At 63.1% G+C, this 55940-nt stretch carries 60 protein-coding genes, 4 tRNA genes and 1 rRNA gene (1 of these 65 running past the window's edge); 4 read left to right on the top strand and 61 right to left on the bottom strand.

Annotated elements, in window-relative coordinates; genetic code table 11:
* The 5 genes in view from aroK to CFB49_RS01565 are tightly spaced (at most 40 nt apart) and all read right to left on the bottom strand, a layout consistent with a single transcriptional unit that may run on beyond the window.
* On the bottom strand, window positions 1-73 hold the start of the coding sequence (aroK, locus tag CFB49_RS01585; RefSeq protein ID WP_069619412.1) for a shikimate kinase AroK. Its footprint begins 482 nt before the window's first position; the window shows 73 of its 555 coding nt (coding positions 1-73); its start codon is at window positions 71-73; its stop codon lies off the left edge, out of view.
* Between the two features lie 40 nt (window positions 74-113).
* Entirely contained in the window at window positions 114-1745 is a 1632-nt protein-coding gene (gene pilQ / locus CFB49_RS01580) for a type IV pilus secretin PilQ (protein WP_089490596.1), read from the bottom strand.
* A complete protein-coding gene (locus tag CFB49_RS01575; RefSeq protein WP_089490595.1) occupies window positions 1742-2608 on the bottom strand; it encodes a pilus assembly protein in 867 nt (288 codons plus the stop codon). The genes pilQ and CFB49_RS01575 overlap by 4 nt, the downstream gene beginning before the upstream one ends.
* Window positions 2605-3261: a fimbrial protein gene (locus tag CFB49_RS01570; protein ID WP_089490594.1), complete on the bottom strand. Its 657-nt coding sequence runs from the start codon at window positions 3259-3261 to the stop codon at window positions 2605-2607. The genes CFB49_RS01575 and CFB49_RS01570 overlap by 4 nt, the downstream gene beginning before the upstream one ends.
* Window positions 3258-4181, bottom strand: a complete 924-nt coding sequence (locus tag CFB49_RS01565; RefSeq protein WP_089490593.1) for a competence protein ComA — start codon at window positions 4179-4181, stop codon at window positions 3258-3260. Before CFB49_RS01565 ends, CFB49_RS01570 begins: the two co-directional genes overlap by 4 nt.
* A 226-nt stretch (window positions 4182-4407) precedes the next feature.
* Here CFB49_RS01565 and CFB49_RS01560 point away from each other — a divergent pair, with 226 nt between their 5' ends.
* Complete coding sequence (locus tag CFB49_RS01560) at window positions 4408-6795, top strand: penicillin-binding protein 1A (protein ID WP_089490592.1); 2388 nt, start codon at window positions 4408-4410, stop codon at window positions 6793-6795.
* A gap of 81 nt (window positions 6796-6876) precedes the next feature.
* On the opposite strand, the gene cyaY is transcribed toward CFB49_RS01560, so the two are convergent.
* Window positions 6877-7203 carry an iron donor protein CyaY gene (gene cyaY, locus CFB49_RS01555; RefSeq protein ID WP_006477165.1) on the bottom strand — a complete coding sequence of 109 codons (327 nt, stop codon included), beginning with the start codon at window positions 7201-7203 and terminating at the stop codon, window positions 6877-6879.
* Between the two features lie 36 nt (window positions 7204-7239).
* Between cyaY and lptM the strand changes: the two genes are divergently transcribed.
* Entirely contained in the window at window positions 7240-7518 is a 279-nt protein-coding gene (gene lptM / locus CFB49_RS01550) for an LPS translocon maturation chaperone LptM (protein WP_089490591.1), read from the top strand.
* Window positions 7519-7599: 81 nt separating this feature from the next.
* On the opposite strand, the gene msrQ is transcribed toward lptM, so the two are convergent.
* The 5 genes from msrQ to CFB49_RS01520 all read right to left on the bottom strand — a co-directional run bounded on the left by msrQ (window position 7600) and on the right by CFB49_RS01520 (window position 13732).
* Window positions 7600-8286 carry a protein-methionine-sulfoxide reductase heme-binding subunit MsrQ gene (gene msrQ, locus CFB49_RS01545; protein WP_089490590.1) on the bottom strand — a complete coding sequence of 229 codons (687 nt, stop codon included), beginning with the start codon at window positions 8284-8286 and terminating at the stop codon, window positions 7600-7602.
* Window positions 8287-8306: 20 nt separating this feature from the next.
* Window positions 8307-9302, bottom strand: a complete 996-nt coding sequence (gene msrP, locus CFB49_RS01540; RefSeq protein WP_089434440.1) for a protein-methionine-sulfoxide reductase catalytic subunit MsrP — start codon at window positions 9300-9302, stop codon at window positions 8307-8309.
* 160 nt (window positions 9303-9462) lie between these two features.
* On the bottom strand, window positions 9463-10641 hold the full coding sequence (gene ccsB, locus CFB49_RS01535) for a c-type cytochrome biogenesis protein CcsB (RefSeq protein ID WP_089434439.1): 1179 nt from the start codon (window positions 10639-10641) through the stop codon (window positions 9463-9465).
* Window positions 10642-10645: 4 nt separating this feature from the next.
* Window positions 10646-12859, bottom strand: coding sequence for a cytochrome c biogenesis protein ResB (locus CFB49_RS01530; protein WP_089490589.1), 2214 nt, complete (start codon window positions 12857-12859; stop codon window positions 10646-10648).
* Between the two features lie 219 nt (window positions 12860-13078).
* On the bottom strand, window positions 13079-13732 hold the full coding sequence (locus CFB49_RS01520) for a c-type cytochrome (RefSeq protein ID WP_012492295.1): 654 nt from the start codon (window positions 13730-13732) through the stop codon (window positions 13079-13081).
* A gap of 214 nt (window positions 13733-13946) precedes the next feature.
* Here CFB49_RS01520 and yihA point away from each other — a divergent pair, with 214 nt between their 5' ends.
* Together yihA and hemB are read left to right on the top strand one after the other, a co-directional pair.
* Window positions 13947-14606, top strand: coding sequence for a ribosome biogenesis GTP-binding protein YihA/YsxC (gene yihA / locus CFB49_RS01515; RefSeq protein WP_069619402.1), 660 nt, complete (start codon window positions 13947-13949; stop codon window positions 14604-14606).
* A gap of 253 nt (window positions 14607-14859) precedes the next feature.
* Entirely contained in the window at window positions 14860-15858 is a 999-nt protein-coding gene (hemB, locus tag CFB49_RS01510) for a porphobilinogen synthase (RefSeq protein ID WP_089490588.1), read from the top strand.
* 129 nt (window positions 15859-15987) lie between these two features.
* Here the strand turns inward: hemB and dsbD are convergent, their stop codons facing one another.
* The 50 genes from dsbD to rrf all read right to left on the bottom strand — a co-directional run bounded on the left by dsbD (window position 15988) and on the right by rrf (window position 55931).
* On the bottom strand, window positions 15988-17835 hold the full coding sequence (gene dsbD / locus CFB49_RS01505; protein ID WP_089490587.1) for a protein-disulfide reductase DsbD: 1848 nt from the start codon (window positions 17833-17835) through the stop codon (window positions 15988-15990).
* Window positions 17828-18154 carry a divalent-cation tolerance protein CutA gene (cutA, locus tag CFB49_RS01500; protein WP_089490586.1) on the bottom strand — a complete coding sequence of 109 codons (327 nt, stop codon included), beginning with the start codon at window positions 18152-18154 and terminating at the stop codon, window positions 17828-17830. Before cutA ends, dsbD begins: the two co-directional genes overlap by 8 nt.
* A gap of 189 nt (window positions 18155-18343) precedes the next feature.
* Window positions 18344-18739: a 50S ribosomal protein L17 gene (rplQ, locus tag CFB49_RS01495; protein ID WP_006477175.1), complete on the bottom strand. Its 396-nt coding sequence runs from the start codon at window positions 18737-18739 to the stop codon at window positions 18344-18346.
* Between the two features lie 149 nt (window positions 18740-18888).
* Window positions 18889-19866: a DNA-directed RNA polymerase subunit alpha gene (locus CFB49_RS01490; protein WP_006477176.1), complete on the bottom strand. Its 978-nt coding sequence runs from the start codon at window positions 19864-19866 to the stop codon at window positions 18889-18891.
* Between the two features lie 124 nt (window positions 19867-19990).
* Window positions 19991-20614 (bottom strand): 30S ribosomal protein S4, encoded by a 624-nt coding sequence (rpsD, locus tag CFB49_RS01485; RefSeq protein ID WP_006477177.1) that lies wholly within the window; start codon window positions 20612-20614, stop codon window positions 19991-19993.
* Between the two features lie 154 nt (window positions 20615-20768).
* Entirely contained in the window at window positions 20769-21170 is a 402-nt protein-coding gene (rpsK, locus tag CFB49_RS01480; RefSeq protein WP_004197937.1) for a 30S ribosomal protein S11, read from the bottom strand.
* Between the two features lie 28 nt (window positions 21171-21198).
* Window positions 21199-21564 (bottom strand): 30S ribosomal protein S13, encoded by a 366-nt coding sequence (rpsM, locus tag CFB49_RS01475; protein WP_006477178.1) that lies wholly within the window; start codon window positions 21562-21564, stop codon window positions 21199-21201.
* 38 nt (window positions 21565-21602) lie between these two features.
* Window positions 21603-21719: a 50S ribosomal protein L36 gene (gene rpmJ, locus CFB49_RS01470; RefSeq protein ID WP_004199844.1), complete on the bottom strand. Its 117-nt coding sequence runs from the start codon at window positions 21717-21719 to the stop codon at window positions 21603-21605.
* A gap of 20 nt (window positions 21720-21739) precedes the next feature.
* Complete coding sequence (gene infA, locus CFB49_RS01465) at window positions 21740-21958, bottom strand: translation initiation factor IF-1 (protein ID WP_004521905.1); 219 nt, start codon at window positions 21956-21958, stop codon at window positions 21740-21742.
* 7 nt (window positions 21959-21965) lie between these two features.
* Window positions 21966-23315, bottom strand: a complete 1350-nt coding sequence (gene secY / locus CFB49_RS01460; RefSeq protein WP_050013167.1) for a preprotein translocase subunit SecY — start codon at window positions 23313-23315, stop codon at window positions 21966-21968.
* 42 nt (window positions 23316-23357) lie between these two features.
* A complete protein-coding gene (rplO, locus tag CFB49_RS01455) occupies window positions 23358-23792 on the bottom strand; it encodes a 50S ribosomal protein L15 (RefSeq protein ID WP_006482880.1) in 435 nt (144 codons plus the stop codon).
* A gap of 26 nt (window positions 23793-23818) precedes the next feature.
* The gene (rpmD, locus tag CFB49_RS01450) at window positions 23819-24001 is read right to left on the bottom strand and encodes a 50S ribosomal protein L30 (RefSeq protein WP_006400644.1); all 183 of its coding nucleotides are present in this window, start codon (window positions 23999-24001) and stop codon (window positions 23819-23821) included.
* A 15-nt stretch (window positions 24002-24016) separates the two neighbouring features.
* Window positions 24017-24535, bottom strand: a complete 519-nt coding sequence (rpsE, locus tag CFB49_RS01445) for a 30S ribosomal protein S5 (protein ID WP_006752931.1) — start codon at window positions 24533-24535, stop codon at window positions 24017-24019.
* Window positions 24536-24549: 14 nt separating this feature from the next.
* Window positions 24550-24915 carry a 50S ribosomal protein L18 gene (gene rplR, locus CFB49_RS01440; protein ID WP_006477183.1) on the bottom strand — a complete coding sequence of 122 codons (366 nt, stop codon included), beginning with the start codon at window positions 24913-24915 and terminating at the stop codon, window positions 24550-24552.
* Window positions 24916-24927: 12 nt separating this feature from the next.
* On the bottom strand, window positions 24928-25458 hold the full coding sequence (gene rplF / locus CFB49_RS01435) for a 50S ribosomal protein L6 (protein ID WP_006477184.1): 531 nt from the start codon (window positions 25456-25458) through the stop codon (window positions 24928-24930).
* 18 nt (window positions 25459-25476) lie between these two features.
* Window positions 25477-25872 (bottom strand): 30S ribosomal protein S8, encoded by a 396-nt coding sequence (rpsH, locus tag CFB49_RS01430; RefSeq protein WP_006477185.1) that lies wholly within the window; start codon window positions 25870-25872, stop codon window positions 25477-25479.
* 14 nt (window positions 25873-25886) lie between these two features.
* Window positions 25887-26192, bottom strand: coding sequence for a 30S ribosomal protein S14 (gene rpsN, locus CFB49_RS01425; RefSeq protein ID WP_006482884.1), 306 nt, complete (start codon window positions 26190-26192; stop codon window positions 25887-25889).
* A gap of 7 nt (window positions 26193-26199) precedes the next feature.
* Complete coding sequence (rplE, locus tag CFB49_RS01420; RefSeq protein ID WP_006477186.1) at window positions 26200-26739, bottom strand: 50S ribosomal protein L5; 540 nt, start codon at window positions 26737-26739, stop codon at window positions 26200-26202.
* Window positions 26740-26755: 16 nt separating this feature from the next.
* Complete coding sequence (gene rplX / locus CFB49_RS01415) at window positions 26756-27064, bottom strand: 50S ribosomal protein L24 (RefSeq protein WP_006477187.1); 309 nt, start codon at window positions 27062-27064, stop codon at window positions 26756-26758.
* Window positions 27065-27073: 9 nt separating this feature from the next.
* A complete protein-coding gene (gene rplN / locus CFB49_RS01410) occupies window positions 27074-27442 on the bottom strand; it encodes a 50S ribosomal protein L14 (RefSeq protein WP_006482918.1) in 369 nt (122 codons plus the stop codon).
* Window positions 27443-27751: 309 nt separating this feature from the next.
* The gene (gene rpsQ, locus CFB49_RS01405) at window positions 27752-28024 is read right to left on the bottom strand and encodes a 30S ribosomal protein S17 (protein WP_006477189.1); all 273 of its coding nucleotides are present in this window, start codon (window positions 28022-28024) and stop codon (window positions 27752-27754) included.
* Complete coding sequence (rpmC, locus tag CFB49_RS01400) at window positions 28021-28215, bottom strand: 50S ribosomal protein L29 (protein ID WP_006400652.1); 195 nt, start codon at window positions 28213-28215, stop codon at window positions 28021-28023. Before rpmC ends, rpsQ begins: the two co-directional genes overlap by 4 nt.
* A gap of 9 nt (window positions 28216-28224) precedes the next feature.
* On the bottom strand, window positions 28225-28641 hold the full coding sequence (gene rplP / locus CFB49_RS01395) for a 50S ribosomal protein L16 (protein WP_006482873.1): 417 nt from the start codon (window positions 28639-28641) through the stop codon (window positions 28225-28227).
* 2 nt (window positions 28642-28643) lie between these two features.
* Window positions 28644-29444, bottom strand: a complete 801-nt coding sequence (gene rpsC, locus CFB49_RS01390) for a 30S ribosomal protein S3 (protein ID WP_006482899.1) — start codon at window positions 29442-29444, stop codon at window positions 28644-28646.
* A gap of 11 nt (window positions 29445-29455) precedes the next feature.
* Window positions 29456-29785 carry a 50S ribosomal protein L22 gene (gene rplV, locus CFB49_RS01385; protein WP_004199272.1) on the bottom strand — a complete coding sequence of 110 codons (330 nt, stop codon included), beginning with the start codon at window positions 29783-29785 and terminating at the stop codon, window positions 29456-29458.
* Between the two features lie 12 nt (window positions 29786-29797).
* Window positions 29798-30073 (bottom strand): 30S ribosomal protein S19, encoded by a 276-nt coding sequence (gene rpsS, locus CFB49_RS01380; protein WP_004199273.1) that lies wholly within the window; start codon window positions 30071-30073, stop codon window positions 29798-29800.
* 10 nt (window positions 30074-30083) lie between these two features.
* A complete protein-coding gene (rplB, locus tag CFB49_RS01375) occupies window positions 30084-30911 on the bottom strand; it encodes a 50S ribosomal protein L2 (RefSeq protein WP_006482900.1) in 828 nt (275 codons plus the stop codon).
* Between the two features lie 2 nt (window positions 30912-30913).
* Window positions 30914-31228 (bottom strand): 50S ribosomal protein L23, encoded by a 315-nt coding sequence (gene rplW, locus CFB49_RS01370; protein ID WP_004199275.1) that lies wholly within the window; start codon window positions 31226-31228, stop codon window positions 30914-30916.
* Window positions 31225-31845 (bottom strand): 50S ribosomal protein L4, encoded by a 621-nt coding sequence (rplD, locus tag CFB49_RS01365; RefSeq protein WP_006477192.1) that lies wholly within the window; start codon window positions 31843-31845, stop codon window positions 31225-31227. The genes rplW and rplD overlap by 4 nt, the downstream gene beginning before the upstream one ends.
* The gene (rplC, locus tag CFB49_RS01360; protein ID WP_006482922.1) at window positions 31845-32495 is read right to left on the bottom strand and encodes a 50S ribosomal protein L3; all 651 of its coding nucleotides are present in this window, start codon (window positions 32493-32495) and stop codon (window positions 31845-31847) included. Before rplC ends, rplD begins: the two co-directional genes overlap by 1 nt.
* 178 nt (window positions 32496-32673) lie before the next feature.
* Window positions 32674-32985, bottom strand: coding sequence for a 30S ribosomal protein S10 (gene rpsJ, locus CFB49_RS01355; RefSeq protein WP_004199280.1), 312 nt, complete (start codon window positions 32983-32985; stop codon window positions 32674-32676).
* A gap of 288 nt (window positions 32986-33273) precedes the next feature.
* Window positions 33274-34464 (bottom strand): elongation factor Tu, encoded by a 1191-nt coding sequence (gene tuf, locus CFB49_RS01350; RefSeq protein ID WP_006482910.1) that lies wholly within the window; start codon window positions 34462-34464, stop codon window positions 33274-33276.
* Window positions 34465-34506: 42 nt separating this feature from the next.
* Window positions 34507-36609 (bottom strand): elongation factor G, encoded by a 2103-nt coding sequence (gene fusA, locus CFB49_RS01345; protein WP_044849034.1) that lies wholly within the window; start codon window positions 36607-36609, stop codon window positions 34507-34509.
* A gap of 123 nt (window positions 36610-36732) precedes the next feature.
* A complete protein-coding gene (gene rpsG, locus CFB49_RS01340; RefSeq protein WP_006477195.1) occupies window positions 36733-37203 on the bottom strand; it encodes a 30S ribosomal protein S7 in 471 nt (156 codons plus the stop codon).
* Window positions 37204-37375: 172 nt separating this feature from the next.
* Window positions 37376-37756, bottom strand: coding sequence for a 30S ribosomal protein S12 (rpsL, locus tag CFB49_RS01335; protein ID WP_006400662.1), 381 nt, complete (start codon window positions 37754-37756; stop codon window positions 37376-37378).
* A gap of 226 nt (window positions 37757-37982) precedes the next feature.
* Window positions 37983-39830, bottom strand: a complete 1848-nt coding sequence (gene recQ / locus CFB49_RS01325; RefSeq protein WP_089490585.1) for a DNA helicase RecQ — start codon at window positions 39828-39830, stop codon at window positions 37983-37985.
* Window positions 39831-40107: 277 nt separating this feature from the next.
* Entirely contained in the window at window positions 40108-44349 is a 4242-nt protein-coding gene (gene rpoC, locus CFB49_RS01320) for a DNA-directed RNA polymerase subunit beta' (RefSeq protein ID WP_069620879.1), read from the bottom strand.
* Between the two features lie 21 nt (window positions 44350-44370).
* A complete protein-coding gene (gene rpoB, locus CFB49_RS01315) occupies window positions 44371-48477 on the bottom strand; it encodes a DNA-directed RNA polymerase subunit beta (RefSeq protein WP_069620878.1) in 4107 nt (1368 codons plus the stop codon).
* 381 nt (window positions 48478-48858) lie between these two features.
* Complete coding sequence (gene rplL / locus CFB49_RS01310; protein ID WP_006477198.1) at window positions 48859-49233, bottom strand: 50S ribosomal protein L7/L12; 375 nt, start codon at window positions 49231-49233, stop codon at window positions 48859-48861.
* 63 nt (window positions 49234-49296) lie between these two features.
* Window positions 49297-49794, bottom strand: a complete 498-nt coding sequence (gene rplJ, locus CFB49_RS01305; protein WP_069620877.1) for a 50S ribosomal protein L10 — start codon at window positions 49792-49794, stop codon at window positions 49297-49299.
* Between the two features lie 308 nt (window positions 49795-50102).
* Window positions 50103-50801: a 50S ribosomal protein L1 gene (gene rplA / locus CFB49_RS01300; RefSeq protein ID WP_034209724.1), complete on the bottom strand. Its 699-nt coding sequence runs from the start codon at window positions 50799-50801 to the stop codon at window positions 50103-50105.
* Window positions 50802-51233: a 50S ribosomal protein L11 gene (rplK, locus tag CFB49_RS01295; RefSeq protein ID WP_006477201.1), complete on the bottom strand. Its 432-nt coding sequence runs from the start codon at window positions 51231-51233 to the stop codon at window positions 50802-50804. It lies immediately after the preceding gene.
* 141 nt (window positions 51234-51374) lie between these two features.
* A complete protein-coding gene (nusG, locus tag CFB49_RS01290) occupies window positions 51375-51932 on the bottom strand; it encodes a transcription termination/antitermination protein NusG (protein ID WP_006400672.1) in 558 nt (185 codons plus the stop codon).
* Window position 51933: 1 nt separating this feature from the next.
* On the bottom strand, window positions 51934-52314 hold the full coding sequence (gene secE / locus CFB49_RS01285; RefSeq protein WP_006482892.1) for a preprotein translocase subunit SecE: 381 nt from the start codon (window positions 52312-52314) through the stop codon (window positions 51934-51936).
* Window positions 52315-52356: 42 nt separating this feature from the next.
* Window positions 52357-52432, bottom strand: a tRNA-Trp gene (locus tag CFB49_RS01280).
* A gap of 59 nt (window positions 52433-52491) precedes the next feature.
* A complete protein-coding gene (gene tuf, locus CFB49_RS01275) occupies window positions 52492-53682 on the bottom strand; it encodes an elongation factor Tu (protein WP_006482910.1) in 1191 nt (396 codons plus the stop codon).
* Between the two features lie 67 nt (window positions 53683-53749).
* Window positions 53750-53824 (bottom strand) — tRNA-Thr (locus CFB49_RS01270).
* A 22-nt stretch (window positions 53825-53846) separates the two neighbouring features.
* Window positions 53847-53920, bottom strand: a tRNA-Gly gene (locus tag CFB49_RS01265).
* A 43-nt stretch (window positions 53921-53963) separates the two neighbouring features.
* Window positions 53964-54049: transfer RNA gene (locus CFB49_RS01260), tRNA-Tyr, on the bottom strand.
* Between the two features lie 1769 nt (window positions 54050-55818).
* Window positions 55819-55931: ribosomal RNA gene (gene rrf / locus CFB49_RS01255) — 5S ribosomal RNA — on the bottom strand.
* Window positions 55932-55940: the final 9 nt, after the last annotated feature.

Here is a 55940-nt window from a genome sequence, read left to right as displayed (position 1 = left end):
GGCCCACGGTGGTCTTACCCGCTCCCATAAGGCCGACGAAAAATACGTTTGCATGTGGGTCCCGCGCTTGCAACGGCTTCCTCTGCTTCAATCTTGCTGGTGTGTGGCGCAGCTTACTGGCAAAGCGGCTGCCTTGTCGAGCCTGCGCCGGCGGCTTCCGGCCCCGTTTTCTCGGCATCCGCGTCGCCCGCGCCGGGTGCGCCGCAACGCGCATCGACGACGGTCGGCGTGATGAAGACGACGAGCTCGTTGCGCTGGTCGCGCTGCACGCGGTGCCGGAAAAGCGCGCCCAGAAACGGTATTTTGCCCAAGAGCGGCACCCGCGTCACATCGTTCCGGTTCAGTTGTTCATAGATGCCGCCGATCGCGACCGTCCCGCCATTCTCGACCTCGACACGCGTCTGCACGTGCTTCGTATGGATCGCGGGGCCCGCCGCGGTCGGCTCGCCGACGCTGTCCTTCGTCACGTCGAGATCGAGCACCACGCGCCCGTCCGGCGTGATCTGCGGCTCGACCTCCAGCTTCAGCGTCGCGCGGCGGAATTGCACGCCGCTCATGCCGTTGCCCACCTTCGCCTGGTACGGCAGCTCGGAGCCCTGCTCGACGATGGCCTTCACGCGGTCGGCCGTTACCACCCGCGGACGCGAAACGATCTGGCCCCGGCCCTGTGCCTCCAGCGCGCTCAACTCGATGTCGAGTACGCGGCTGAGCGGCGCGGCGAACAGCGTGAAGCCGGCGGTCGCCGCGTCGAAGCCGCCGAGCGGGCGCGCGGCGAGATCCAGCGCGTTACGCGCATCCGCCGTGAAGGACGCACCCTCGCCCGATGACGGCCGCCCCTGCGCACGCAGCGCGACGCGCGCGCCGAGGTTGCGCGAGAAACCCTGCTCGCCTTCGACGATGCGGGCCTCGATCCGGACCTGCCGCGACGGCCGGTCGATCGCGTCGATCAGTTCCGCGATCTGCACGATGCGCGGCGCGAGATCGGTCACGAACAGCAGGTTCGTGCGCGGATCGGCCGCCGCGGCACCGCGCTTCGACAGCAGGCGCTGGCCCGTCGCACCGGCCAGCAGCCGCTGCACGTCCTGCGCGCGCGGATAGTGCAGCGAGAACGTACGGCTCGCGAGCGGCTCCAGATCGGCGGCCCGCGCATGCATGTCGAAGCGCTCGCGTTCGCGTGCTGCCAGCTCGGCGGCCGGTGTGACCGAGATCACGTTGCCGCGCCGGGACATCGCGAGCCCGTGCGTATCGAGCAGCGTGTCGAACGCGTCACGCCAGCCGACATTGTTCAGACGTAACGTGACCGTGCCGCGCACCTGTTCGCCGACGACGATATTGAGCCCCGTGAACCGCGCGATCGCGTCGAATGCAGCCGCGAGCCCGACGCCCTGCAGATTCAGCGAGATCCGCCGCGCGTCGTCCGCATCGCCGGGTTGCCGTGCCGCGGCGTCGCTCATCCGGGCCGGCGGCGCCAGCGGGATCGGCGGCCCCTCCAGCGCGGGGAGCGGTGCGGCGGTTTCCGTCTGCAGCGCCGTGCGCGCCGCCTGATCGAACGGCGGCGGGCCGGCGTCCTCCGCTACCGCGCTGCCCACGCTGTCGGCCACACGCGGTGGCTGCGGCGGGCCCGGCACGGACACATCCATGGCTCCGGCCGGCCAGACCGCCGGCAGCGGCGGCAACGACGCGCTTGCGCCGGCCGCCGTCACGCCGGCCCAGATGGCGAGTACCCAACAGCCGTGCGTCGTCATGGCCGGCCTCCGTCGTCAAGAACAAGCCGCTGCGATCCGTCCGCCGTCGCAAGCGTCACGGCCGCGCGCTCGACCCGCACCACGCGCGCGGCCCCCAGCACCTCGCCAGGTGCGACGACCGTGAACACGCCGTCGCCGTCGTCGAACAACGCGAGACCGGTACGCGCGTTGCGAATCGTGCCGGCAAGGCGGGCTGCGCCCCCCGGCGCTTCGGCCGGGCCCGCCTCGTCGAACGGATCGGCGGCGGGCGCAGCGGCGCGAACCGGCACGTTGGCCGCTGCGGCCGTTGTCGCCGGCAGCGCCGGAAACACGTCGACCGACATGTCCACCCGCGCCGCCGACATGCCGCGCTCGATACGCAGCGCCGACGGTACCGCCAGCACCGGGAAGCGCGCCAGCCCGCCAACCATATGCAGCAATGCGTGAAAGCCGCCGTCCGCGACGATGTGCACGGTGCGTCGGCCGTCCGGTGCCGCGCCATCGGCGCGCTGCGGTTCGATCGATACGCCGCGCAACCCGCTCGACGCGGCGAGATCGGCCAGCGCCAGCATCAGCGCGGCCCATTCCGGCTTAGGTGGCGAGCGATCGTCACGCATTGACGCAAGATGGCCGTCGCGTCGTTGTCCGGCGGAAGCCAGCACGCGCTGCGCGTCGGCAGCGCGCGCCTGCGCGGCGGCGAGCAACGCGCGACTATGTGCCAGCCCGCTCCAGTCGGCCGCATTCGCCAGATGAATGCCGCTCGCCAGCACGACCGCGAACGCCAGCACGCAACCCGCGGCATGCGCGGCGGCCGCCGACACGCGCGGCATGCGGCCCGTCCCGGCACCCGCGCACAGCGCCGGCCGATGCGCGAGCGCCGTCATGCGCCACCTCCCGACACCGTCCGCGACGACGTCGCATCGTGCCAGCGCAACTGCACGGAGAACCGGAACGGCATCCCGGCCGTCGAAGCCGGCGCCTCCGACGCGGGCTTCAACGTATCTATATCGATCCGCCAGTCGCGCTGCTCGCGCGCCATCGCGGCGAGCCACCGCGCAGCCGCCCGGTAACTCGAGGCGCGCGCCTCGAGCACGGCGCCGGTCGTCGTCATGCGCAACGCGTCGAGCCGGATATGATCGGCGCGCACCCGCTTCAGGGTCGCCAGCAACCCTGCCACGCGCCGGTAAGGTGCGGCCAGCGCAGTCGCCTGCGCTTCGCGCCGCGCGACGGCGGCGGCTGCGTCGGCCGCGCGCGTCGCAACGGCCACCTGCGGCTGCACCTGCCGCAGCCGTGCCTCCACGCCGGCCCGCTCGGCGTCCACCCGCCACCGCGACAACACGGCAGCGCCTGTCCACAGGCCGGCGCCGAGCACGCCGAGCAGGATCGCGACACCGCACTGCATGGCCCGCCGACGCCGCAACGCGTGCGCCAGCCGCTCGCGGTACGGCAGCAGGTTGAAGTCGCCGAGTACCGCCTGTACGGCCTGCTGGGCCGCAGCCGCGGCGTCCCCGTTTGCCGCCAAGTGACCGGCCGTCATTCCCGCACCCCACGCAAGGCCAGCCCGAACGCGACGGCAAACGCCGGGCCGCCCGGCATGGCGGCGCACGCGCACGGCTGGCCGTCCCAGCCCGTGCAGTCGAACGGGACCACCGCCGTGCCGAGCACATCGCCGATCTCGGCGATCGACGTATCGAAGCGGGCGATACATCGCGCGTCCCCGGCGACGAGTACGCAACCCACGGCCCCCAGCACGCGCCGACGCAGCGCATCGGGAAGTGCCTCCGGCAACGTGCCGGACAGGGTGAGCACCGGAATCGCCGACGGGCCCTCGATCCGCCAGCCGCGCACGCCCGCGTCGCAGAACCAGAGCACGGCATAGGCGCCCTGCGCATCGAGTTCGAACTGTGCGGCATAGCGCAGCGCGCGCAGCACGGCGGCCGACTCGCCGTCGATCACCGTCAGGTCGATACCGGCCTGCGCGGCCACGTCGATTCGCCGCTCGAGCAGCGCCAGCGGCGCCACCGCCACCGCGATCTCGCCGGACCGCGCGCCGCCGTAGTGCCGCCAGTCGAACGCGAGGCTGTCCGGCGCGAGCCCCGAGATGCGCTCGGCGGCCTGCCGCGCGGCATCCGGGATGTCGCCGCGCCCGGCCAGATCGAGCGTCGCGGTGCGCATCTCGTCATCGTGCAGCGCCATCACGCCGCGCGCGTCGCACTGCACGCCGGACGCCGCCAGCCGCGCCACGGCCGCCGCCAGCGACCGCGCGACCGCCGCCCAACGCGCGTCCTCCGGCCCGCCCGCCAGTCCGACCGGTTCCCGCTCGAGCCCCTCGACGCGCACCTCCGCTTCCCTGCCGCGCCGGCTCAGCACGGCCACCCTCACTTCGTGCGCACCGACGTCGATTCCCGTCGACCGGTGCCTGCCCTGCGCAAACCGCGCCACCCATCGTCCTGCCATCCCAGCCTCCCGAGATCGTCGCGGCCCACGCCGCGCTTCCGAGACCTGATTCTGCAAAGCGACGCGCGCGGCCGACAGTCGGCCAAACGGCCAGCATTGGCTCACGGCGGCCGTGCACGGACTATGCTGACGGCACGCCGACCCGCGGCTTCGCGACGGGCGGCCCCCGCGTCCGGAGCGGTCTTACCGGGCGGCTATAATCGCGGGACTGTTTTCCGGTATGCCTATGCAATCCACGACTCCTACGTCCCCGCCTCCCGCCCCGGAGCCGAAGAAGCGGCCCTGGTGGCAAAAAGTCCTGCTCGGCTTCGCCGCGATGTGCGTGGCCCTCGTCGTGGCCGGCGGCCTCGTGCTCGGCTACGCGCTCGTCGTGGCCTGGCCGAACATGCCGTCGCTCGATGCGTTGACCGACTATCGGCCGAAGGTGCCGCTGCGCATCTACACGTCCGATCACGTGCTGATCGGCGAGTTCGGTGAGGAACGTCGCGACGTCGTCCATTTCAAGGACGTGCCCGACTCGCTGAAGAAGGCGATCCTCGCGATCGAGGACGCGCGCTTCTACGATCACGGCGGCGTGGACCTCACCGGCATCATCCGCGCCGGCTTCGTCGCGCTGACGAACGGCCACGCGTCGCAGGGCGCGAGCACGATCACGATGCAGGTCGCGCGCAACTTCTTCCTGTCGAGCGAGAAGACCTACACGCGCAAGATCTACGAGATGCTGCTCGCGTACCGGATCGAGCGCGCGCTGACGAAGGATCAGATTCTCGAGGTCTACATGAATCAGATCTATCTCGGCCAGCGCGCGTACGGCTTCGCGAGCGCCGCGCGCGTCTATTTCGGCAAGGACCTGAAGGACATCACGCTCGCGGAAGCCGCGATGCTCGCGGGGCTGCCGAAGGCGCCGTCCGCGTACAACCCGGTCGTCAACCCGAAGCGCGCGAAGGTGCGCCAGGAATACATCCTGCAGCGGATGCTCGAGCTGAACTTCATCACGCGCGAACAGTACGACGAAGCTTCCGCGCAGCCGCTCGTCGTCAAGGGTCCGGGGCGCGATTTCAGCGTGCACGCGGAATACGTCGCCGAAATGGTCAGACAGATGATGTACGCGCAGTATCGCGAGGAAACCTACACGCGCGGCTTCAACGTCGTCACGACGATCGATTCCGCGGACCAGCAGGTTGCGTACACCGCGCTGCGCAAGGGCATCATGGATTACGAGCGCCGCCACGGCTACCGCGGGCCGGAAGGCTTCATCGAGCTGCCGGCCGGCGCCGACGACCGTGAACAGGCGATCGACGACGCGCTGCTCGAGCATCCCGACAACGGCGAGCTGATCGCCGCGGTCGTGACGGCCGCGAGCCCGCGCCAGATCACGGTGGCGTTCATCGACGGCAGCACCGCGACGATCGAGGGCGACAACCTGCGCTTCGCGTCGGGCGCGCTGTCCGCCAACGCGCAGCCGAACCGCCGCATCCGCCCGGGCGCGATCGTCCGCGTCGTGAAGAACGACGCCGGCAAATGGTCGATCACGCAGTTGCCGCAGGTCGAAGGCGCGTTCCTGTCGATCGTCCCGCAGGACGGCGCGATCCGCTCGCTCGTCGGCGGCTTCGACTACAACAAGAACAAGTTCAACCACGTCACGCAGGCGTGGCGGCAGCCGGGCTCGTCGTTCAAGCCGTTCATCTACTCGGCGTCGCTCGACAAGGGCCTCGGGCCGGCCACCGTGATCAACGACGGCCCGCTGTATTTCAGCGCCGCGGAAACGGGCGGCCAGCCGTGGGAGCCGAAGAACTACGGCGGCGGCTTCGAGGGCCCGATGTCGATGCGCACCGCGCTGCAGCGCTCGCGCAACCTCGTGTCGATCCGGATCCTGAACCACATCGGCACGAAATACGCGCAGCAATACATCACGCGCTTCGGTTTCGACGCCGAGCGCCATCCGGCCTACCTGCCGATGGCACTCGGCGCCGGCCAGGTCACGCCGCTGCAGATGGCCGGCGCGTACTCGGTCTTCGCGAACGGCGGCTACCGCGTCAATCCGTACCTGATCGCCGAAGTCACCGATCCGAACGGCGCGATCGTCGCGCGCGCGCAGCCGCTCGTCGCCGAGCAGAACGCGCCGCGCGCGATCGACGTGCGCAACGCCTACGTGATGAACAGCCTGCTGCAGAGCGTCGCGCAGCGCGGCACGGGCGCGCGGACCAATGTGCTGAAGCGCACGGACCTCGCGGGCAAGACCGGCACGACGAACGACTCGCACGACGCCTGGTTCGCCGGCTACCAGCACACGCTCGCCGCGATCGCGTGGATCGGCTACGACAATCCGCGCAGCCTCGGCGATCGCGAAACGGGCGGCGGCCTGTCGCTGCCGGTCTGGATCGACTACATGGGTGCGGCGCTGAAGGGCGTGCCGGAGTTCAAGCCGACGGTGCCGGACGGCGTCGAATCGCTCGGCGGCGAGCTGTACTTCACCGAGTTCACGCCGGGGCACGGCTTCGTGTCGACGGTCGGCGTGCCGCAGGCGCCGGCCGCGCAGAACGTCGACGAGGCCGTGCCGCACGTCGACGAGCAGGAAAAGCAGGACATCATGAACCTGTTCCAGGGCCACTGACCCGCGGCCCGACCATGAAAAAAGCGCCCCGCGGGGCGCTTTTTCTTTGGGCACGACGTTCGGGGGCCGGTGCCCCGGCCGTCACGCGCCGAACGTGATCGGCAGGCCGGCCTGCTGGGTCGCGTATTCGGTGAGCGCCGAGAAGAACTCGGTGCCCGTGCGCGTATCGCGCCATTCGCCGTCGATGAAACGGTAGTGGAATCCGCCGGCCTTCGCGGCGATCCACACCTCCTTCATCGGCGGCTGCAGATTGACGATGATCTTCGAGCCGTTCTCGAACGTCAGCGTGAGCACGCTGCCGTTGCGCTCCAGGTCGATGTCGTGATCGCCGTCGTTCGCGACGTCCACGGTACGCTCGACGGCCGCCAGCACGGCCTCGGCACGGGCCAGGTATTCAGTATCGGACATGCTAAACTCTATCGGTTAAATTGTTCAGGGACGATCATGCGAGTCGTTTTCCGGATGAGCGCGATTGTAGCGGCTTTGGCGATTCTTGCCGGCTGCGGTCAAAGCGGCGCGCTCTATCTGCCCACCGTGCCCCCGATGCCCAAGCCGATCCAGCAACAGAACACGCCGCCGTCGGACGTGAAACCGACCGACGAAAACGCGTCGTCCGAGGAGACGCCCGACACGTCCGGCTCGCCGCTCACGCTGTCGCCCGAGCTGTCGAGCAGCGCATCGACCATGCCCGCCCCGGCATCGGGCCCGGCCGCCACGAAGTAACGACGCGATGCCGCCCGCGCGGCGCTCGCAACGAGGCGATGACTTCCCGGTCATCGCCTTTTGTTTTTCCGGGCCGCCGCGTCACGCGCGCACGCGCCGCCATCCCCACGCCACCAGCCGCCAGCCGAGCAGCACGGCGACGATGGCCGCGTAGAGCTTCGGCTGCGCGAGATTGTGCTTGCCGGCCCGCATCCACCAGAAGTGCAGCACGCCGAACAGCGCGATCGCGTAAATCGCGCTGTGCAGCGTCGCCCAGTGGCGCCCCAGCCGGCGCACCATCGCACGCGGCGACGTCGCGGCGAGCGGAATCAGCAGCACGAACGCCGCGAAGCCGACCGTGATGAACGGGCGCTTGCCGACGTCCTTCAGGATCGCCACGACGTCGAACCACTTGTCGAACCACAGGTAGGTCGTGAAGTGCAGCGTCGCGTAAAAGAACGCGAACAGCCCGATCATCCGGCGAAAGCGCAGCAGCGGCGCGAAGCCCGTGATGCGCCTGAGCGGCGTGACGGCAAGCGTGACGCACAGCAGGACGAGCGTCCACAAGCCCGTCGAGCGCGTGATGAACTCGATCGGGTTCGCGCCCAGCCGGTCGGTCAGCCCGAACAGCACGAGGCGCGCGAGCGGATAGAGGCCGGCCGCGAACGCCAGCACCTTGGCCGGTGCGAGCCAGCGCGGCGCGGCGGGACGGCTAGCACCGGTGCGCGCGGTGCGTGCGGCCGACCGGCCACCCGCGGCGCGCTCGGAAGTGAGCGTCGAAGGACGCATGTCGTTTCTCACCGTCACGCTCAGAAATTCTTCTTCAGGTCCATGCCCTGATACATCGATGCGACCAGATCGCCGTAGCCGTTGAACATCAGCGTCTTGCGCTTCGGCGTGAAGAAGCCGTCCTCGCCGATGCGCCGCTCGGTCGCCTGGCTCCAGCGCGGATGATCGACGTTCGGGTTCACGTTCGAATAAAAGCCGTACTCGTTCGCGGCGTACGTGTTCCAGCTCGTCTTCGGCTGCTTGTCGACGAAGCGGATCTTCACGAGCGACTTCGCGCTCTTGAAGCCGTACTTCCACGGCACGACGATCCGCACCGGCGCGCCGTTCTGGTTCGGCAGCACCTGCCCGTAGACGCCCATCGTCAACAGCGTCAGCGGATTCATCGCCTCGTCCATGCGCAGCCCTTCCGAATACGGCCAGTCGAGCACGGGCGTCGACAGGCCGGGCATCTGCGACGGATCGGCCAGCGTGACGAACTGCACGTATTTCGCGTTGCCGGTCGGCTGGACACGCTTGATCAGCTCGGACAGCGGCACGCCGATCCACGGGATCACCATCGACCAGCCCTCGACGCAGCGCAGCCGGTACACGCGCTCCTCGAGCGGCGCGAGCTTCAGCAACTCGTCGAGATCGAACACCTTCGGGTGCTGTACCTCGCCTTCGACGCTCACCCGCCACGGGCGCGGCCGCAGCGTGCCGGCGTTCTGCGCCGGGTCGCTCTTGTCAGTGCCGAATTCGTAGAAGTTGTTGTAGGACGTGATGTCCTTGAACGGCGTCACCTTGTCGATGGCGACGAACTTCGGGTTCGTTTTTGCCGCGAGCTTCGCCGCCCGCGCGTCGGGCGACGCATACGCGGCGAGCGCCGCGCCGCTGGTGCCGAACAGGCCGCCCGCGGCCGCGAGGCCGGCCGCCTGCAAGACGCGCCGCCGGTTCTCGAACACAGCGCGCGGGGTGATCTCGCTCGGCGCGATATCCGCGCCGGTCAGTACGTCACGCAAAGGGCGTTTGATCCACATCGTGCAGTTCCTCCCGCATGCGCGGCGCGCATGCTTCATCAACGTTCGACCGGGCCCGTCACGCGCCGTTCGACGCCCGGTTCGCCCGCCGCGTTACAAAAGAAAACCGCCGGGCACGCAGTGCACCGGCGGTTCGATAGTCGGACGAGCGGCGGAAACCTTACAGTTTGCCGTAGCTGTGCAGCCCGGACAGGAACATGTTGACGCCGAGGAACGCGAACGTCGTGACCAGCAGGCCGGTGAGCGCCCACCACGCGGCCACCGCGCCGCGCAGGCCCTTCATCAACCGCATGTGCAGCCACGCCGCGTAGTTCAGCCATACGATCAGCGCCCAGGTTTCCTTCGGGTCCCAGCTCCAGTAGCCGCCCCACGCTTCGGCCGCCCACAGCGCGCCGAGGATCGTCGCGATCGTGAAGAACGCGAAACCGACCGCGATCGACTTGTACATCACGTCGTCGAGCACTTCGAGCGTCGGCAGGCGATCCGCGAGGATCCCGCGCTCCTTCATCAGATATGCGACCGACACCATCGCCGACAGCGCGAAACTGCCGTAGCCGATGAAGTTCGCCGGCACGTGGATCTTCATCCACCAGCTCTGCAGTGCCGGCACGAGCGGCTGGATCTGCTGCGCATCGCGCGCGACCGAGTACCACATCAGGAAGCCCACCGCCGCGCTGATGACCAGCAGCACGAATGCGCCGAGCGAACGCGTGCCGTAGTGGCCTTCGTAATACAGATAAAGCAGCGCGGTGATCAGGCTGAACAGGACGAACACTTCATAGAGGTTCGACACAGGGATATGCCCGACGTCCGCACCGATCAGGTAGGACTCGTACCAGCGCACCATCAGCCCCGTGAAGCCCATCAGCACGGCGACCCACGTGAGCTTCTGGCCGATCGCGGCGCCCGTTTCGGCGCGCGCGAGCAGGCCGATCCAGTAGAAGATCGTCGCGAGCACGAACAGCGCGCTCATCCACAGAATCGCCGACTGGCTCGACAGGAAGTATTTGAGGAAGAACGCCGAATCGGCGCGCGCGAGATCGCCCTGGTAGATCTGGATCGACAGCAGCGACAGCACGGCGATCGACGCCATCATCAGCCGCGCGGGCTTCCAGCGCCAGCCGAGCGTGACGAGCGCCGGCACGGTGCCGATCAGCACCGCCTTGTCGTAGTAATCCATGTGCGCGTTGTAGTGCACGAGCGCATAGCCCGCGCCCGCCACCAACGCCAGGGCGAACAGCCAGTCGAACAGCGACAGGCGCGCGAGGAACGGACGGTCGTCGAACAGCGGCGACGATGCCGGCGCCGTACGGGAAGAGGAAACTTGCGTGAGATCCATGATGTTACCGGGTGGAATTCTCGGAATCGGAACCGCCGCCGGCAGGCGGGCGGGCCGTCGAAGCCGCACCGGCCGGTGCGGCGTCGCGAGGCGCGGCGTGCAAGGCGGCGCCGGCCGCATCGCGCGTCTGCACGAATTCTTTCTCGAAATCGAAGGTCTTGCGGGCCGTGGACATTGCCATCACCACCTCGACGCCAGAACCGGCGTCCTTCAGCCAGAACCAGAGCCGCCGCTCGCGCACATAGAACATCGAGAAGATGCCGGCGACCAGCAGCAGGCTGCCAAGATACACCAGATTCTTGCCGGGCGCGCGCGTCAGCTGAAATACCGAAGCTTGCACCTGCTTGAAGGAGTCAAGCTGCAAATAGACCGGCGATCCATACAAGAAGCTGTCGGATAGCGCATTGATCGCGTTCTGCACGAAGCGGATCGTGTCGGTGCCCTGCTGCGCGGCCGGCTCGCCGGCACGCTCGCGCGCGATCTGCCACACCTCCCACATCGAGCCCTCGAGCATCCGCAACAGCAGGCTCGCGGCCTTCTCCTGCTCGCCCTTCGGCACCGAGCGGTCGATGAACGTCGCCACCGCCTGGAAGCCGCCAATCGGCTGGCCGTCCGCGCCGCGTCCGACGCTGTCGTCGCTCGCTGCGAAAAGGGTCAGCACCTTCGACGCACTGTCCTGCAGGCGGCCGCGCAGCGACGCGTCGCCCGGCAGCGAGCGCTGCGCGAAGCGCGCGGCGGCCTCGGTGCGCACGGCCGGATCCTCGAGCGCGGCGCGCAGGCGCATCCATTCGCCGATCGAATCCTGGCTGTCTGCCGGGATCCGCATGTAGCGGAACGGATCGTTCGGGCTCGCGCGCACGCCGGCGAGGAACACGCGCTCGCCGTTCATGTCGACGGGCAGCATGTAGTTGTTGAATTCGCGCGCCTGACCGTCCTTGCCGCGGATCTTGTATTGCACCGACGGCCCGATGTTGTGGAGCTGCGTCGGCTTCGACGTCTTCGCGCCCGAGCCGAGCCGCTCGTCGAACACTTCCTTCAGCGAGCTGGTGGTCGCGACGCCGCGCACGTCCGGCTTGCCTTTCGCGTCGGCCATGTTCTCGACGTTGATCGCGCGGAAATCGGAGAATTCGATCGTGTCGCCGTCCGCGCCCGGGACCTGCAGCGGCGCCGAGCTGCCGATCGTACCCTTCACCGGGACGGTCGCCGCGTGGCTGCCCGTCATCGGATAGGCCGTCATCTGCATCTGCGAGCCGCCGTCCTGGAAGCTCGACTGGTAGATCGACACGCCCTTGTAGGTGAACGGCTTGTTGACCTCCACGCGCGCCGGGATCTTCCGGCCGGTCTCGCGATCGATCACGACGATGTCGCTCGCGAACAGCTTCGGCATGCCCGTCGTGTAGTAATCGACGATGAACTTGTCGAGCTGGATCGAGAACGGCAGATCCTGGATCAGCGAGCCGCTCGGCTGGTTCAGGATCGCGGTCGACACGAACTGGCCTTCCGGCACCCACGCATAGCCGCGGAACGTCGGGTTCGACGCGGACAGGCGATGGTCGGGCGAGATCTCGCTGATCGTCGCGCTCGTGTTGACCGGGCTCTTGCCGAACATCAGCATCTGGAATTTGATCGGCAGGTTGCTGTCGAGCAGGCCGCCGATACAGATCACGACGATCGCGAGGTGTGCGGAGATGTAGCCCCACTTGGTCATCGCGCCGCGCTTCGCGGAGATCAGCGTCGCGCCGTCGGTTTCACGCACGACGTGCTTGTACCCGGCCTTCGTGACGAACGTGGCGAGCGTCGCCGCGACGCTCGCGCGCGTGCCGGACGCCGTGTATTCGGCCTTGTGGTGGAATGCGCGCAGGCTGCCTTCGCGAACCTTGTCCTTCCAGCTCTTCGCATCGGCGAGCATCTTCGGCGCATTGCGGATCACGCACAGCGAGATCGACACGACGAGGAAGATCAGGATCAGCATGAACCACCATGCGCTGTACACGTTGTACAGGCCGAGCGAGCGGAAGATGTCCGCCCAGAACGGCCCGAACTGGTTCACGTAGTTCGGATACGGATCGTCCTGGGTCAGGACCGTGCCGATGATGCTCGCGATCGACAGCACCACCAGCAGCGCGATCGCGAAGCGCATCGAGCTGAGCAGCTCGACCGCACGTTTCGACGCACCCTGACCCGACTTCGACTGCAACCCCGACGTGGTAACGCTCATTCAAACTCCGACTAAGGGGAAACAGCCCCCACGCTCACTATGTTCGCCCGGGGAGCGCAGCTCCCCATCGCCTGCAAGCCGCGCCATCGCGGCTCGGCCCGGCGAGTGCCGACAAAAAAGAAGGGCGAGGCAACCGCGACGGCGCGGCGCCCCACCCTTTTCTTGTTCTGACTCCGGCCGCCCTTCGGGCGCCCGGTCATTCCATTCGCGGCTGACCGCTCAACGCAGGCCCGCGATGTAATCCGCGACGGCCTTGATTTCGGTATCCGACAGCCGCGACGCGATCTGATGCATCGCCTCGTTGTTGTTGCGCGCGCCGGCACCCTGCTGGAACGCGGTCAACTGCGCGACCGTGTAATCGGCCCATTGCCCTGACAGACGCGGGTACTGGACCGGGATTCCCTGCCCCGTCGGCCCGTGGCAGCTCGCGCAGGCGGGAACGCCCTTTTCCGCGATGCCGCCGCGATAGATCTTCTGGCCGACCGGTACCGTCGCCGCATTGCGTGCGGTACCGAGCTTCGTCGTCTGCGACCCGTAGTACGCGGCGACGTTGCGCATGTCGTCCGCGCTCAACGCGCTCGCGAATCCGACCATCACCGCGTTGTTACGCACCGGCCCCTTCGCGCCCGGCTGCGTCTTGAAGTCGTTCAACTGCTTGACCAGATATTCGGGATGCTGGCCGGCGAGCTTCGGGAAACTGCCCGACGCGCTGTTGCCGTCGGCGCCGTGACACGACGCGCAGACCTGCCCGGCAATCGCCTTGCCGCGGTCGAGATCCGGCTTGGCCGCATCTGCCGCGTTTGCCTCCGCTACGAAACCTACGAACCCTGCTGCAACCTGAAGCACCATCAGAGACTTGCACAGTCGATTCATTCGCACACCCTGTTTCGTCTTGTGGGAATTTGAGGTTCTGCAAAAAACGACGGCGTTCAGTCTACCGCAGAAGCCACATAAAAGCGCGAGGCAGGCGCCCGGTGGCCTTCGGCAAAACCGCCGTATTGTACAATATCGTGCTGAAAGCTCCCGCGCCTATCGGGGCTACCCCGCCTCCACCAAGCGGCTCGCGCCGCCCGTCCTTCCGGTTCCCATGGCCTTTCTGCTCCATCAAGCCCGCTTCTACACGACCGTCAACCATCTGCGCGACCTGCCGCCGACGGTCCAGCCGGAAATCGCGTTCGCGGGCCGCTCGAATGCCGGCAAGTCGACGGCGATCAACGTGCTGTGCAACCAGAAGCGGCTGGCCTTCGCGTCGAAGACGCCCGGCCGCACGCAGCATATCAACTACTTCTCCGTCGGCCCGGCCGCCGAGCCCGTCGCGAACCTCGTCGACCTGCCCGGCTACGGCTATGCGGAAGTGCCCGGCGCCGCGAAGGCGCACTGGGAAATGCTGCTGTCGTCCTATCTCGCGACGCGCTCGCAGCTCTGCGGCCTGATCCTGATGATGGATTCGCGCCGTCCGCTGACCGAGCTCGATCGGCGCATGATCGAGTGGTTCGCGCCGACCGGCAAGCCGATCCACACGCTGCTGACCAAGTGCGACAAATTGACGCGCCAGGAAAGCATCAACGCGCTGCGCAACACGCAGAAGGGGCTCGACGCGTATCGCGACCAGGGCGTGAAGGGCAAGCTCACGGTCCAGCTGTTCTCGGCGCTGAAGCGCACGGGGCTCGACGAGGCCCATGAACTGATCGAGAGCTGGCTGCGGCCGTCCGTCGCCGACGAAAAAAGCGAGCCTGTAGCACAATGAGCGGGCAACGCGCGGCTGGGATCGGCCGTGCGCACCTGACGGCGTCTGCGGATTCGGCCGGCTCATAAAAAAACCCGCCGTTGAACGGCGGGTCAAACAGCCTAATCGAAAAACGACAGGCACCCGCTCAGGGAGGAGAAGCGGGGAGCTGCACGCAACGCGTGCCGCTCGATCGCTATCATATACCAACGATCTCGAAAATGACCTAAGGGTTCCGTAAGGTCCTTCTTGCCCTGATTTCTGCCAAATCGCCATGAGCTTCCATCCGCTTCATCGTCCGCGCCGGATGCGCCGCGACGACTTCTCCCGCCGCCTGATGCGCGAAAACCGCCTGACCACCGACGACCTGATTTACCCGGTGTTCGTCGTCGAAGGCGCCAACCAACGCCAGCCCATCCCGTCGATGCCGGGCGTCGAGCGCGTGTCCGTCGATCTGCTGATGCACGTCGCCGAGCAATGCGTCGAACTGGGCGTGCCCGTGCTGTCGCTGTTCCCGGCCATCGAGCCGTCGCTGAAGACGCCCGACGGCCGCGAGGCGGCCAATCCGGAAGGCCTGATCCCGCGCGCGGTGCGAGAGCTGAAGAAGCACTTCCCCGAACTGGGCGTGCTGACCGACGTCGCGCTCGATCCGTACACGAGCCACGGTCAGGACGGCGTGCTCGACGAGAGCGGCTACGTGATCAACGACGAAACGATCGAGATCCTGGTCGACCAGGCGCGTGCGCAGGCGGAAGCCGGCGTCGACATCGTCGCGCCGTCGGACATGATGGACGGCCGCATCGGCGCGATCCGCGAGATGCTGGAAAGCGACGGCCATATCCATACGCGGATCATGGCCTATTCGGCGAAGTTCGCATCGGCGTTCTACGGCCCGTTCCGCGATGCGGTCGGTTCGGCGTCCAACCTGGGCAAGGGCAACAAGATGACCTACCAGATGGATCCGGCGAACAGCGACGAAGCGCTGCGCGAAGTGCGCCTCGACATCGACGAAGGGGCAGACATGGTGATGGTCAAGCCCGGCATGCCGTATCTCGACATCGTGCGCCGCGTGAAGGACGAGTTCCGCTTCCCGACCTACGTGTACCAGGTGAGCGGCGAATACGCGATGCTGAAGGCGGCCGCGATGAACGGCTGGCTCGACCACGACAAGGTCGTGCTCGAATCGCTGCTCGCGTTCAAGCGCGCGGGTGCCGACGGCGTGCTCACGTACTTCGCGCTCGATGCCGCGCGCCTGCTGAAAGCGCAGCGCTGATCGCGCGCCGGCAGGCGCCAGCAAAAACGGCGGGACACCTCGGTGTTCCGCCGTTTTTTGTTTACCGTCGATCTCGACCGTCAGCCGGCCCGGATCTTCCATTCGCCGGTTCGCCGCAGCCGGCCGCCGTCATACCGTCGGAACGGCCGCCCGATCGAGGCTGCGCAGGAACGTGTCGGCCGCCTGATAGCCGACTACGCGGCCGATCTCGTGGCCGTTGCGATCGAAGAAGATGATGCCCGGCGGCCCGAACAGGTTGAAGCGCTTGAGCAGCGCCTGATCGTCCGGGTTGTTCGCGGTGACGTCCGCGCGCACGAGGTGAAGCTGCGCGAGCCGCGCCTGCACGCGCGCGTCGGTGAACGTCAGATGCTCCATCTCCTTGCAGCTCACGCACCAGTCGGCGTAGAAGTCCAGCATCACCGGCTGGCCCGACGTCTTCAGCAGTGCGTCGAGTTCGCCGCTGGAACGCACCGACGCGAACGCGGGGCCGTCCTGCGCCGCAGCCGTGCCGGCCGTCGCCGCGCCGCCGGACGCCACCGTACGCGCCGCCAGCACGGCCAGCGGCTTGACGGGATCGGTCGAGCCCGCAGCCAGGCCGACGAGCAGCGTCGCGGCCCAAATCGCGAGCGCAGCGCCCACGCCGCGGCCCAGGCGGCGCCAGATCGACGCGGCGCCGGCATTCGGCGTGAACAACCCGAGCGCCGCGGCGGCGATCAGCAGCCACAACGCCGCGAGCACCATTTTCAGCCCGCCCGCCAGCACCGGCCACACGATCCACAGCGCGGCCGCGAGCAGCACGATGCCGAAGAACACCTTCACGCCGTCCATCCACGCGCCGGCACGCGGCAGCACCGTCCCGGCCCCGACGCCGACGACCAGCAGCGGCACGCCGAGCCCCAGCCCCATCGCGAACAGCGCCGCGCCGCCGAGCAACGCATTGCCGGTGTGCGCGATGAAAGCGAGCACCGCGAACAGCGGCGCCGTCATGCACGCGCCGACGACCAGCGCCGACAACGCGCCCATCGCCGCGACCGCGACGAAGTGGCCGCCCTGGCGCGCGCTCGATGCCTCGGCCGCGCCGTTCTGCCAGCGCTCCGGCAATGCGATGTCCTTGCCCGAAATCAGCGACACCGCGAACGCGGTCAGCAGCACGCCGAACGCGCCGAGCACCCACGGGTTCTGCAGCCATGCGCCGAGGCTCTGGCCAACCAGCGCGGCGGCGATGCCGAGTACCGTGTAGACCAGCGCCATGCCGACCACGTAGGTCAGCGACAACGCGAAGCCGCGTGCATGCGTCGCGCGCGTGCCCTGGCCGATGATGATCGCGGACACGATCGGAATCATCGGGTACGAACACGGCAGCAGGCTCAGCACGACACCGGCGACGAAATAGAGCGCGACGATCGTGAAGAAGCCGTGGCCTTCGAGCAGGGACTGCGCGAAATCGGCGCTCGTGACCTTGTCGAGCCAGTTGCCCGCGGCAGCCCTGTCGCCGGGCGGCGAGGCGGCGCCAAGCGCGGCGCCATCAACCTTCATCACGTGCTCGGCCGGCGGATAACAGATCCCTTCGTCCGCACATCCTTGCGACGTCACCGCGAGCTCGAACGGCCCGGCCGCCTGCTTCACCGGCACGTGAACGACGACTTCGTCGCGGTAGGTCTCGACGTCCTTCTGGAACGTCTGGTCGAACTTCACGTGGCCCGCCGGGAATTGCGGCTCGCCGAGCGTGGCCTGGCCGCTTTTCACCGCGAACGCGAACCGCTCGCGGTACATGTAGTAGCCGTTGGCGATCTTGAAGCGGACGTCCACCTGTCCCGGCGATTCGCTCGCGCTGAACTTGAACGCAACCGACGGATCGAGGAAATCGTCGGCCGCGCGCGCGGCGGACAGCCCGCCCAGCACGAGCACGAACGACAACAGGACCGCAAGAAACCGCAGCGCGCGCACGCGTACCGAAGGCGCCATACCGTTAAACATGAAATAGACGTTGAGTTTCGTTGATCATCCATTGGCCATACGCGGGCGATGCCGTCGTCTGCCACGAGACGATTTCGGGCGTCTCGTACGGATGATGCGCGAGAATAAATCGCTCCAGTTCGATTGCCCGAACCGGGCTCGTCTTGAACAGCAACTGGATCTCGTCGGCCGTTTCGACCTTGCCCTGCCAGTGATAGCGCGACTTGATCGTGCCGATCTCCGACACGCACGCGGCCAGCCGCGCGTCGAGCGCGCCGTCGGCGAGCGTCGCAGCCGTCGCCGCATCGGGGACCGTCGTCAGCATCAGCACCACTATCATCCCGCCTCCTCGCTGGTCTGCCGGCGCCGGTTACCCGTTCAGGGACCGCACCGGTTGCCCGTATCGTAGCGCAGCCCGCGCGACGCTGTCGGCACCGGCCTGCGACAATCGATCGCAGCCGGCATCTCAAAAACAAAAAGGGCCAAGCAATCGCTCGGCCCCTTTCAGATCCTGCTGCGTACCGGAAGCTTACTCGGCTTCTTGCACGTTTTCCGTTTCGTCGACTTCCGGACGGTCGAGCAGTTCGACCAGTGCCATCGGTGCGTTGTCGCCGACGCGGAAGCCGAACTTCAGCACGCGCAGGTAGCCGCCCGGACGGTTCGCGAAACGCGGACCGAGCACGTCGAACAGCTTCGCGACCGAGTCACGATCGCGCAGGCGGTTGAACGCCAGGCGACGGTTTGCCAGCGACGGCTTCTTGCCGAGCGTGATCAGCGGCTCGACGACTTTACGGAGTTCCTTCGCCTTCGGCAGCGTCGTCTTGATGACTTCGTGCTCGATCAGCGAGTTGGACATGTTACGGAGCATAGCCAGACGGTGGCTGCTCGTGCGGTTCAGTTTCCGCAGACCATGACGATGGCGCATTTCAGTTTCCTTGATTCAAAGTTTTGGTCCAGCTCTTCTATCGCGCCTCGGCGGGCGCACGGGCCGGTAACGAAAAAAAGCAAGATGCGGATTTTAAAGGAAAATCCGCATCTTTGCCAACTACAGCTATAGCTAGGCTACGACCGGGCTTACTTGTCGAGACCAGCCGGCGGCCAGTTCTCGAGCTTCATGCCCAGCGTGAGACCGCGCGAAGCGAGCACTTCCTTGATCTCGTTCAGCGACTTGCGACCGAGGTTCGGCGTCTTCAGCAGCTCGTTTTCCGTGCGCTGGATCAGATCGCCGATGTAGTAGATGTTCTCGGCCTTCAGGCAGTTCGCCGAACGAACCGTCAGCTCGAGATCGTCCACCGGACGCAGCAGGATCGGATCGATCTGCGGTGCACGCGACGGTGCCTCGGCTGCCGTTTCCGTACCTTCCAGCGCCGCGAACACGGACAGCTGGTCGACCAGGATGCGGGCCGACTGGCGGATCGCTTCTTCCGGCGTGATCACGCCGCTCGTCTCGATGTTCATCACGAGCTTGTCGAGGTCGGTACGCTGCTCGACCCGTGCGCTTTCAACCGCATAGCTCACGCGGCGAACCGGCGAGAACGATGCGTCGAGGACGATGCGGCCGATGATCTTGGCCGTGTCTTCGCCGTAGCGACGGACGTTGCCGGGCACATAGCCGCGACCCTTTTCGATCTTGATCTGAACGTCGAGCTTGCCGCCCTTCGACAGGTGCGCAATCACGTGATTCGGGTTGATGACTTCGCAATCGTGAGCCAGCTCGATATCGCCGGCCGTCACGACGCCTTCACCTTCCTTGCGCAGCGTAACCGTCACTTCGTCACGGTTATGCAGCTTGAACACCACGCCCTTCAGGTTCAGCAGCAGGTTGACGACGTCTTCCTGCACGCCATCCAGCGTCGAGTACTCGTGCACCACGCCCGCGATCGTGACTTCGGTCGGCGCGTAGCCCACCATCGACGACAGCAGCACGCGGCGAAGCGCATTGCCCAAGGTGTGGCCATAACCGCGTTCGAACGGTTCCATGACCACCCTCGCGTGGTTCTCGCCCAGCGATTCCACGGCGATGATCTTGGGTTTCAGCAAACTGGTTTGCATGGGCTTTCCTTTTCAATACCCTCGGCTCGTTACACCGATAAGGCTGACCGGTAACAACCAGAAAATAAACAGCCGAGGCCCCTCCTTGCGCAACGCAATCGGGGTACCTCGGCCGTCAATCGGATTAACGCGAATACAATTCGACGATCAGGCTTTCGTTGATGTCGCCTGCGATTTCAGCGCGTTCCGGCATTTGCTTGAACGTGCCTTCGAACTTCTTCGCATCGACTGCAACCCAGCTCGGCATACCGCCTTGCTCGGCCAGCGACAGCGCTTCGACGATACGCGCCTGCTTCTTCGCCTTTTCGCGGATCGCGACGACGTCACCCGCCTTCACTTGCTGCGACGGGACGTTTGCGACGACGCCGTTCACGGTGATCGACTTGTGGCTCACCAGCTGACGCGCTTCAGCGCGGGTCGAGCCGAAGCCCATGCGATACACGACGTTGTCGAGGCGCGACTCGAGCAGTTGCAGCAGGTTTTCACCCGTGTTGCCCTTGCGGCGATCGGCTTCAGCGAAGTAGCGACGGAACTGACGTTCCAGCACGCCGTAGATACGCTTGACCTTCTGCTTTTCGCGCAGCTGCGTACCGTAGTCGGACGTACGTGCGCCCGAGGTACGGCCGTGCTGACCCGGCTTGCTGTCGAGCTTGCACTTGTCGGCGAGCGAGCGGCGCGCGCTCTTCAGGAACAGGTCGGTGCCTTCACGGCGGGACAGCTTGGCTTTGGGGCCGATATAACGTGCCACTTTGCATTCCTTTATCAATCAGTCACGCGGATCGAAATCCGCGCTAGTCCGCTCCCTTTGGGGCGAACGGTGGGCTTAGTCAATCAAAAAAGCAACGCCCGTCGACGCTGAGCGGCGACAGGCAATGCGCTAGCACGAACGTGCCAGCACATCCTTAGATACGACGACGCTTCGGCGGGCGGCAGCCGTTGTGCGGAATCGGGGTGACGTCCGAAATCGCGGTGATCTTGATGCCGAGGCCGTGCAGTGCGCGCACTGCCGACTCGCGACCCGGGCCCGGGCCCTTGATCCGCACTTCCAGATTCTTCACGCCGTATTCCATCGCGACGCGGCCAGCCGACTCGGCTGCGACCTGAGCAGCGAACGGCGTCGATTTGCGCGAGCCCTTGAAGCCCTGACCGCCCGACGTCGCCCATGCCAGAGCGTTGCCTTGGCGATCGGTGATCGTGATGATCGTGTTGTTGAACGACGCGTGAACGTGAACCACGCCTTCAGCGACGTTCTTCTTAACCTTCTTGCGAACGCGTTGCGCCGCGGTGTTCGAAGCCTTAGCCATTACGTTTTCCTGTAACTGTCAGTTCCGCTTACTTCTTCAGCGCTTGCGCTGCACGACGCGGACCCTTGCGGGTACGTGCGTTCGTACGCGTACGCTGACCGCGCATCGGCAGGCCCTTGCGATGACGGACGCCACGGTAGCAACCGAGGTCCATCAGGCGCTTGATGTTCATCGTCACTTCACGGCGCAGATCGCCTTCGACGACAAACTTGCCCACTTCTTCACGCAGCTTTTCCAGGTCTGCGTCGGTCAGATCCTTGACCTTCTTCGAAAAATCGACGCCAGCTGCCACGCAGATGCTGCGCGAACGGGTGCGGCCGACACCAAAGATAGCCGTCAGGCCGATCTCGGTGTGCTGGTGATTCGGGATGTTAACCCCTGCGATACGAGCCATTGTTTTTCCTCAAACAAAAAGCGCAAACAAACGCGCGGTCAGCCTTGGCGCTGCTTGTGGCGCGGATCCGAGCTGCAGATCACGCGAACGACGCCTTTGCGCTTGATGATCTTGCAATTGCGGCAAATGCGCTTAACCGATGCCATCACTTTCATGATAATACCCTTTTTTCAAATCACTTCGCCCGGAACACGATCCGCGCACGAGACAGATCGTAAGGCGTCAACTCAACCGTCACCTTGTCGCCGGGCAGAATGCGGATGTAGTGCATCCGCATCTTTCCGGAAATATGCCCCAACACGACATGGCCGTTTTCCAGCTTCACACGGAAGGTCGCATTCGGGAGGTTTTCAATCACCTCACCCTGCATCTGGATTACATCGTCTTTGGCCATAGTCCTTTCAACGCATCGGGATGTTGCCGCCCTTGAAGTTTGCCTTCTTGAGCAGTGACTCATACTGTTGCGACATAACGTACGACTGCACCTGCGCCATAAAGTCCATCGTGACGACGACAATGATCAGCAGCGACGTTCCACCAAAATAAAACGGCACGTTCCAGCGCAGCACCAGGAATTCCGGCAGCAGACACACGAAGACGATGTAGATCGCACCGGCCAGCGTCAGACGCGTGAGGATGCGGTCGATATATCGTGCGGTCTGATCGCCCGGACGGATGCCCGGAACAAACGCGCCGCTCTTCTTCAGGTTGTCCGCGGTCTCCCTGCTGTTGAACACCAGTGCGGTGTAGAAGAAGCAGAAAAACACGATTGCCAGCGTGTACAGCAGCACATAGACCGGCTGGCCCGGCTTCAGCGCTTCCGCAACGTTATGCAACGTATTGGAAATCCAGCTTCCCGTCGGCTGACCGGTACTGAACCAGCCGAGAATCGTTGCCGGGAACAGAATGATCGACGATGCAAAGATCGGCGGAATCACGCCCGACATGTTCAGCTTCAGCGGCAGATGCGACGACTGCCCGCCGTAGATCTTGTTGCCGACCTGGCGCTTCGCGTAGTTCACGAGGATCTTGCGCTGACCGCGTTCGATGAACACGACCAGGTAAGTCACCGCGGCGATCAGAACGACGATGATGATCGCCGAAATGATGCTCATCGAACCCGTACGCACCAGCTCGAACAACCCACCCACGGCATTCGGGAACCCTGCTGCGATCCCGCCGAAGATGATGATCGAGATACCGTTGCCCAGACCACGCTCGGTAATCTGCTCGCCGAGCCACATCAGGAACATCGTGCCGGTCACCAGCGTCACGACCGTCGTCAGACGGAACAGCGTGCCGGGATCGGTGACGAGGCCCGGCTGGTTTTCCAGCGCGGCCGCGATACCGAATGCCTGGAAGGTCGCGAGCACCACGGTGAAATACCGCGTGTACTGCGTGATCTTCCGTTGCCCTGCCTGCCCTTCCTTCTTCAGCGCCTCGAGCTGCGGCGAAACGATCGCCAGCAACTGCATGATGATCGACGCCGAGATGTACGGCATGATCCCCAGCGCAAAGATCGTGAAGCGGGAAAGTGCGCCACCCGAGAACATGTTGAACATGCCCAGGATGCCGCCCGCCTGGCTCTGGAACAGCTTGGCCAGTTGATCCGGATCGATGCCCGGCACGGGAATGTGCGCGCCGATGCGATAGACGATCAGCGCCAGGAGCAGGAACATCGCTCGCCGGCGCAGATCGCCGAATTTCGCCGTGCTTCGACCGGGTTTTGCAAGACTCGGGCTGTTAGCCAAGTACCTTCTCCGATGAATGCAAGTGACGACGCGCTACGCGTGTCACTCGGCGAACGAACCGCCAGCCGCTTCGATCGCAGCGCGCGCACCCTTGGTGGCACCGAGACCCTTCACGACGATCTTGCGCTTCAGTTCGCCCGTCGCGATGATCTTTGCGCTCTTCGTCAGCTCGCCGACCAGGCCGGCTTGCTTCAGTGCGAGCAGATCGATCTCGTCGACCGGCAGCTTCTCGAGGTCGCCCAGACGCACTTCACCGACGAATTCCTTCGTCAGCGACGTGAAGCCGCGCTTCGGCAGACGACGTTGCAGCGGCATCTGACCGCCTTCGAAACCGACTTTGTGGAAGCCGCCCGAACGCGATTTCTGACCCTTGTGACCACGGCCAGCCGTCTTGCCGAGGCCCGAACCGATGCCACGACCGACGCGACGCTTGGCGTGCTTGGCGCCAGCTGCCGGCTTCAGGTTATTCAATTCCATATCAACTCCTTGATCCGTAGGGCCGCTTACGCGATGACCTTAACGAGGTACGAGACCTTGTTGATCATGCCGCGGACCGCCGGCGTGTCCTGCAGCTCGCTAACCGAGTTGAGTCGGCGCAGGCCCAGGCCACGCACGGTCGCGCGGTGCGATTCGCGGGTCCCGATCAGGCTCTTCACGAGCTGAACCTTGACAGTTTTTTCAGACATGGTGACCACCCGGGCTTAGCCCAAAATATCTTCGACGGACTTGCCGCGCTTCGCCGCGATGTCTGCCGGGGTCGACTGCTTGCGCAGGCCGTCCAGCGTGGCGCGAACGAGGTTGTACGGGTTCGTCGAACCGTGGCTCTTCGCCACGACGTTCTGAACGCCCATCACGTCGAACACTGCGCGCATCGGGCCGCCGGCGATCACGCCCGTACCTGCCTTCGCCGGAGCGAGGAGGACAGCGGATGCGCCGTGCTTGCCGTGCACTTCGTGCTGCAGCGTGCCGTTCTTGAGCGGCACCTTGAACATGTTGCGGCGAGCTTGTTCCATTGCCTTCTGGACAGCGACCGGCACTTCCTTCGCCTTGCCCTTGCCCATACCGATGCGGCCATCACCGTCGCCAACCACGGTCAGTGCGGCGAAGCCGAGAATACGGCCACCCTTCACGACCTTGGTCACGCGATTGACCGAAATCATCTTTTCGCGAAGGCCGTCGTCGCGCTCGTCAGCCTGAACTTTCGCTTGCATCTTTGCCATGACGAATTCCTTCCTTAGAACTTGAGCCCAGCTTCGCGAGCTGCCTCAGCCAGCGCCTTGACGCGGCCGTGGTAGCGGAAGCCCGAGCGGTCGAAGGCGACGGATTCGATGCCGGCAGCCTTTGCCTTTTCGGCAATACGCTTGCCGATCAGCGTCGCGGCATTGACGTTGCCGCCCTTGCCCGACTTGTCGGCCAGTTCTGCGCGCACTTCTGCCTCGAGCGTCGATGCGCTGGCGAGCACCTTGGTGCCGCAGGGCGAGAACACTTGAGCGTAGATGTGCGTGTTCGTGCGATGCACGGCGAGACGCGCGACCTGCAGCTCAGCGATCTTGATACGCGTCTGGCGAGCGCGGCGCAGGCGAGATTGAGTCTTATCCATGATTGCGCACCCTTACTTCTTCTTCGTTTCTTTGAGGATCACAACCTCGTCGGCATAACGCACGCCCTTGCCCTTGTAGGGCTCCGGCGGACGGTAACCGCGGACTTCCGCAGCCACTTGACCGACTTGTTGCTTGTTGATCCCCTTGATCACGATTTCGGTTTGCGTCGGGGTTTCAGCCTTGACGCCTTCCGGCATCTGGTGCACCACCGGGTGCGAGAAACCCAGCGACAGGTTCAGCTTGTCGCCTTGCGCTTGCGCACGGTAACCGACGCCAACCAGCGTCAGCTTGCGCTCGAAACCCTTGGTCACGCCGTGCACGGCATTCGCGATGATCGCGCGCATCGTGCCCGACAGTGCATTTGCTTCGCGGCTTTCGTCGACCGGCGACAGATTCAGCGTGCCGTCGTTGTTCGCCACGTTCACGAGCGGATTGATCGCTTGCGTGATGGTGCCCAGCGGGCCCTTGACGGTGATCGCACCGTCGGCCAGCTTGACTTCCGCGCCTTGCAGCGCGATCGGGCTCTTACCTACTCGAGACATGTTTCTCTCTCCTCGGCTTTAAGCGACGTAGCAGATGACTTCGCCGCCGACGCCGGTAGCGCGCGCCTTGCGGTCGGTCATCACGCCCTTCGGCGTCGACACGATTGCCACACCGAGGCCATTCATGACCTGCGGAATGTCGTTGCGGCCGCGGTACACGCGCAGACCAGGCTTCGACACGCGCTCGAGGCGTTCGATGACCGGGCGACCTGCGTAGTACTTCAGCGCGATATTCAGTTCGGACTTCGCACCTTCCGCCTTCACGGCGAAATCGTCGATATAGCCTTCGTCCTTCAGGACTTGCGCGATTGCAACCTTGACCTTCGACGAGGGCATCGCGACCGATACCTTCTCGACCATCTGCGCGTTGCGGATGCGAGTCAGCATATCGGCGATAGGATCACTCATGCTCATTTACGTTTCTCCTATTACCAGCTCGCCTTGGTCAGGCCAGGAATCTCGCCACGGAATGCGATTTCACGAATCTTGTTACGCGCGAGGCCGAATTTACGGAACGTGCCACGCGGACGGCCCGTGATCGCGCAGCGATTACGCTGGCGGGTCGGGTTTGCGTTGCGGGGCAGTTGCTGCAGCTCCAGGCGTGCTTCGTAGCGCTCTTCTTCCGACTTGCTTTGGTCTTCGACGATCGCCTTCAGCGCTTCACGCTTTGCTGCGAACTTCGCGACCAGGCGGGCGCGCTTCTTTTCACGTTCGATCAGTGCCAGTTTAGCCACGGTAACCTCAGTTTCTGAACGGGAACTTGAAGCTGGCGAGCAGAGCCTTTGCTTCGTCGTCGGTCTTCGCAGTCGTCGTGATGCTGATGTTCAGCCCACGCAGTGCGTCGATCTTGTCGTAATCGATTTCGGGGAAAATGATCTGCTCTTTCACACCGATGTTGTAGTTGCCACGGCCATCGAAAGCACGACCCGACACACCGCGGAAGTCACGCACGCGGGGCAGGGCAACCGTCACGAAACGGTCGAGGAATTCGTACATCGCCTGGCCACGCAGCGTCACCATCGCGCCGATCGGGTAACCCTGGCGGATCTTGAAGCCTGCGATTGCCTTGCGAGCCTTCGTGACGACCGGCTTCTGGCCGGCGATCTTCGTGAGGTCGCCAACGGCGTTCTCGATGATCTTCTTGTCAGCGATCGCTTCGCCAAGACCCATGTTCAGCGTGATCTTGGTGATGCGCGGCACTTCCATGACCGACTTGTAACCGAACTTCTCGATCAGGCCGGGCACAACCTTTTCTTTGTAAAACTCTTGAAAACGAGCCATTTTTTACTCCGCTGCGTCAGGCGCTCAGTACGGCACCGGTCGTCTTCAGGAAGCGAACCTTCTTGCCTTCCTCGACCTTGATGCCAACACGCGACGCCTTGCCATTCGCGTCGACCAGTGCGACGTTCGAAATATGCAGGGGCATCGTCTTCGCTTCCACGCCGCCCGTCGTACCCTTCATCGGGTTCGGCTTCACATGCTTCTTGACGAGGTTGATACCTTCAACCGTCACATGTTCAGCACCGACAGCCAGCACGACGCCGCGCTTGCCCTTGTCCTTGCCAGTGACGACGATGACTTCGTCACCTTTGCGAATCTTGTTCATCGCGACTCCTTACAGCACTTCCGGCGCCAGCGAAACGATCTTCATGAATCGTTCGCTACGCAGCTCACGCGTCACCGGCCCGAAGATACGGGTGCCGATCGGCTCGAGCTTGTTATTCAAAAGCACAGCGGCGTTGCCGTCGAACTTGATCAGCGAGCCGTCTTGACGACGCACGCCCTTGGCGGTGCGAACCACCACGGCGTTGTAAATTTCGCCTTTCTTCACGCGCCCGCGCGGCGTTGCCTCTTTGACGCTCACCTTGATGATGTCGCCAATGCCGGCATAACGACGCTTCGAGCCGCCGAGCACCTTGATGCACAGGACTTCACGTGCACCCGTGTTGTCGGCTACTTCGAGCCGAGATTCGGTCTGGATCATGGTTTGTCTTTCCCAACTTAATCCGGATGCACCACCATGATGCATTCGGTCAGTCTTGGTCCCGTCAGCCAATCGGCTGCTTGGGTTGGAACAGCAGCGACGGCAAACGAAACCCGCCATCGCAATTCGGTGAATCTTTCGGACAGGCAGGCGCCAGTCCGCTTCCCCCACCAACTTCGCCCGCGACGGGGCTCCCATAAAGAGGGAAGACCAGGATTATAACAAATAATCCTGGTCCCGCAAGCAAAAACTTTGCGATTTCAAGCACTTCGTGGAGAAGTGCCTGTTACTGCCTACTGCGCTGTCCGCTTAGATGACGCGAGCAGCTTCGACGAGGCGCGACACCGTCCAGGCCTTCGTCTTCGAAACAGGACGCGTTTCCTGGATTTCGACGAGATCGCCTTCGTTGTAGGTGTTCGCTTCATCGTGCGCGTGGTACTTCTTCGAGCGCACGACATACTTGCCGTAGATCGGGTGCTTGACGCGGTGCTCGATCAGCACGGTGACGGTCTTGTCCATCTTGTTGCTGACGACCCGACCGACCAGCGTCCGCTTCAGCGAGGTTTTCACGCTATCGTTCATTTCTGGTTCGCCTTCTGAGTCATGACGGTCCGCACACGTGCGATGTCGCGACGAACCTTCTTCAGCTGGCTCGTGTTCGTGAGCTGCTGGGTCGCGAGTTGCATGCGCAGGCCGAATTGCGCCTTCAGCAGGTCCGCCAGCTCCTTGTTGAGCGCGGCCTGGTCTTTCTGGAGAAGTTCGGAAGCCTTCATGTTTTCTCCTTAGGCGCCGAGCTGGCGCACGATGAATGCCGTCTTCAGCGGCAGCTTGGCTGCGGCCAGACGGAACGCTTCGCGTGCCAGTTCTTCGGTTACGCCGTCCATTTCATAGAGCATCTTGCCCGGCTGAATCTCGGCGACGTAGTACTCCGGGTTACCCTTACCGTTACCCATACGCACTTCGGCCGGCTTCTGCGAAATCGGCTTGTCCGGGAAGATCCGGATCCAGATGCGGCCGCCACGCTTGATGTGACGCGTCATTGCACGACGCGCCGCTTCAATCTGACGTGCGGTCAAACGACCGCGACCGATCGCCTTCAGGCCGAATTCACCGAACGACACTGCGTTGCCGCGCGTCGCCTTGCCGGTGTTACGACCCTTTTGCTCTTTACGATACTTTCTGCGTTTCGGTTGCAGCATCGTTATTCTCCAGTCTTGCCGTCTTCGGGCTTGCCGGCGCCGCGGCGCGGTGCGCCACGACGAGCACCCGGAGCGCCGCCTTCGCCGTCACGGCGCGGACGACGGTCGCCCGGACGCGCATTGCGACGCGGACGCTTGTCTTCGGCTACTTCTTCCACCACCGGTGCGTCGTTGCGGCCGAGCGTATCGCCCTTGTAGACCCACACCTTGACGCCGATGATCCCGTAAGTCGTCTTCGCTTCCGAAGTCGCGTAGTCGATATCAGCACGCAGCGTGTGAAGCGGCACGCGACCTTCGCGATACCACTCCGTACGAGCGATTTCGATACCGTTCAGACGGCCCGCGCTCATGATCTTGATGCCTTGGGCACCCAGACGCATCGCGTTCTGCATCGCACGCTTCATCGCGCGACGGAACATGATCCGGCGCTCGAGCTGTTGCGTGATCGAGTCAGCGATCAGCTGAGCATCGGTTTCCGGCTTGCGGATTTCTTCGATGTTGACGTGAACCGGCACGCCCATGCGGCGTTGCAGTTCCGTCTTCAGCTGTTCGATATCCTCGCCCTTCTTGCCGATGACCACGCCCGGACGCGAGCTGTAAATCGTGATGCGCGCGTTCTTCGCCGGACGCTCGATGACGACTCGACCGACCGAAGCGTTCTTCAGCTTCTTCTTCAGGTATTCACGAACACCGATGTCTTCCTGCAGCATCGCCGCGAAATTGTTGTTGTTCGCGTACCAACGCGAAGCCCAATTGCGGCTGACAGCCAGGCGGAAGCCAGTCGGATGAATTTTCTGTCCCATCGTATGGCTCCTTAATTCCCGACCGTCACAGTGATGTGACAGGATTGCTTCTCGATGCGGTTACCGCGGCCCTTGGCGCGCGCGGTGAAACGCTTGAGCGATGCAGCCTTGTCGACGTAGATGCTCTTGATCTTGAGCTCGTCGATATCAGCGCCTTCGTTGTGCTCCGCATTCGCGATTGCCGACAGCACAACCTTCTTCACGATGCCAGCCGCCTTCTTCGGCGAGAACGTCAGAACGTTCAGCGCCTTGTCGACCGGCAAACCGCGGATCTGGTCAGCCACAAGGCGCGTTTTCTGCGCCGAGATGCGGGCACCGCGATGAATTGCTTTCACTTCCATCTTGATTGCCCCTTATTTCTTGGCCTTCTTGTCGGCTGCGTGACCCTTGAACGTACGGGTCAGTGCGAACTCGCCAAGCTTGTGGCCGACCATGTTTTCCGAGATGTACACCGGAACGTGTTGACGGCCGTTGTGAACAGCGATCGTCAGGCCGATGAAATCCGGCAGAATCGTCGAGCGACGCGACCAGGTCTTGATCGGCTTTTTGTCGCGCGAAGCTGCAGCCGCCTCAACTTTCTTCAGCAAATGGGCGTCGCAGAACGGACCTTTTTTAACAGAACGTGCCATTGCCTACTCCTTAACGCTTGTGACGGCGCTGGACGATCATCGTCGTCGTGCGCTTGTTGCTGCGGGTGCGGTAACCCTTAGCCGGCGTACCCCACGGGCTCACCGGGTCGCGACCTGCAGCCGTCTTGCCCTCACCACCACCGTGCGGGTGATCGACCGGGTTCATCGCAACGCCACGCACCGTCGGGCGGATACCGCGCCAGCGGTTCGCGCCGGCCTTGCCGATCTGGCGCAGGCTGTGCTCTTCGTTACCGACTTCACCGATCGTTGCACGGCACTCGATGTGCACGCGGCGGATTTCGCCCGAACGCAGACGAACCTGCGCGTAGACGCCTTCACGTGCCAGCAGCATGGCCGACGTGCCAGCCGAACGCGCCATTTGCGCGCCCTTGCCCGGCAGCATCTCGATGCAGTGGATCGTCGTACCGACCGGAATGTTGCGGATCGGCAGCGTGTTGCCTGCGCGGATCGGCGCTTCCGAACCCGACATCAGCTGTTGGCCGACGGTCAGGCCCTTCGGGGCGATGATGTAGCGACGCTCGCCGTCTGCGTAGAGCACCAGCGCGATGTTCGCGCTGCGGTTCGGGTCGTACTCGAGACGTTCGACCTTTGCCGGGATGCCATCCTTCGTGCGACGGAAATCGACGATACGGTAGTGCTGCTTGTGACCACCACCCTTGTGACGCGTGGTGATACGACCGTTGTTGTTACGGCCGGCGGTCGAGCTCTGCGAGTCGAGCAGCGCCGCGAACGGCTTGCCCTGGTGCAGGTTCTTGTTGACCACCTTGACCATCGCGCGGCGACCCGGCGATGTCGGCTTAACTTTAACGATTGCCATGATTACTTGGCCTCCGCTTCAAAGTTGATTTCCTGGCCGGGCTTCAGGCAAACGTACGCCTTCTTCACGTCCTTGCGGCGGCCCATCGAACGGCCGAAGCGCTTTTGCTTGCCCTTCTGAACCAGCACGTTGACCGAATCAACTTCAACCTTGAACAGCAGCTCGACAGCCGCCTTCACTTCCTGCTTCGTGGCATCCGGTGCGACTTCGAACACGACTTGCTCGTTCTTGTCGGCAACCAGCGTCGCCTTTTCCGAGATCACCGGTGCGAGCAGGACCTGCATCAAACGATGATCGTTCTTGCGAATCTCGCTCATGACAGCAACTCCTCGATCTGGGCGACCGCAGCCTTCGTGACCAGCACTTTCTTGAAGTAGATCAGCGACAGCGGGTCAGCGTAGCGCGGCTCGACAATCGCCACGTGCGGCAGGTTGCGCGAAGCCAGGTACAGGTTCTCGTCGACCGTGTCCGTGATGATCAGAACGGAGTCGAGACCCATGGTCTTGAATTTGTCGGCCAGCAGCTTGGTCTTCGGCGCTTCGAGGATGATGTCCTCGACGACCGACAGACGGCCTTCACGGGCCAGCTGCGAGAAGATCGAGCAGAGACCTGCGCGATGCATCTTCTTGTTGACCTTGTGCGAGAAGTTTTCTTCCGGCGAATTCGGGAAGATACGACCACCGCCACGCCACAGCGGGCTCGACGACATACCGGCACGAGCGCGGCCCGTACCCTTCTGGCGCCACGGCTTCTTGGTCGTGTGCTTGACTTGCTCACGGTCCTTCTGTGCGCGGTTACCCTGGCGAGCATTCGCCTGGTAAGCGACGACGACCTGGTGGATCAGCGCTTCGTTGTAGTCACGACCGAACACGACGTCCGATGCGTTGACCACTGCACCTTCCTGACCATTTTCGTTCAGGAGCTTGAGTTCCATTATTTCGCCCCCTTGGTCTTGACGGCCGGCGTCACGAAGACCTTGCCGCCCTTCGCGCCCGGAATCGCACCCTTCACGAGCAGCAGCTTGCGCTCTGCGTCGATACGAGCGATTTCGAGGTTCTGCACCGTCACCGTCACGTCACCCATGTGACCCGTCATGCGTTTACCCGGGAAAACACGACCCGGATCCTGCGCCATACCGATCGAGCCCGGCACGTTGTGCGAGCGCGAGTTACCGTGCGTGGCACGGCCGGAGGAGAAGTTGTAACGCTTGATCGTACCGGCGTAGCCCTTACCGATCGACACGCCTTGCACGTCGACCTTCTGGCCCACTTCGAAAAGATCTGCACCGACCACGGCGCCATTCGACAGCTCGGCTGCCTTGGCCGCGTCAATGCGGAATTCCTTGAGGATTTCACCGGCTTCGACACCGGCTTTGGCGAGATGACCTGCCAGCGGCTTCGTCACGCGCGATGCGCGGCGGGAGCCGAATGCAACCTGCACGGCCGTGTAGCCGTCGGTTTCAACAGTCTTGATCTGCGTCACGCGGTTGTCCGACACGTCCAGCACGGTGACGGGAATCGAATCCCCTTCAGCCGTGAAGATACGGGTCATGCCAACCTTGCGACCTACGAGTCCAAGGCTCATCATTTTCTCCATTCCCGACTGCGATTGGTCGGGGCTGATTTACAAAATGCCGGGCACGCAAGGCCCAACTTTTTTACGCGAATACGCGAAAAGCCAAGCAGTATAGCCCGACTTCTCGATTTCCGCAAGCAATACAAAGACTTAGCGCCGCCCGGCATGCCGATCGGCGCTGGAAGCCTTACTGCAGCTTGATTTCCACGTCGACGCCAGCCGGCAGGTCGAGCTTCATCAGCGCGTCAACGGTCTTGTCCGTCGGGTCGACGATATCCATCAGGCGCTGGTGGGTACGGATTTCGAGCTGATCGCGCGACGTCTTGTTGACGTGCGGCGAACGCAGGATGTCAAAACGCTGAATGCGCGTCGGCAGCGGCACCGGGCCACGGACGATTGCGCCAGTCCGCTTCGCGGTATCGACGATTTCGGCAGCCGATTGATCGATCAGACGATAGTCGAAAGCCTTCAGGCGAATGCGGATTTTCTGTTGCTGCATGACAATTCCTTGAAAAGAGCGAGGCGATGTTGCATCGCCGGACACTAAAAGAACGTGAAACATGACGCCAGCGGGGAGCGAAGCATCAGGTTCCGGACAGTACTTCCATTGCTAAGCCCGCGATTCTACACGAAAATTCGCGGCGGTGGGCGTTTGTCAATAGCGCGATTCGCACACCACAAAGAAAAACCGGGCGCCAGATCGAACTGGGCACCCGGTTTCTACGGTACACCGCGGCTTACCGTGGAATCGCGGACCCCGAAGGGATCCGCGGATCGTCGATATTACTTACTCGATGATCTTGGCGACGACGCCGGCGCCGACCGTACGGCCGCCTTCGCGGATCGCGAAGCGCAGACCTTCTTCCATCGCGATCGGAGCGATCAGCTTCACCGTGATCGACACGTTGTCGCCCGGCATCACCATTTCCTTGTCCTTCGGCAGCTCGATCGAGCCCGTCACGTCCGTCGTACGGAAGTAGAACTGCGGACGGTAGTTGTTGAAGAACGGCGTGTGACGGCCGCCTTCGTCCTTGCTCAGCACGTACACTTCTGCCGTGAAGTGCGTGTGCGGCGTGATCGAACCCGGCTTCGCCAGAACCTGGCCACGCTCCACGTCTTCACGCTTCGTGCCGCGCAGCAGGATACCCACGTTGTCGCCTGCCTGACCTTGGTCCAGCAGCTTGCGGAACATTTCCACGCCCGTGCAGGTCGTCTTCACCGTCGGCTTGATACCGACGATTTCGATTTCCTCGCCGACCTTCACGATGCCGCGCTCGACGCGACCCGTCACCACCGTACCGCGGCCCGAGATCGAGAACACGTCTTCCACCGGCATCAGGAACGCGCCGTCAACTGCACGCTCCGGCGTCGGGATGTACGTGTCCAGCGCGTCGGCCAGGCTCATGATCGCCACTTCACCCAGCTCGCCCGTGTCGCCTTCCAGCGCCAGCTTGGCCGAACCCTTCACGATCGGCGTGTCGTCGCCCGGGAAGTCGTACTTCGACAGCAGTTCGCGAACCTCCATCTCGACCAGCTCGAGCAGTTCAGCGTCGTCCACCATGTCGCACTTGTTCAGGAACACGATGATGTACGGAACGCCAACCTGACGCGCCAGCAGGATGTGCTCACGCGTTTGCGGCATCGGGCCGTCTGCTGCCGAGCAAACCAGGATCGCGCCGTCCATCTGCGCTGCGCCCGTGATCATGTTCTTCACATAGTCAGCGTGGCCCGGGCAGTCGACGTGTGCGTAGTGGCGGTTAGCCGTTTCGTACTCGACGTGTGCCGTGTTGATCGTGATGCCGCGCGCCTTTTCTTCCGGTGCCGCGTCGATCTGGTCGTACGCCTTCGCTTCGCCGCCGAACTTCTTCGTCAGAACCGTCGTGATCGCTGCCGTCAGCGTCGTCTTGCCGTGGTCAACGTGACCAATCGTACCAACGTTCACGTGCGGCTTGGTCCGCTCAAACTTTTCTTTTGCCATGATTCTCTTCTTTCAAAAAATAATCGATTGAGAGCTACAGATTTACTTCGACTTCGCGCTGATGATCGCCTCGGCAACGTTGCGCGGAGCTTCAGCGTAGTGCTTGAACTCCATCGTGTACGTTGCACGACCTTGCGTCAGCGAGCGCAGCGACGTCGAGTAGCCGAACATTTCCGACAGCGGCACTTCGGCGCGCACGATCTTGCCGCCGCCAACCATGTCTTCCATGCCCTGGACGATACCGCGACGGCCCGACAGGTCGCCCATCACGTTGCCCATGTAGTCTTCCGGCGTCTCGACTTCGACAGCCATCATCGGCTCGAGGACGACCGGGTTCGCCTTGCGCATCGCTTCCTTGAACGCCATCGAACCGGCCATGCGGAACGCGTTTTCGTTCGAGTCAACGTCGTGGTACGAACCGAACGTCAGGTGAACCTTCACGTCGACGACCGGGAAGCCAGCCAGCACGCCCGACTTCAGCGTGTCCTGGATACCCTTGTCGACCGCCGGGATGTATTCACGCGGAATCACACCACCCTTGATCTCGTCGAAGAACTCGTAGCCCTTGCCTTGTTCGTTCGGCTCGAGCGTGATGACCGCGTGACCGTACTGGCCGCGACCACCCGACTGCTTGACGAACTTGCCGTCGACATCCTTCGCCGTCGAACGGATCGTTTCGCGGTACGCAACCTGCGGCTTGCCGACGGTCGCTTCCACGCCGAATTCACGCTTCATCCGGTCGACCAGAATTTCGAGGTGGAGCTCGCCCATGCCCGAAATGATGGTCTGGCCCGACTCTTCGTCGGTCTGCACGCGGAACGACGGGTCTTCCTGAGCCAGACGGTTCAGTGCGAGGCCCATCTTTTCCTGGTCGGCCTTGGTCTTCGGCTCGACTGCCTGCGAAATCACCGGCTCCGGGAACACCATGCGTTCGAGAACGATCGGGTTCGCCGGGTCGCACAGCGTGTCGCCCGTGGTCGCTTCCTTCAGGCCGACCGCTGCGGCGATGTCGCCTGCGCGGACTTCCTTGATTTCTTCACGCTGGTTCGCGTGCATCTGCAGAATACGGCCGAGGCGTTCCTTCTTGCCCTTGGTCGAATTCAGCAGCGTGTCGCCCGAGTTGACGACGCCCGAGTACACCCGGAAGAAGATCAGCTGGCCGACGAACGGGTCGGTCATGATCTTGAACGCGAGCGACGAGAACTTCTCTTCGTCCGACGCCTTGCGCTCTGCTTCTTCGCCGTTTTCGAGCTCGCCCTTGACCGGCGGGATGTCGACCGGCGACGGCAGGAAGTCGATCACGGCGTCGAGCATACGCTGCACGCCCTTGTTCTTGAACGCGGTACCGCACAGCATCGGCTGGATTTCGCACGCGATCGTACGATCACGCAGCGCCTTGACGATGTCGGCTTCCGGCAGATCGCCTTCTTCCAGGTACTTGTTCATCAGGTCTTCGCTGGCTTCGGCAGCCACTTCGACCATCTTTTCGCGCCATTCCTTGCAGGTTTCCGCGAGCTCGGCCGGGATGTCGACGTAGTCGAACTTCGTGCCTTGCGACGCTTCGTCCCAAATGATCGCCTTCATCTTGATCAGGTCGACCACGCCCTTGAAGTTTTCTTCCGAGCCGATCGGCACCACGACCGGAACCGGGTTCGCCTTCAGGCGCAGACGGAGCTGGTCGTAGACCTTGAAGAAGTTCGCGCCGGTACGGTCCATCTTGTTGACGAACGCGAGACGCGGCACCTTGTACTTGTTCGCCTGGCGCCACACCGTTTCCGACTGCGGCTGCACGCCGCCCACTGCGCAGTACACCATGCATGCGCCGTCGAGCACGCGCATCGAACGCTCCACTTCGATCGTGAAGTCGACGTGGCCCGGGGTGTCGATGATGTTGATGCGGTGTTCCGGATAGTTGCCGCCCATGCCCTTCCAGAAGGCCGTGGTAGCAGCGGACGTGATCGTGATGCCACGTTCCTGTTCCTGCTCCATCCAGTCCATCGTGGCTGCGCCGTCGTGGACTTCACCGATCTTGTGGTTCACACCGGTGTAAAACAGAATGCGCTCGGTCGTCGTCGTTTTGCCGGCGTCGATGTGAGCGCTAATACCGATATTGCGGTAGCGCTCGATAGGAGTCTTGCGAGCCACTTTGATCCTCTACTGGGATGACGTGATGCAGCCCTGCCGCATCACGCCTCAACACAAACGGGCGAGGCGCCTGAAAAGCGCACCCGCCCGGAATTTATTTCCGCAAACAGCCCAGCCAGGCGCTTAGAAACGGAAATGCGAGAACGCGCGGTTGGCTTCTGCCATGCGGTGAACTTCGTCGCGCTTCTTCATCGCGCCGCCACGGCCTTCGGCCGCTTCGGAGAGTTCACCTGCCAGGCGCAGGGCCATCGACTTCTCGCTGCGCTTCTTCGCAGCCTCACGCAGCCAGCGCATCGCCAATGCCATACGACGCGACGGGCGCACTTCGACCGGAACTTGATAGTTGGCACCACCAACGCGACGGCTCTTCACTTCGACCACCGGCTTCACGTTGTTGAGCGCAACCGTGAACACTTCCAGCGGGTCCTTGCCACCCTTGGTCTGGATCTGTTCGAATGCGCCATAAACGATGCGCTCTGCGACCGACTTCTTGCCGGACAGCATCAGCATGTTCATGAACTTGGCAACATCAACGTTACCGAACTTCGGATCCGGCAACACTTCCCGCTTGGGGACTTCGCGACGACGCGGCATGATTCTTCCTTTACTTGTTCAGTTGGAGCTGGATCCAGCTCCGCGGCCACCAACAAACCCGATCACATCTTCACGACTAACCAGCTTGGCCGGGTGACCACTTACTCGACAGCACCGGCAATCCGGCACTCCCGCCTTGACCGCCCTGCGGCGATCCCTGATCAAAAACTGCTTACTTGGCAGCCTTTGCACGCTTCGCGCCGTACTTCGAACGCGCTTGCTTACGGTCCTTGACGCCCTGGGTATCCAGCGAGCCGCGAACCATGTGGTAACGCACACCCGGCAAGTCCTTCACACGGCCGCCGCGGATCAGCACAACCGAGTGTTCCTGCAGGTTGTGGCCTTCACCGCCGATGTACGAAATCACTTCGAAGCCGTTCGTCAGACGAACCTTGGCGACCTTACGGAGTGCCGAGTTAGGCTTCTTCGGCGTCGTCGTGTACACACGGGTGCACACGCCGCGACGCTGGGGGCAGTCCTGCAGGGCCGGGCTCTTGCTCTTCGTCGTTTCCGACTGACGGCCTTTGCGAACCAGTTGGTTGATGGTTGGCATTGTTTATTCCTGAAATTGAACAAAATCTGCACATCGATTTCGGGCAAAGCGAGAATCGACGCACAGTTGACTTCCGAACCGGCGAATCGGGTGCGAACTGTCGAACGCGACTCGGCCCACCGAATACCGGAACCCAGCATGATATTGCGGAAATGCCAACTAAGTCAACGGCTTGCGTGATTTGCCGGCCGATCGCGTGGTTTACAGCAGGGGTCGGAACGCTGTGTCAGGCCGATTCGACGACGTCGATGATCTCGTCGCCGAAGCGCTCGAGCTTGCGCACGCCCATGCCGGGGATATGGCGCAGGTCCTCGATCGTCTCCGGCGCGTTGCGCGCGATTTCGGCGAGCGTCGCGTCGTGAAAGATCACGTAGGCCGGCACGCCGTCCGTTTTCGCGGTTTCCGCGCGCCAGGCGCGCAGCGCGTCCCACCGTGCGCGCTCGCGGGCGCCCATGCCGGCCGTCGGATCGACGCGCGTGCCGCTGCGGCTCGACGACTGGCGCGTGCGCTGCGGCTTCACGTAGCGACGCAGCGTGACCTTTTCCTCGTTCTTCAGCACCGGCTTCGCGGCCTCGGTAAGCACCAGTGCGCCGAAGCCGCCATGATCGACGGCCAGGTAGCCGTACGCGACCAGTTGCCGGAAAATCGCGCGCCACTCGGGCTCGGACAGCGCTGCGCCGATACCGAACGTGCTCAACTGGTCATGGCCGCGCTGCAGCACCTTCTCGGTGCGGCCGCCGCGCAGGATCTCGATCAGATGGCTCGCGCCGAAGTTGAAGCCACTCGCGCGCTGCGCGCGGAACACGCACGACAGCGCCATCTGCGCCTCGCGCGTCGCGTCCCATGAATCGGGCGGCTCGAGACACGTGTCGCAGTTGCCGCACGGCTGGCTCGCCTCGCCGAAGTAGTTCAGCAGCCGCACGCGGCGGCACGAGATCGTCTCGCACAGCCCGAGCAGCGCGTCGAGCTTCGACGTCTGCACGCGCTTGTGCGCGTCGTCCGCATCCGACTCGTCGATCATCTTGCGCTGCTGGACGACGTCGCCGAGGCCGTACGCCATCCACGCGTTCGCCGGCATCCCGTCGCGGCCCGCGCGGCCGGTTTCCTGGTAGTAGCCTTCGACGCTCTTCGGCAGATCGAGGTGCGCGACGAAGCGCACGTCGGGCTTGTCGATGCCCATCCCGAACGCGATCGTCGCGCACATCACGATGCCTTCCTCGCGCTGGAACATTTCCTGGTGCTTCTGCCGCACCTCGAACTCCATTCCCGCGTGATACGGCAGCGCGCGCACGCCCTGCGCCTTCAGCCATTCGGCCGTTTCCTCGACCTTGCGGCGCGACAGGCAATAGACGACGCCGGCGTCGGTCGTGCCGTCTGTATTCGTGTGCTCGGCGCGGATGAAGTCGAGCAGTTGCGAACGCGCGTTGTCCTTTTCGACGATCCGGTAGCGGATGTTCGGGCGATCGAAGCTCGACACGAACACGCGCGCGTCGTCGAGTGCGAGACGATGGATGATCTCGTCGCGCGTGATCGCATCGGCGGTGGCGGTCAGCGCGATGCGCGGCACCGACGGGAAGCGCTCGTGCAGCACCGACAACTGGATGTATTCCGGGCGGAAATCGTGCCCCCATTGCGACACGCAGTGCGCTTCGTCGATCGCGAACAGGCCGATCTTTGCGCGCTCGAGCAGGTCGAGGAAGCGGCCCGTCATCAACCGCTCCGGCGCGACGTACAGCAAATCGATCTCGCCTTCGCGCAGCGCGCGCTCGGTGGCCGCGGCCTCGGCACCCGACAGCGTCGAATTCAGGTAGGCCGCGCGCACGCCGACTTCGCTCAACGCGGCGACCTGGTCCTGCATCAGCGCGATCAGCGGCGACACGACGATGCCGGCGCCCTCCCCGGCCTCGCGGCGCAGCAGCGCGGGAATCTGGTAGCACAGCGACTTGCCGCCGCCGGTCGGCATCAGCACGAGGCAATCGCCGCCGCCGGCGACGTGCTCGACGATCTCGCCCTGCTGGCCGCGAAAGGCGGAGTAACCAAAGACTTCGTCGAGTATTTCGAGGGCGCGGGACATGAATGAGACCAGGGACGGCTAAGCGATGACCGCAATTTTAACAACCCGCTCGCGCGACGCGTGGCGAATCGCACGATGTTGGCCATTCGGTCAGGGTTCGTTCGCGTGCGTCACGGGCCTGTCGCGGTCATGCCGAAGGCGATCGCGGGGCATGCGCCGGCGCGGCACAGGCACGTCATGCGCGGGAACGAAGGATGAAAAAAAACCGCCCGGCAGAACCGGGCGGTTTCGGCGACAGCGATGATAGCAAGGCAACGCGGCTTGCGCCGCGCCGCGCTTACTCGGCTGCCGGGTGTTGCGGCTCTTCCGCCGGCGCGCTCGGCGTGCCGAAGTCGAATGCCTCTTCCGCTGCGATCTGGTCGAAACGCTCGCGATCCGACGATTCCTTCGCCTTGCGTGCCTTGTGGAACGCGAGACCCGTACCGGCCGGAATCAGACGGCCGACGATCACGTTTTCCTTCAGGCCGCGCAGATCGTCGCGCTTGCCCATGATCGCCGCTTCGGTCAGCACGCGGGTCGTTTCTTGGAACGATGCCGCGGAGATGAACGAGTCGGTCGACAGCGACGCCTTCGTGATACCGAGCAGCACGTTGTCGTACGAAGCCGGACGCTTGCCCTCGGCGATCATGCGATCGTTCTCGTCCAGCATGTCGGAACGTTCGACCTGTTCGCCCGGGATGAAGCGCGTATCGCCGTTGTCGGTGATCTGCACACGACGCAGCATCTGGCGAACGATCACCTCGATGTGCTTGTCGTTGATCTTCACACCCTGCAGACGGTACACGTCCTGGACTTCGTCGACGATGTAGCGCGACAGCGCCTCGATACCCTGCAGACGCAGGATGTCGTGCGGATCGGCCGGACCGTCCACGATCATTTCGCCCTTGTTGACGACCTGGGCATCGTGAACCAGAACCTGCTTTTCCTTCGCGATCAGGAACTCGTGCTGGTTGCCCTCGAGGTCCGTGATGACGAGACGCTGCTTGCCCTTCGTGTCCTTGCCGAACGACGTCGTACCGGTGACTTCCGCGAGAATGCCGGCATCCTTCGGCGAACGCGCTTCGAACAGTTCCGCCACCCGCGGCAGACCGCCGGTAATGTCACGCGTCTTCTGCGCTTCGGTCGGGATACGTGCAAGCACTTCACCGACCTGCACCTGCTGGCCATCCTTCACGGTGATCAGCGCGCCGACCTGGAAGCCGATCTGCACGGCGTGTTCCGTGCCCGGGATCTTCACTTCCTCGCCGTTCGCGTCGAGCAGCTTCACCTGCGGACGCACGCTCTTCGAAGCCTGCGAACCGCGGCGCTTCACGTCGATCACGACCAGCGTCGACAGGCCGGTCACGTCGTCGATCTGCTTCGCGACGGTCACGCCTTCCTCGACGTTCTCGAACTTCACCGTACCACCGTACTCGGTGATGATCGGGCGCGTCAGCGGATCCCACGTGGCGAGCTGCGTGCCGGCCTTGATGGTCGCGCCGTCGAGCTGCAGCAGCGTCGCGCCGTACGGCACTTTGTGACGCTCGCGCTCGCGACCGAAGTCGTCGGTGATCATCGCTTCGCCCGAACGGGAAATGACGATCTGCTCGCCCTTCGCGTTCGTGACGTAGCGCATCGTCGCCGTGAAGCGGACGATACCGTTGCTCTTCGCTTCGACCGACGAAGCCACTGCCGCACGCGATGCCGCGCCACCGATGTGGAACGTCCGCATCGTCAGCTGCGTGCCCGGTTCGCCGATCGACTGCGCCGCGATCACGCCGACCGCTTCGCCGACGTTCACGAGCGAGCCGCGGCCGAGGTCACGGCCGTAGCAGGCCGCGCACAGGCCGTAACGCGTTTCGCAGGTCAGCGGCGTGCGCACGCGCACTTCGTCGATGCCGAGGCGTTCGATTTCCTCGACCGCCGTTTCGTCGAGCAGCGTGCCCGATTCGTACAGCGTTTCCTGCGTTTCCGGGTTCACGACGTCCGCGACCGCGACGCGGCCGAGGATACGGTCGCGCAGCGCTTCGACGACTTCACCGCCTTCGACCAGCGCCTTCATCGCGACGCCGTTCGACGTGCCGCAATCGTCTTCCACGACGACCAGATCCTGCGTGACGTCGACCAGACGACGCGTCAGGTAACCCGAGTTCGCGGTCTTCAGTGCCGTATCAGCCAGACCCTTACGTGCACCGTGGGTCGAGATGAAGTACTGCAACACATTCAGACCTTCGCGGAAGTTCGCGGTAATCGGCGTCTCGATAATCGAGCCGTCCGGCTTCGCCATCAGGCCTCGCATACCGGCCAGCTGACGAATCTGAACCGCCGAACCCCGGGCGCCCGAGTCGGCCATCATGTAGATCGAGTTGAACGACTCCTGGCGCGTCTCGTTGCCGTCGCGATCGATCACCGGCTCCGTCGACAGCTGCTCCATCATCGCCTTGCCGACCGCTTCCGACGTTGCCGACCAGATGTCGACCACGTTGTTGTAGCGTTCCTGCGCGGTGACGAGACCCGACATGTACTGGCGGTCGTACTCCTTCACCTTCTTCGCGGCGTCGCCGACGATCGTTTCCTTCTGCGGCGGCACGAGCATGTCGTCCACGCAGATCGAGATGCCGGCACGCGTCGCGAGACGGAAACCCGACTGCATCAGCTGGTCGGCAAACACCACCGTCGCGCGCAGACCGCACTTGCGGAACGCCGTGTTGATCAGGCGCGAGATTTCCTTCTTCTTCAGCGGCTTGTTCAGCACCGAGAACGGCAGGCCGTGCGGCAGGATCTCCGACAGGATCGCGCGACCGACGGTCGTCGCGTACAGCGAGATCTTCGGCACGAATTCCGGCGCGCCTTCCGACGTGTCCTCGTTGCGGACCATTTCGGTGATCCGCACGTTGACGCGCGAGGCCAGCTCGACTTCCTTGTTCTCGTACGCGCGGATCACTTCCGACACGCCGGTGAACGACAGGCCTTCGCCCTTGCCGTTGATCGCTTCGCGGGTCGCGTAGTACAGACCCAGCACGATATCCTGCGACGGCACGATCGACGGATCGCCGTTGGCCGGGAACAGCACGTTGTTCGACGCCAGCATCAGCGTACGCGCTTCCATCTGCGCTTCGAGCGACAGCGGCACGTGAACGGCCATCTGGTCACCGTCGAAGTCGGCGTTGAACGCCGCGCAGACGAGCGGGTGCAGCTGGATCGCCTTGCCTTCGATCAGGACCGGCTCGAACGCCTGGATACCGAGACGGTGCAGCGTCGGCGCACGGTTCAGCATCACCGGGTGCTCGCGGATCACCTCTTCGAGGATGTCCCACACCACCGGCGTCTGGTTCTCGACTTCCTTCTTCGCCGCCTTGATGGTCGTAGCTACCCCCATCACTTCCAGCTTGTTGAAGATGAACGGCTTGAACAGCTCGAGCGCCATCAGCTTCGGCAGACCGCACTGGTGCAGCTTCAGCGTCGGGCCGACCACGATGACCGAACGGCCCGAGTAGTCGACGCGCTTGCCCAGCAGGTTCTGACGGAAACGACCGCCCTTGCCCTTGATCATGTCGGCGAGCGACTTCAGCGGACGCTTGTTCGCGCCCGTCATCGCCTTGCCGCGACGACCGTTGTCGAGCAGCGAGTCGACGGCTTCCTGCAGCATCCGCTTTTCGTTGCGGACGATGATTTCAGGCGCCTTCAGCTCGAGCAGACGCTTCAACCGGTTGTTACGGTTGATCACGCGGCGATACAGGTCGTTCAGGTCCGACGTCGCGAAACGGCCGCCGTCCAGCGGCACGAGCGGACGCAGTTCCGGCGGCAGCACCGGCAGCACTTCGAGGATCATCCACTCGGGCTTGATGCCCGAGCGCTGGAATGCCTCGAGGACCTTCAGGCGCTTCGCGTACTTCTTGATCTTCGCTTCCGAGCCGGTGTTCTTCAGCTCGGTGCGCAGCGTCTCGACCTGCTCGTCGATGTTGATCGCGCGCAGCAGTTCACGCACGCCTTCCGCGCCCATCTCGGCACGGAATTCGTCGCCGTATTCCTCGACCTTGTTGTAGTAATCCTCTTCGGTCATGATCTGCCGCGCCTTCAGCGGCGTCATGCCCGGTTCGATCACCACGTACGCTTCGAAGTACAGCACGCGTTCGATGTCGCGCAGCGTCATGTCGAGCACCATGCCCAGACGCGACGGCAGCGACTTCAGGAACCAGATGTGCGCGACCGGCGAGGCCAGCTCGATGTGGCCCATCCGTTCGCGACGCACCTTCGCCAGCGTCACTTCGACGCCGCACTTCTCGCAGATCACGCCGCGGTGCTTCAGGCGCTTGTACTTGCCGCACAGGCACTCGTAGTCCTTGATCGGCCCGAAGATCTTCGCGCAGAACAGACCATCGCGTTCCGGCTTGAACGTACGGTAGTTGATGGTCTCCGGCTTCTTCACTTCGCCGAACGACCACGAACGGATCTTGTCGGGCGAGGCCAGACCGATCTTGATCGCGTCGAAAACTTCTTCCTGTTGGACTTGCTTGAATAGATCGAGCAGAGCTTTCATTGCTTTCTCTCCGTAGTCCGATTAATTGCGGTCGAGATCGATATCGATACCGAGCGAGCGGATTTCCTTCACGAGCACGTTGAAGGATTCCGGCATGCCTGCATCGATCACGTGATCACCCTTGACGAGGTTTTCGTACACCTTCGTCCGGCCGGTCACGTCGTCCGACTTCACCGTCAGCATTTCCTGCAGCACGTAGGACGCGCCGTACGCTTCGAGCGCCCACACTTCCATTTCACCGAAACGCTGACCACCGAACTGCGCCTTACCACCCAGCGGCTGCTGCGTGACGAGCGAGTACGGGCCGGTCGAACGCGCGTGCATCTTGTCGTCGACCAAGTGGTGCAGCTTCAGGTAGTGCATGTAGCCGAGCGTCACGCGACGTTCGAACATCTCGCCCGTGCGGCCGTCGTACAGGCGGACCTGGTTCTTCGACGGGTTCATGCCGAGCTGTTCGGCGATGTCGTCCGGGAACGCGAGGTCGAGCATCTTGCCCATTTCTTCCTCGGTCGCACCGTCGAACACCGGCGTCGCGAACGGCACGCCTTCGCGCAGGTTCTTCGCGAGTTCGAGGATCTCGTCGTCGGTGAAGCTTTCCAGATCTTCCTGGCGGCCCGACTCGTTGTAGATCTTCGTCAGGAACGTACGCAGTTCCTCGATCTTCGCCTGACGCTGCAGCATTTCGCCGATACGCCAGCCGAGGCCCTTCGCGGCCCAGCCGAGGTGGACTTCCAGAACCTGACCCACGTTCATCCGCGACGGCACGCCGAGCGGGTTCAGCACGACGTCTGCCGGACGGCCGTCGGCCATGTACGGCATGTCTTCGATCGGGACGATCTTCGACACGACACCCTTGTTACCGTGGCGGCCTGCCATCTTGTCGCCAGGCTGCAGACGGCGCTTCACCGCGAGGTACACCTTGACCATCTTCAGCACACCCGGCGGCAGTTCGTCGCCTTGCGTGAGCTTCTTGCGCTTCTCTTCGAACGCGAGGTCGAACTGGTGACGCTTCTCTTCGATCGAGTTCTTGATCGCTTCGAGCGATGCCGCTGCTTCGTCGTCCGCGAGGCGGATGTCGAACCAGTGGTAGTGGTCGAGATCTTCCAGGTAAGCCTGGTCGATCTTCGTGCCCTTCGCGAGCTTCTTCGGACCGCCGTTCGCGACCTTGCCCACGAGCATGCGCGCGAGACGCTGGAACGCGTCGCCTTCCACGATGCGCAGCTGGTCGTTCAGGTCGAGACGGTAGCGCTTCAGTTCGTCGTCGATGATCTGTTGCGCACGCTTGTCGCGCTGGATGCCTTCACGCGTGAACACCTGGACGTCGATCACGGTGCCGCTCATGCCCGACGGCACGCGCAGCGACGTGTCCTTCACGTCCGAAGCCTTCTCGCCGAAGATCGCGCGCAGCAGCTTCTCTTCCGGCGTCAGCTGGGTCTCGCCCTTCGGCGTGACCTTGCCGACCAGCACGTCGCCCGCTTCGACTTCAGCACCGATGTACACGATGCCCGATTCGTCGAGACGGCCGAGCTGGACTTCCGCCAGGTTCGAGATGTCGCGCGTGATTTCTTCCGGCCCGAGCTTCGTGTCGCGTGCAACGACGTTCAGCTCTTCGATGTGGATCGACGTGTAGCGATCGTCCGCGACCACCTTCTCCGAGATCAGGATCGAATCCTCGAAGTTGTAGCCGTTCCACGGCATGAACGCGATCAGCATGTTCTGGCCGAGCGCGAGCTCGCCCAGGTCCGTCGAGGCGCCGTCGGCCAGCACGTCGCCGCGCGAGACCTTGTCGCCCATCTTCACGATCGGACGCTGGTTGATGTTCGTGTTCTGGTTCGAACGCGTGTACTTGATCAGGTTGTAGATGTCGACACCGACTTCACCCGCGACCGCTTCGTCGTCGTTCACGCGAATCACGATACGGCCCGCGTCGACGTAGTCGACCACACCGCCGCGGAACGCCTGGACCGTCGTACCCGAGTCGACCGCGCAGGTGCGCTCGATGCCCGTACCGACGACCGGCTTTTCCGGACGCAGACACGGCACGGCCTGACGCTGCATGTTCGAACCCATCAGTGCACGGTTCGCGTCATCGTGTTCGAGGAACGGGATCAGCGATGCTGCCACCGACACGATCTGCGACGGCGCGACGTCCATGTACTGGATCCGATCCGGCGTGACCATCATCGTTTCGCCGGCTTCGCGCGACGACACGAGTTCGTCGATCAGCTGGCCGTTCTCGTCGATCGCGGCGTTCGCCTGAGCGATCATGTAGCGGCCTTCCTCGATCGCCGACAGGTAGTCGATCTGGTCGGTCACCTTGCTGTCCACGACCTTGCGGTACGGCGTCTCGAGGAAGCCGTACTCGTTCAGGTGCGCGTACAGTGCGAGCGAGTTGATCAGGCCGATGTTCGGACCTTCCGGCGTTTCGATCGGGCACACGCGGCCGTAGTGGGTCGGGTGCACGTCGCGGACTTCGAAGCCTGCGCGCTCGCGCGTCAGACCGCCCGGGCCCAGTGCGGAAACACGGCGCTTGTGCGTGATTTCCGACAGCGGGTTGGTCTGGTCCATGAACTGCGACAGCTGCGACGAACCGAAGAACTCGCGGATCGCCGACGAAATCGGCTTCGAGTTGATCAGGTCGTGCGGCATCAGGTTTTCGCTTTCGGCCTGGCCGAGGCGTTCCTTGACCGCGCGCTCGACACGCACGAGACCCGCGCGGAACTGGTTTTCCGCCAGTTCGCCGACGCAACGCACGCGACGGTTGCCGAGGTGGTCGATGTCGTCCACTTCGCCCTTGCCGTTGCGCAGCTCGACGAGGATCTTGATCGTCGCGAGGATGTCGTCGTCCTGCAGCGTCATCGGGCCGACGATCTCGTCACGGCCGACGCGGCGGTTGAACTTCATACGGCCGACCTTCGACAGGTCGTACGCTTCTTCGCTGTAGAACAGACGGTTGAACAGCGCCTCGACCGCTTCTTCGGTCGGCGGCTCGCCCGGGCGCATCATGCGGTAGATCGCGATGCGCGCGGCCGTCCTGTCGGTCGTTTCGTCGACACGCAGCGTCGACGAGATGTACGGACCCTGGTCCAGATCGTTCGTGTAGAGCGTCTGGATGTCCTTGATGCCCGCTTCGCGCAGTTTCTCGAGCACGCTTTCCGTGACTTCGTCGTTCGCGCTCGCGATCACTTCGCCGGTGTCGCCGTCGACGACGTTCTTCGCCAGCACGCGACCGAGCAGATAGTCTTCCGGCACCGAGATGAACTTGGTCTTCGCGGCTTCGAGGTCGCGAATGTGCTTCGCGTTGATCCGCTTGTCCTTCTGGACGATCACCTTGCCATCACGATCCGTGATGTCGAAACGCGCGACTTCGCCACGCAGGCGCTCGGGCACGAACTCGAGTTGCGCGCCTTCGTCCATCAGCGTGAAGTTGTCGAACACGAAGAAGTTCGCGAGGATCTGTTCCGGCGTCAGGCCGATGGCCTTCAGCAGGATCGTGACCGGCATCTTGCGGCGACGGTCGACGCGGAAATACAGGATGTCCTTCGGATCGAATTCGAAGTCGAGCCACGAGCCGCGGTACGGAATGATCCGTGCCGAGAACAGCAGCTTGCCCGAGCTGTGCGTCTTGCCCTTGTCGTGTTCGAAGAACACGCCCGGCGAACGGTGCAGCTGCGAGACGATGACACGCTCGGTGCCGTTGATGACGAACGAGCCCGTCGGCGTCATGAGCGGAATTTCGCCCATGTACACTTCCTGCTCCTTCACTTCCTTGACGACCGGCTTGTTCGGCGATTCCTTGTCGAGGATGACGAGGCGGACCTTCGCGCGCAGCGCGGAGCAGTACGTCAGGCCACGCTGCTGGCATTCCTTGATGTTGAATGCCGGCGAGGACAGCGCATAGCTCACGAACTCGAGGCGCGCGAAACCGTTGTGCGAAACAATGGGAAATACCGATGTGAACGCGGCCTGCAAACCCTCAGGCTTACGTTGCGTCGCGGGCACATCGGCTTGCAGAAACGTGCTGAATGATTCAAGCTGGGTAGCCAGCAAGAACGGAACTTGGTGAACGATGGGGCGCTTCGCGAAACTCTTGCGAATGCGCTTCTTCTCGGTGAAGGAATATTGCATACGATCTCCGAATCACGGCGGGTGCTATCGAGGCGGAATACCTGGACGTTTCAAACCCGAGTGTTCACCGACTGAGACCCGATGGCCGTTCGACGGCTTGAACGAGCCGAGAAGCTTGGTGGTTGGCCGCTACCAACCGCTGGCTGACGGCAGCGGATGCCTGTGTTGCCCGCTACCCGACCAAACTTGCCTTCTGCAGTCGCTTCAGAAGACAAAGAGAACCGCCAGTCGTGAGTGATCCATCACAACGATCAGGCGGTTTTCTTTGGCTTCTGGGGCCGATTATTCGGGCTCCCGAATGAGTGCCAGAATAACGACCCCACAAAGCACAAAAAGGCCGGCGGTGAAAATACCGCCAGCCTTCGCACAGCGCGCCGAAACTTACTTGACTTCGACCTTCGCGCCAGCTTCTTCCAGCTTCTTCTTGGCTTCTTCAGCAGCAGCCTTGTCGACGCCTTCCTTGACGGGCTTCGGTGCACCGTCAACCAGGTCCTTCGCTTCCTTCAGGCCCAGGCCCGTCAGTTCGCGAACGGCCTTGATGACCGAAACCTTGTTGGCGCCGGCTTCAGCCAGGACGACCGTGAATTCGGTCTTCTCTTCTGCTGCAGCAGCTGCGCCGCCGCCTGCCGGGCCAGCGACTGCCACTGCAGCTGCCGACACGCCAAACTTCTCTTCGAACGCCTTGACCAGTTCGTTCAGTTCCAGAACGGTCATCCCTTCGACTGCTGCCAGGATGTCTTCTTTTGCGATTGCCATTTGAAATACTCCTAAATTGAATTCGGATACAGCCAGCGATCAGTAACGCTGATGCACGTTCGCTTACGCAGCTTCCGCTTGCTTCTTCTCGGCCAGCGCGGCGAGAGCACGCGCGAAGCCCGAAACAGGCGATTGCATAACGAACAGCAGCTTCGAGAGCAGTTCTTCGCGGCTCGGGATGCTTGCCAGCGCTTGCACGCCAGCCTTGTCCATCACCTTGCCATCGAACGAACCAGCCTTGATGACCAACTTTTCATTGCCCTTGCTGAAGTCGTTGACGACCTTAGCAGCGGCAATTGCATCTTCCGAGATGCCGTAGATCAGCGGACCAGTCATCTGCTCTGCCAGCGGAGCAAACGGCGTACCTTCGACGGCGCGACGCGCCAGCGTGTTCTTCAACACGCGCAGGTAAACCTTCTGCTCACGCGCTTGCGCGCGCAGCTTGGTCAGATCGCCAACCGCAATTCCACGATACTCAGCCAGCACAACGGTCTGGGCCTTCGCGACTTGCGCGGAAACCTCAGCGACGACGGCTTGCTTGTCTTCTCTATTAAGCGGCACGGTTAGCCTCCAGAAACGATACGTCCGGCGCGGCCGGTATGACCGGAACCTCACGTACCTCGTTCAACAACGGCGTCCGACCTCGTTAGGAGTATTTCCACCTCACGCCGCGAATCGCTTCTCGGCCTGCGGCTTCACCACTGCAAAACTTTTTCGGGTTCGCCATCTGCGTTGGCTTGAATTAAGGGATCGCCTGACTGCTGCGCCCCACCAACGGTCTTTGATAACCGGTTGTTCGCCTTGCTGCACGAACAACCGCCCAAAGCCCATATAGGCCGCTTCGCGAGCGAGGCGGCCCGAATACTTGCTTACTGTGCTGCCAGCGTAGCCTGGTCGACACGCACGCCGACGCCCATCGTGCTCGACAGTGCGATCTTGCGCAGGTACACGCCCTTGCTCGTTGCCGGCTTTGCCTTCTGCAGCGCGTCGATCAGCGCCGACAGGTTCGAACGCAGCGCGGTCGGCTCGAACGATGCACGGCCGATGGTCGCGTGGATGATACCGGCCTTGTCGACACGGAATTGCACCTGACCAGCCTTCGCGTTCTTGACGGCGGTTGCGACGTCCGGCGTGACCGTACCGACCTTCGGGTTCGGCATCAGGCCGCGCGGGCCGAGGATCTGGCCGAGCGTACCGACGATACGCATCGTGTCCGGCGAAGCGATCACGATGTCGAAGTCCATCTGGCCAGCCTTGATCTGCTCGGCCAGGTCTTCCATGCCGACGATTTCCGCGCCTGCTGCACGCGCCTGCTCGGCCTTTTCGCCTTGCGCGAACACGGCAACGCGAACCGACTTGCCCGTACCTGCCGGCAGAACGACCGAACCACGAACGACCTGGTCCGACTTCTTCGCATCGATGCCGAGCTGGACTGCGACGTCGATCGACTCGTCGAACTTCGCGCTCGCGCATTCCTTCACGAGGCTCAGTGCGTCTTCGATCGCGTACAGCTTCTGACGGTCGACCTTGGCGGCAAATGCCTGACGGCGCTTGGAGATCTTAGCCATTTACACGCCCTCCACAGTGATACCCATCGAGCGTGCGCTACCAGCGATGGTGCGAACGGCTGCGTCCAGATCAGCTGCCGTAAGGTCCGGCATCTTGGTCTTCGCGATTTCTTCGGCTTGAGCGCGCGTGATCGAACCGACCTTGTCGGTGTGCGGCTTGCTCGAGCCCTTGTCCACCTTGGCCGCCTTCTTGATCAGGACGGTTGCCGGCGGCGTCTTCATCACGAACGTGAAGCTCTTGTCAGCGAATGCCGTGATGACCACCGGCACCGGCAGACCCGGCTCCATGCCTTGAGTCTGCGCGTTGAACGCCTTGCAGAACTCCATGATGTTCAGGCCGCGCTGGCCCAGTGCCGGACCGACCGGCGGCGACGGGTTGGCTTTACCTGCAGGGATCTGCAGCTTGATAAAGCCGATAATCTTCTTTGCCATTTGAAACCTCATTGGAACGCCGGAGAAGGCGTTCGGTGAGTGATAACGCGCTTTCGCCGCTGGCTACTGACGCTCCTCAACGACCATGACGCGGGCCGTAAGCGCGAAGGTGGGCAGCCGAGGCTGCCCACCGAATCGGGATCAAACTTTTTCGACCTGACCGAACTCGAGTTCGACCGGGGTAGAGCGGCCAAAGATGGTGACCGACACACGCACGCGCGATTTCTCGTAGTTGACTTCTTCGACGGTGCCATTGAAGTCCGTGAACGGGCCTTCCTTGACACGCACCATCTCGCCGACCTCGAACAGGGTCTTCGGGCGCGGCTTTTCGACGCCTTCCTGCATCTGCGACATGATCTTCTCGACTTCCTTCGGGGAAATCGGGGTCGGGCGGTTACGCGCACCGCCGACGAAACCGGTGACCTTCGCGGTGTTCTTCACGAGGTGCCACGTTTCGTCCGTCATTTCCATTTCCACCAGCACGTAGCCGGGGAAGAAACGACGCTCGGTCACAGCCTTGTGGCCGCCTTTGACTTCGACCACTTCTTCGGTCGGAACCAGGATCTGACCGAATTTGTCCTGCATGCCAGCACGTTCGATGCGCTCTTGAAGCGCGCGTTGCACGCTCTTCTCCATACCGGAGTAGGCGTGCACGACGTACCAACGCTTTCCGCTCGGGGATGCCGGAGTATCGCTCATATCATTTCCAACCCAGAATCGCCGAGAAAATCACCCATTCGATCGATTTGTCACTCAACCAGAGGAAAATCGCCATCACGAGCACGAAACCGAACACGACGAGTGTGGTTTGCGTTGCTTCCTTGCGGGTGGGCCATACGACCTTACGGACTTCCTTGTACGAATCCTTGGCAAACGCGATGAGGCTCTTGCCAGGGGCGGACATCAGCCCGACGGCCACGCCGGCGATGATACCTACCGCCAACGCGGCACCGCGGACGTACCACTGCTGATTGGCCAGCCAGAAGAAGCCCACGAATCCGGCCAACACCAGCAATACGCCCAGGGCCAGCATCAGCTTATCGCCGGAGGTATTTACAGTTTCGACGGATGGATTCGCCATAACACCTTAAAACAAATGCCACGTGGGACACGTGGCGATTTTTGGCAGGGGCAGAGGGAATCGAACCCCCAACCTTCGGTTTTGGAGACCGACGCTCTGCCAGTTGAGCTATACCCCTAAACCATGCTGGGGCCGGCTGATGCCAGCCCCAAAACTGTCGATCAACGAATAACTGGCTTACTCGATGATCTTGGCGACGACGCCGGCGCCGACCGTACGGCCGCCTTCGCGGATCGCGAAGCGCAGACCTTCTTCCATCGCGATCGGAGCGATCAGCTTCACCGTGATCGACACGTTGTCGCCCGGCATCACCATTTCCTTGTCCTTCGGCAGCTCGATCGAGCCCGTCACGTCCGTCGTACGGAAGTAGAACTGCGGACGGTAGTTGTTGAAGAACGGCGTGTGACGGCCGCCTTCGTCCTTGCTCAGCACGTACACTTCTGCCGTGAAGTGCGTGTGCGGCGTGATCGAACCCGGCTTCGCCAGAACCTGGCCACGCTCCACGTCTTCACGCTTCGTGCCGCGCAGCAGGATACCCACGTTGTCGCCTGCCTGACCTTGGTCCAGCAGCTTGCGGAACATTTCCACGCCCGTGCAGGTCGTCTTCACCGTCGGCTTGATACCGACGATTTCGATTTCCTCGCCGACCTTCACGATGCCGCGCTCGACGCGACCCGTCACCACCGTACCGCGGCCCGAGATCGAGAACACGTCTTCCACCGGCATCAGGAACGCGCCGTCAACTGCACGCTCCGGCGTCGGGATGTACGTGTCCAGCGCGTCGGCCAGGCTCATGATCGCCACTTCACCCAGCTCGCCCGTGTCGCCTTCCAGCGCCAGCTTGGCCGAACCCTTCACGATCGGCGTGTCGTCGCCCGGGAAGTCGTACTTCGACAGCAGTTCGCGAACCTCCATCTCGACCAGCTCGAGCAGTTCAGCGTCGTCCACCATGTCGCACTTGTTCAGGAACACGATGATGTACGGAACGCCAACCTGACGCGCCAGCAGGATGTGCTCACGCGTTTGCGGCATCGGGCCGTCTGCTGCCGAGCAAACCAGGATCGCGCCGTCCATCTGCGCTGCGCCCGTGATCATGTTCTTCACATAGTCAGCGTGGCCCGGGCAGTCGACGTGTGCGTAGTGGCGGTTAGCCGTTTCGTACTCGACGTGTGCCGTGTTGATCGTGATGCCGCGCGCCTTTTCTTCCGGTGCCGCGTCGATCTGGTCGTACGCCTTCGCTTCGCCGCCGAACTTCTTCGTCAGAACCGTCGTGATCGCTGCCGTCAGCGTCGTCTTGCCGTGGTCAACGTGACCAATCGTACCAACGTTCACGTGCGGCTTGGTCCGCTCAAACTTTTCCTTGGCCATTTTCAACTCCCAAAAGGAATTTCACAGGTTGCGCCGCGCGCAAACAAGACACTGACTTTTTTACTGCTGGTGCCCATGGGCAGGATCGAACTGCCGACCTCTCCCTTACCAAGGGAGTGCTCTACCACTGAGCCACATGGGCGCTACGCTTCAACTTAGCGGTCTGGAGCGGGTGAAGGGAATCGAACCCTCGTCGTAAGCTTGGAAGGCTTCTGCTCTACCATTGAGCTACACCCGCATGGGCCACTAACGATTCCTTACCGCTCACTGCGCTGATATCTTGGTGGAGGAGGTTGGATTCGAACCAACGTAGGCGTAAGCCAACAGATTTACAGTCTGCCCCCTTTAGCCACTCGGGCACCCCTCCGTAGAGAACTGACGATTATGGGGGTGCATCGCACTCCTGTCAAGCACATCCGGAAGATTATTTTCACTTTCTTCCCGACTTCCGCTTTCCGCCGATCCCTGCCCTCGCCCGGCTAAGGCAAGCGCGAGATGTTGCCGACCGGCGCCACATCTTCGTCAGACTCCGCCTTCAACGCCGATCTGCATCTGCGCTAAAAACGAAAGACCGCCATCATACGGCCTCTTTCGCACAATGCCAAGCGGGTAGACACAAAATTTCGGCAAATTTCGTGCCGGGCGGGTTTGGAGAGCCGGCTGGCGGTTGTCCACGGGAGCGTCGACGGTGCTTCCGGCGCGGAATAGACGCTCTGCGGCCGGCACTGCAGGCAGCCTGACCTCAATGCTGGGGCTCGTGTATGGACCAGAACTTCGCCCTTCTGGCGATTGCAGCAAGCCGGCTCCATCACCGAATTCGGACGCTCCTTGCTGTGTTCGATAGCTTCATTGGAACGCACGATTCCGTGTGTGGTCGCTCTCCTACGCCAGTACAAGCCTCTAGGCGCCCGCTTGGCCCGCAGCGACATTCTTCGCGGTTGCAACTGCACGTGCCACGGCTCCGGCAAGCACCCCGGTGCCGCACGAGCCCGGTCAGGGAGGTTCGACGCACGTTCTGGCTGACAGCGTCACCGCGGAGCCCAAGAGCATGCCTGGCGCCTGGGGCGCGTCAACAGTTGAAGGCATCACTCGATGCCGGGGTACGCGGGTTCGGGATTTCGCCGGCTAGGGCGCGCACAACCGATGAATCGGCACGTGCCGGTCCGACGACGTCCCGCAGGATGAATCCGGCGATTCTGCAGGCCCCTGCGATGCTCACAGCCGCTACTCGGCGACGACGTGCGTATAGGTCCAGCCGCCTCCATAACCTCACTGCCGCCGCATCGAGTAGTCCTTACGCTCGGCGACCCCACGCCCCTTCGTGGAAACCGCCTAACATCAGCGGCCGGCTTATCGCAGCAAATCTTCGCAAACAGTCGATATCGCTACTATTCGTGTTCCGCACCCGCCTCGCCCGGTTGAACGCGACTATCCGTGCCGGATTCGACGCAAGCGCCTTTGCCGTACCTCACGCACCCGGAGCCGTTATAAAGCCGATATATGGCGGCAGAGCATCGACATCCAGCATGCGCTGTCCGGCAATGCTCAGCTGGCGCGGGATCAAGGCCAAAACACGATGCACCAGCTTTCGCTTGCCCGAGACTCTCCATTCGACGATCCGGATACGATACGCGCCGAACGCCGCCAGGCGTCGGCGCAGGCAGCACATAATTCACGCCTACGGGTGATGAACGAGACCACGTAGGTGGTGGAGCCCATTCACGCATCGAGGAAATCTACGCGTTACAGGACGGTCAATGACAGACATCGAAAGGAACCGCGCCGATTTTTGATCTTGTCCGAGCCGCTATACGCGTACGGCGCTGCCCCCTTGGTCCGATCGCTTTGATCGAAGATGGAGCAGAGACGAGGTGGCGGGTGCAGGAAGCGGAAGGCGGGTCACGCAATCGCGCTTGTCGATATGCGTTTGCGAGAGCAAATCGCGATTTGATCGAAGATACGATCAATAATCGGTGGAATCGCCGAAGATGGAAGCGAGTAGAAGAGTTTGATGCTGCAATGGTTTGCCGCAGAGGAGCCCGGCGTACGTCGCCTCGGAACGCTTCGCCACATGCTTTTGAGGACGCCGAAATGCAAAAACCCCCGCCTTTCGGGCGGGGGTTTCTGGCTTAGGGAGCCTGACGATTACCTACTTTCACACGGGAATCCGCACTATCATCGGCGTAGAGTCGTTTCACGGTCCTGTTCGGGATGGGAAGGGGTGGGACCGACTCGCTATGGTCATCAGGCAAAGAGGG

The organism is Burkholderia sp. AU17457, from assembly GCF_002223255.1.
GTDB lineage: Bacteria > Pseudomonadota > Gammaproteobacteria > Burkholderiales > Burkholderiaceae > Burkholderia > Burkholderia sola.
Note: the sequence above shows the minus strand (reverse complement) of the source record. Positions and strands in the feature narration are given on the sequence as shown.

Excerpts from the sequence above, each read along its gene's own strand:
- cyaY (WP_006477165.1), bottom strand. The coding sequence starts at position 7,203 with ATGTCCGATACTGAATACCTGGCCCGTGCCGAGGCCGTGCTGGCGGCC.
- rpoC (WP_069620879.1), bottom strand. The coding sequence starts at position 44,349 with ATGAAAGCTCTGCTCGATCTATTCAAGCAAGTCCAACAGGAAGAAGTT.
- rplP (WP_006482873.1), bottom strand. The coding sequence starts at position 28,641 with ATGCTGCAACCGAAACGCAGAAAGTATCGTAAAGAGCAAAAGGGTCGT.
- rplL (WP_006477198.1), bottom strand. The coding sequence starts at position 49,233 with ATGGCAATCGCAAAAGAAGACATCCTGGCAGCAGTCGAAGGGATGACC.
- rplR (WP_006477183.1), bottom strand. The coding sequence starts at position 24,915 with ATGGATAAGACTCAATCTCGCCTGCGCCGCGCTCGCCAGACGCGTATC.
- CFB49_RS01490 (WP_006477176.1), bottom strand. The coding sequence starts at position 19,866 with ATGCAAACCAGTTTGCTGAAACCCAAGATCATCGCCGTGGAATCGCTG.
- rpmD (WP_006400644.1), bottom strand. The coding sequence starts at position 24,001 with ATGTCTGAAAAAACTGTCAAGGTTCAGCTCGTGAAGAGCCTGATCGGG.
- rpsE (WP_006752931.1), bottom strand. The coding sequence starts at position 24,535 with ATGGCAAAGATGCAAGCGAAAGTTCAGGCTGACGAGCGCGACGACGGC.
- rpmC (WP_006400652.1), bottom strand. The coding sequence starts at position 28,215 with ATGAAGGCTTCCGAACTTCTCCAGAAAGACCAGGCCGCGCTCAACAAG.
- rplF (WP_006477184.1), bottom strand. The coding sequence starts at position 25,458 with ATGTCTCGAGTAGGTAAGAGCCCGATCGCGCTGCAAGGCGCGGAAGTC.
- rplV (WP_004199272.1), bottom strand. The coding sequence starts at position 29,785 with ATGGAAGTGAAAGCAATTCATCGCGGTGCCCGCATCTCGGCGCAGAAA.
- tuf (WP_006482910.1), bottom strand. The coding sequence starts at position 34,464 with ATGGCAAAAGAAAAGTTTGAGCGGACCAAGCCGCACGTGAACGTTGGT.
- rplB (WP_006482900.1), bottom strand. The coding sequence starts at position 30,911 with ATGGCAATCGTTAAAGTTAAGCCGACATCGCCGGGTCGCCGCGCGATG.
- infA (WP_004521905.1), bottom strand. The coding sequence starts at position 21,958 with ATGGCCAAAGACGATGTAATCCAGATGCAGGGTGAGGTGATTGAAAAC.
- msrQ (WP_089490590.1), bottom strand. The coding sequence starts at position 8,286 with ATGCGTCCTTCGACGCTCACTTCCGAGCGCGCCGCGGGTGGCCGGTCG.
- rpsG (WP_006477195.1), bottom strand. The coding sequence starts at position 37,203 with ATGCCGCGTCGTCGCGAAGTCCCCAAGCGGGAAGTGTTGCCGGATCCG.
- msrP (WP_089434440.1), bottom strand. The coding sequence starts at position 9,302 with ATGTGGATCAAACGCCCTTTGCGTGACGTACTGACCGGCGCGGATATC.
- rpsJ (WP_004199280.1), bottom strand. The coding sequence starts at position 32,985 with ATGCAGCAACAGAAAATCCGCATTCGCCTGAAGGCTTTCGACTATCGT.
- CFB49_RS01520 (WP_012492295.1), bottom strand. The coding sequence starts at position 13,732 with ATGAATCGACTGTGCAAGTCTCTGATGGTGCTTCAGGTTGCAGCAGGG.
- rplX (WP_006477187.1), bottom strand. The coding sequence starts at position 27,064 with ATGAACAAGATTCGCAAAGGTGACGAAGTCATCGTCGTCACTGGCAAG.
- rplN (WP_006482918.1), bottom strand. The coding sequence starts at position 27,442 with ATGATCCAGACCGAATCTCGGCTCGAAGTAGCCGACAACACGGGTGCA.
- rpsS (WP_004199273.1), bottom strand. The coding sequence starts at position 30,073 with ATGGCACGTTCTGTTAAAAAAGGTCCGTTCTGCGACGCCCATTTGCTG.
- rpsQ (WP_006477189.1), bottom strand. The coding sequence starts at position 28,024 with ATGAACGATAGCGTGAAAACCTCGCTGAAGCGGACGCTGGTCGGTCGG.
- secE (WP_006482892.1), bottom strand. The coding sequence starts at position 52,314 with ATGGCGAATCCATCCGTCGAAACTGTAAATACCTCCGGCGATAAGCTG.
- tuf (WP_006482910.1), bottom strand. The coding sequence starts at position 53,682 with ATGGCCAAGGAAAAGTTTGAGCGGACCAAGCCGCACGTGAACGTTGGT.
- rplQ (WP_006477175.1), bottom strand. The coding sequence starts at position 18,739 with ATGCGCCATCGTCATGGTCTGCGGAAACTGAACCGCACGAGCAGCCAC.
- CFB49_RS01530 (WP_089490589.1), bottom strand. The coding sequence starts at position 12,859 with ATGAGCGTTACCACGTCGGGGTTGCAGTCGAAGTCGGGTCAGGGTGCG.
- CFB49_RS01570 (WP_089490594.1), bottom strand. The coding sequence starts at position 3,261 with ATGACGGCCGGTCACTTGGCGGCAAACGGGGACGCCGCGGCTGCGGCC.
- ccsB (WP_089434439.1), bottom strand. The coding sequence starts at position 10,641 with ATGGATCTCACGCAAGTTTCCTCTTCCCGTACGGCGCCGGCATCGTCG.
- nusG (WP_006400672.1), bottom strand. The coding sequence starts at position 51,932 with ATGAGCGATACTCCGGCATCCCCGAGCGGAAAGCGTTGGTACGTCGTG.
- rplD (WP_006477192.1), bottom strand. The coding sequence starts at position 31,845 with ATGGAACTCAAGCTCCTGAACGAAAATGGTCAGGAAGGTGCAGTGGTC.
- recQ (WP_089490585.1), bottom strand. The coding sequence starts at position 39,830 with ATGTCCCGCGCCCTCGAAATACTCGACGAAGTCTTTGGTTACTCCGCC.
- cutA (WP_089490586.1), bottom strand. The coding sequence starts at position 18,154 with ATGATAGTGGTGCTGATGCTGACGACGGTCCCCGATGCGGCGACGGCT.
- hemB (WP_089490588.1), top strand. The coding sequence starts at position 14,860 with ATGAGCTTCCATCCGCTTCATCGTCCGCGCCGGATGCGCCGCGACGAC.
- pilQ (WP_089490596.1), bottom strand. The coding sequence starts at position 1,745 with ATGACGACGCACGGCTGTTGGGTACTCGCCATCTGGGCCGGCGTGACG.
- CFB49_RS01560 (WP_089490592.1), top strand. The coding sequence starts at position 4,408 with ATGCAATCCACGACTCCTACGTCCCCGCCTCCCGCCCCGGAGCCGAAG.
- yihA (WP_069619402.1), top strand. The coding sequence starts at position 13,947 with ATGGCCTTTCTGCTCCATCAAGCCCGCTTCTACACGACCGTCAACCAT.
- rplO (WP_006482880.1), bottom strand. The coding sequence starts at position 23,792 with ATGGAATTGAATAACCTGAAGCCGGCAGCTGGCGCCAAGCACGCCAAG.
- rpsH (WP_006477185.1), bottom strand. The coding sequence starts at position 25,872 with ATGAGCATGAGTGATCCTATCGCCGATATGCTGACTCGCATCCGCAAC.
- CFB49_RS01565 (WP_089490593.1), bottom strand. The coding sequence starts at position 4,181 with ATGGCAGGACGATGGGTGGCGCGGTTTGCGCAGGGCAGGCACCGGTCG.
- rpsC (WP_006482899.1), bottom strand. The coding sequence starts at position 29,444 with ATGGGACAGAAAATTCATCCGACTGGCTTCCGCCTGGCTGTCAGCCGC.
- rplE (WP_006477186.1), bottom strand. The coding sequence starts at position 26,739 with ATGGCTCGTTTTCAAGAGTTTTACAAAGAAAAGGTTGTGCCCGGCCTG.
- rpsK (WP_004197937.1), bottom strand. The coding sequence starts at position 21,170 with ATGGCTAAGGCTTCGAACACCGCGGCGCAACGCGTTCGCAAGAAGGTT.
- rpsM (WP_006477178.1), bottom strand. The coding sequence starts at position 21,564 with ATGGCTCGTATCGCAGGGGTTAACATCCCGAATCACCAGCACACCGAG.
- rplA (WP_034209724.1), bottom strand. The coding sequence starts at position 50,801 with ATGGCTAAGATCTCCAAGCGCCGTCAGGCATTTGCCGCCAAGGTCGAC.
- rpsL (WP_006400662.1), bottom strand. The coding sequence starts at position 37,756 with ATGCCAACCATCAACCAACTGGTTCGCAAAGGCCGTCAGTCGGAAACG.
- rplK (WP_006477201.1), bottom strand. The coding sequence starts at position 51,233 with ATGGCAAAGAAGATTATCGGCTTTATCAAGCTGCAGATCCCTGCAGGT.
- rplW (WP_004199275.1), bottom strand. The coding sequence starts at position 31,228 with ATGAGCGAGATTCGCAAGAACGATCATCGTTTGATGCAGGTCCTGCTC.
- dsbD (WP_089490587.1), bottom strand. The coding sequence starts at position 17,835 with ATGTTTAACGGTATGGCGCCTTCGGTACGCGTGCGCGCGCTGCGGTTT.
- rpmJ (WP_004199844.1), bottom strand. The coding sequence starts at position 21,719 with ATGAAAGTGATGGCATCGGTTAAGCGCATTTGCCGCAATTGCAAGATC.
- rplC (WP_006482922.1), bottom strand. The coding sequence starts at position 32,495 with ATGAGCCTTGGACTCGTAGGTCGCAAGGTTGGCATGACCCGTATCTTC.
- CFB49_RS01575 (WP_089490595.1), bottom strand. The coding sequence starts at position 2,608 with ATGACGGCGCTCGCGCATCGGCCGGCGCTGTGCGCGGGTGCCGGGACG.
- rpoB (WP_069620878.1), bottom strand. The coding sequence starts at position 48,477 with ATGCAATATTCCTTCACCGAGAAGAAGCGCATTCGCAAGAGTTTCGCG.
- lptM (WP_089490591.1), top strand. The coding sequence starts at position 7,240 with ATGCGAGTCGTTTTCCGGATGAGCGCGATTGTAGCGGCTTTGGCGATT.